The organism is Haloarcula sp. R1-2 (assembly GCF_011627385.1).
Taxonomy (GTDB): Archaea; Halobacteriota; Halobacteria; order Halobacteriales; family Haloarculaceae; genus Haloarcula; species Haloarcula marismortui.
Window position 1 is genome coordinate 948296 of the sequence record NZ_JAANTG010000002.1, and the last position, 55919, is coordinate 1004214.

Annotated in this window: 56 protein-coding genes and 1 tRNA gene (2 of these 57 running past the window's edge); 23 read left to right on the forward strand and 34 right to left on the reverse strand. The window is 63.7% G+C overall.

Annotation, left to right across the window (positions count from 1 at the left end):
• Positions 1–1033 carry the 5' portion of a flippase-like domain-containing protein gene (locus G9C82_RS12925; RefSeq protein WP_127014315.1) on the reverse strand. 785 nt of this gene lie to the left of the window's left edge, so only the first 1033 of its 1818 coding nucleotides appear in the window; the start codon lies at positions 1031–1033; its stop codon lies off the left edge, out of view.
• A 68-nt stretch (positions 1034–1101) separates the two neighbouring features.
• Entirely contained in the window at positions 1102–2820 is a 1719-nt protein-coding gene (locus G9C82_RS12930) for a radical SAM protein (protein ID WP_121303573.1), read from the reverse strand.
• Positions 2821–2968: 148 nt separating this feature from the next.
• Between G9C82_RS12930 and G9C82_RS12935 the strand changes: the two genes are divergently transcribed.
• Positions 2969–3307, forward strand: a complete 339-nt coding sequence (locus G9C82_RS12935; protein ID WP_049938935.1) for a hypothetical protein — start codon at positions 2969–2971, stop codon at positions 3305–3307.
• 59 nt (positions 3308–3366) lie between these two features.
• Here the strand turns inward: G9C82_RS12935 and nhaC are convergent, their stop codons facing one another.
• From nhaC to G9C82_RS12950, 3 genes are all read right to left on the reverse strand, one after another.
• Positions 3367–4821 (reverse strand): Na+/H+ antiporter NhaC, encoded by a 1455-nt coding sequence (gene nhaC, locus G9C82_RS12940; protein WP_127014316.1) that lies wholly within the window; start codon positions 4819–4821, stop codon positions 3367–3369.
• Between the two features lie 279 nt (positions 4822–5100).
• A complete protein-coding gene (locus G9C82_RS12945) occupies positions 5101–7023 on the reverse strand; it encodes an ABC transporter ATP-binding protein (RefSeq protein WP_127014317.1) in 1923 nt (640 codons plus the stop codon).
• Between the two features lie 69 nt (positions 7024–7092).
• Positions 7093–7890 (reverse strand): DUF429 domain-containing protein, encoded by a 798-nt coding sequence (locus G9C82_RS12950; RefSeq protein ID WP_007188785.1) that lies wholly within the window; start codon positions 7888–7890, stop codon positions 7093–7095.
• A gap of 104 nt (positions 7891–7994) precedes the next feature.
• Here G9C82_RS12950 and G9C82_RS12955 point away from each other — a divergent pair, with 104 nt between their 5' ends.
• Both G9C82_RS12955 and G9C82_RS12960 read left to right on the forward strand, forming a co-directional pair.
• Positions 7995–8153, forward strand: coding sequence for a hypothetical protein (locus G9C82_RS12955; protein WP_004517194.1), 159 nt, complete (start codon positions 7995–7997; stop codon positions 8151–8153).
• The gene (locus G9C82_RS12960; protein WP_004957992.1) at positions 8150–8674 is read left to right on the forward strand and encodes an Hsp20/alpha crystallin family protein; all 525 of its coding nucleotides are present in this window, start codon (positions 8150–8152) and stop codon (positions 8672–8674) included. The genes G9C82_RS12955 and G9C82_RS12960 overlap by 4 nt, the downstream gene beginning before the upstream one ends.
• Positions 8675–8704: 30 nt before the next feature.
• Here the strand turns inward: G9C82_RS12960 and G9C82_RS12965 are convergent, their stop codons facing one another.
• The 5 genes from G9C82_RS12965 to G9C82_RS12985 form a co-directional block, all read right to left on the reverse strand.
• On the reverse strand, positions 8705–9808 hold the full coding sequence (locus G9C82_RS12965) for an FAD-binding oxidoreductase (RefSeq protein ID WP_127014318.1): 1104 nt from the start codon (positions 9806–9808) through the stop codon (positions 8705–8707).
• Positions 9809–10594 carry a luciferase gene (locus G9C82_RS12970; protein WP_127014319.1) on the reverse strand — a complete coding sequence of 262 codons (786 nt, stop codon included), beginning with the start codon at positions 10592–10594 and terminating at the stop codon, positions 9809–9811. It abuts the gene before it with no gap.
• Positions 10595–10664: 70 nt separating this feature from the next.
• Positions 10665–11285, reverse strand: coding sequence for a CoA pyrophosphatase (locus G9C82_RS12975; RefSeq protein WP_127014320.1), 621 nt, complete (start codon positions 11283–11285; stop codon positions 10665–10667).
• A gap of 91 nt (positions 11286–11376) precedes the next feature.
• Positions 11377–11847, reverse strand: coding sequence for a hypothetical protein (locus G9C82_RS12980; protein WP_011223891.1), 471 nt, complete (start codon positions 11845–11847; stop codon positions 11377–11379).
• A 32-nt stretch (positions 11848–11879) separates the two neighbouring features.
• On the reverse strand, positions 11880–13016 hold the full coding sequence (locus G9C82_RS12985) for an MFS transporter (RefSeq protein ID WP_004957982.1): 1137 nt from the start codon (positions 13014–13016) through the stop codon (positions 11880–11882).
• A gap of 119 nt (positions 13017–13135) precedes the next feature.
• On the opposite strand from G9C82_RS12985, the gene G9C82_RS12990 reads away from it, so the two are divergent.
• A complete protein-coding gene (locus G9C82_RS12990; RefSeq protein ID WP_004517187.1) occupies positions 13136–13306 on the forward strand; it encodes an HVO_0758 family zinc finger protein in 171 nt (56 codons plus the stop codon).
• Here the strand turns inward: G9C82_RS12990 and G9C82_RS12995 are convergent, their stop codons facing one another.
• From G9C82_RS12995 to G9C82_RS20915, 13 genes are all read right to left on the reverse strand, one after another.
• Positions 13307–14392 carry an aldo/keto reductase gene (locus G9C82_RS12995; protein ID WP_127014321.1) on the reverse strand — a complete coding sequence of 362 codons (1086 nt, stop codon included), beginning with the start codon at positions 14390–14392 and terminating at the stop codon, positions 13307–13309.
• 72 nt (positions 14393–14464) lie between these two features.
• The gene (locus G9C82_RS13000) at positions 14465–15649 is read right to left on the reverse strand and encodes a bifunctional oligoribonuclease/PAP phosphatase NrnA (RefSeq protein ID WP_127014322.1); all 1185 of its coding nucleotides are present in this window, start codon (positions 15647–15649) and stop codon (positions 14465–14467) included.
• 48 nt (positions 15650–15697) lie between these two features.
• Positions 15698–16588 (reverse strand): SDR family oxidoreductase, encoded by an 891-nt coding sequence (locus G9C82_RS13005; protein WP_127014323.1) that lies wholly within the window; start codon positions 16586–16588, stop codon positions 15698–15700.
• Positions 16585–17013 carry a DUF5791 family protein gene (locus tag G9C82_RS13010; RefSeq protein ID WP_007188794.1) on the reverse strand — a complete coding sequence of 143 codons (429 nt, stop codon included), beginning with the start codon at positions 17011–17013 and terminating at the stop codon, positions 16585–16587. Before G9C82_RS13010 ends, G9C82_RS13005 begins: the two co-directional genes overlap by 4 nt.
• Before the next feature lie 50 nt (positions 17014–17063).
• On the reverse strand, positions 17064–20066 hold the full coding sequence (locus G9C82_RS13015; protein ID WP_127014324.1) for a hypothetical protein: 3003 nt from the start codon (positions 20064–20066) through the stop codon (positions 17064–17066).
• Positions 20054–20914, reverse strand: a complete 861-nt coding sequence (locus G9C82_RS13020) for a hypothetical protein (RefSeq protein ID WP_127014325.1) — start codon at positions 20912–20914, stop codon at positions 20054–20056. Before G9C82_RS13020 ends, G9C82_RS13015 begins: the two co-directional genes overlap by 13 nt.
• 8 nt (positions 20915–20922) lie before the next feature.
• Entirely contained in the window at positions 20923–21318 is a 396-nt protein-coding gene (locus G9C82_RS13025) for a hypothetical protein (protein WP_127014326.1), read from the reverse strand.
• Entirely contained in the window at positions 21299–21760 is a 462-nt protein-coding gene (locus G9C82_RS13030) for a hypothetical protein (RefSeq protein WP_127014327.1), read from the reverse strand. The genes G9C82_RS13025 and G9C82_RS13030 overlap by 20 nt, the downstream gene beginning before the upstream one ends.
• A gap of 34 nt (positions 21761–21794) precedes the next feature.
• Entirely contained in the window at positions 21795–23540 is a 1746-nt protein-coding gene (locus tag G9C82_RS13035; RefSeq protein WP_127014328.1) for a type II secretion system F family protein, read from the reverse strand.
• Positions 23537–25399, reverse strand: a complete 1863-nt coding sequence (locus tag G9C82_RS13040) for an ATPase, T2SS/T4P/T4SS family (RefSeq protein WP_127014329.1) — start codon at positions 25397–25399, stop codon at positions 23537–23539. The genes G9C82_RS13035 and G9C82_RS13040 overlap by 4 nt, the downstream gene beginning before the upstream one ends.
• Positions 25392–25865, reverse strand: a complete 474-nt coding sequence (locus G9C82_RS13045; RefSeq protein WP_127014330.1) for a hypothetical protein — start codon at positions 25863–25865, stop codon at positions 25392–25394. The genes G9C82_RS13040 and G9C82_RS13045 overlap by 8 nt, the downstream gene beginning before the upstream one ends.
• The gene (locus G9C82_RS13050; protein ID WP_127014331.1) at positions 25862–26383 is read right to left on the reverse strand and encodes a hypothetical protein; all 522 of its coding nucleotides are present in this window, start codon (positions 26381–26383) and stop codon (positions 25862–25864) included. The genes G9C82_RS13045 and G9C82_RS13050 overlap by 4 nt, the downstream gene beginning before the upstream one ends.
• Positions 26384–26473: 90 nt before the next feature.
• Positions 26474–26602 carry a hypothetical protein gene (locus tag G9C82_RS20915; RefSeq protein ID WP_004957955.1) on the reverse strand — a complete coding sequence of 43 codons (129 nt, stop codon included), beginning with the start codon at positions 26600–26602 and terminating at the stop codon, positions 26474–26476.
• A gap of 189 nt (positions 26603–26791) precedes the next feature.
• Between G9C82_RS20915 and G9C82_RS13055 the strand changes: the two genes are divergently transcribed.
• From G9C82_RS13055 to rad50, 3 genes are all read left to right on the forward strand, one after another.
• Entirely contained in the window at positions 26792–27157 is a 366-nt protein-coding gene (locus G9C82_RS13055; protein ID WP_127014332.1) for a hypothetical protein, read from the forward strand.
• Between the two features lie 84 nt (positions 27158–27241).
• Positions 27242–28516 carry a DNA double-strand break repair protein Mre11 gene (gene mre11, locus G9C82_RS13060; RefSeq protein WP_127014333.1) on the forward strand — a complete coding sequence of 425 codons (1275 nt, stop codon included), beginning with the start codon at positions 27242–27244 and terminating at the stop codon, positions 28514–28516.
• A 13-nt stretch (positions 28517–28529) separates the two neighbouring features.
• A complete protein-coding gene (gene rad50, locus G9C82_RS13065) occupies positions 28530–31205 on the forward strand; it encodes a DNA double-strand break repair ATPase Rad50 (protein ID WP_127014334.1) in 2676 nt (891 codons plus the stop codon).
• Positions 31206–31230: 25 nt separating this feature from the next.
• Here rad50 and G9C82_RS13070 read toward each other — a convergent pair whose 3' ends face one another.
• The 3 genes from G9C82_RS13070 to G9C82_RS13080 are packed head-to-tail and all read right to left on the reverse strand — an operon-like array spanning position 31231 to position 32314.
• Complete coding sequence (locus G9C82_RS13070; RefSeq protein WP_004957946.1) at positions 31231–31653, reverse strand: hypothetical protein; 423 nt, start codon at positions 31651–31653, stop codon at positions 31231–31233.
• Between the two features lie 27 nt (positions 31654–31680).
• Complete coding sequence (locus tag G9C82_RS13075) at positions 31681–32082, reverse strand: hypothetical protein (RefSeq protein WP_011223875.1); 402 nt, start codon at positions 32080–32082, stop codon at positions 31681–31683.
• A gap of 40 nt (positions 32083–32122) precedes the next feature.
• Positions 32123–32314, reverse strand: coding sequence for a hypothetical protein (locus G9C82_RS13080; protein ID WP_004517169.1), 192 nt, complete (start codon positions 32312–32314; stop codon positions 32123–32125).
• Positions 32315–32421: 107 nt separating this feature from the next.
• Between G9C82_RS13080 and G9C82_RS13085 the strand changes: the two genes are divergently transcribed.
• The 9 genes from G9C82_RS13085 (at position 32422) to G9C82_RS13125 (ending at position 43481) form a co-directional block, all read left to right on the forward strand.
• Positions 32422–36456: a DNA polymerase domain-containing protein gene (locus G9C82_RS13085; RefSeq protein WP_127014335.1), complete on the forward strand. Its 4035-nt coding sequence runs from the start codon at positions 32422–32424 to the stop codon at positions 36454–36456.
• A 125-nt stretch (positions 36457–36581) separates the two neighbouring features.
• Positions 36582–37511 (forward strand): ABC transporter ATP-binding protein, encoded by a 930-nt coding sequence (locus G9C82_RS13090; RefSeq protein WP_011223869.1) that lies wholly within the window; start codon positions 36582–36584, stop codon positions 37509–37511.
• Positions 37512–37547: 36 nt separating this feature from the next.
• On the forward strand, positions 37548–38978 hold the full coding sequence (gene sufB / locus G9C82_RS13095) for a Fe-S cluster assembly protein SufB (protein ID WP_005537802.1): 1431 nt from the start codon (positions 37548–37550) through the stop codon (positions 38976–38978).
• Between the two features lie 2 nt (positions 38979–38980).
• Positions 38981–40192, forward strand: coding sequence for a Fe-S cluster assembly protein SufD (sufD, locus tag G9C82_RS13100; RefSeq protein ID WP_011223868.1), 1212 nt, complete (start codon positions 38981–38983; stop codon positions 40190–40192).
• 224 nt (positions 40193–40416) lie between these two features.
• Positions 40417–40923 carry a hypothetical protein gene (locus G9C82_RS13105; RefSeq protein WP_121303552.1) on the forward strand — a complete coding sequence of 169 codons (507 nt, stop codon included), beginning with the start codon at positions 40417–40419 and terminating at the stop codon, positions 40921–40923.
• A 333-nt stretch (positions 40924–41256) separates the two neighbouring features.
• Positions 41257–41739 carry a hypothetical protein gene (locus G9C82_RS13110; RefSeq protein ID WP_004957923.1) on the forward strand — a complete coding sequence of 161 codons (483 nt, stop codon included), beginning with the start codon at positions 41257–41259 and terminating at the stop codon, positions 41737–41739.
• Positions 41736–42170, forward strand: coding sequence for a metal-dependent transcriptional regulator (locus G9C82_RS13115; RefSeq protein WP_004957922.1), 435 nt, complete (start codon positions 41736–41738; stop codon positions 42168–42170). The genes G9C82_RS13110 and G9C82_RS13115 overlap by 4 nt, the downstream gene beginning before the upstream one ends.
• A 127-nt stretch (positions 42171–42297) precedes the next feature.
• Positions 42298–42370 (forward strand) — tRNA-Gln (locus tag G9C82_RS13120).
• 382 nt (positions 42371–42752) lie between these two features.
• Complete coding sequence (locus G9C82_RS13125) at positions 42753–43481, forward strand: GNAT family N-acetyltransferase (protein WP_127014336.1); 729 nt, start codon at positions 42753–42755, stop codon at positions 43479–43481.
• Here G9C82_RS13125 and G9C82_RS13130 read toward each other — a convergent pair whose 3' ends face one another.
• Positions 43482–43679, reverse strand: a complete 198-nt coding sequence (locus G9C82_RS13130) for a hypothetical protein (protein WP_127014337.1) — start codon at positions 43677–43679, stop codon at positions 43482–43484.
• A 286-nt stretch (positions 43680–43965) separates the two neighbouring features.
• On the opposite strand from G9C82_RS13130, the gene G9C82_RS13135 reads away from it, so the two are divergent.
• Positions 43966–44682 carry an HD domain-containing protein gene (locus tag G9C82_RS13135; protein ID WP_004957917.1) on the forward strand — a complete coding sequence of 239 codons (717 nt, stop codon included), beginning with the start codon at positions 43966–43968 and terminating at the stop codon, positions 44680–44682.
• On the opposite strand, the gene G9C82_RS13140 is transcribed toward G9C82_RS13135, so the two are convergent.
• The 3 genes from G9C82_RS13140 to G9C82_RS13150 all read right to left on the reverse strand — a co-directional run bounded on the left by G9C82_RS13140 (position 44677) and on the right by G9C82_RS13150 (position 48415).
• Entirely contained in the window at positions 44677–45375 is a 699-nt protein-coding gene (locus G9C82_RS13140; RefSeq protein ID WP_007188810.1) for a LysE family translocator, read from the reverse strand. The two genes, G9C82_RS13135 and G9C82_RS13140, sit on opposite strands and share 6 nt — an antisense overlap.
• A 37-nt stretch (positions 45376–45412) precedes the next feature.
• Positions 45413–46303 carry a coiled-coil protein gene (locus G9C82_RS13145; protein WP_004957913.1) on the reverse strand — a complete coding sequence of 297 codons (891 nt, stop codon included), beginning with the start codon at positions 46301–46303 and terminating at the stop codon, positions 45413–45415.
• Between the two features lie 267 nt (positions 46304–46570).
• Positions 46571–48415, reverse strand: coding sequence for a hydrolase (locus G9C82_RS13150; protein WP_127014338.1), 1845 nt, complete (start codon positions 48413–48415; stop codon positions 46571–46573).
• A 108-nt stretch (positions 48416–48523) separates the two neighbouring features.
• Here G9C82_RS13150 and G9C82_RS13155 point away from each other — a divergent pair, with 108 nt between their 5' ends.
• Together G9C82_RS13155 and G9C82_RS13160 are read left to right on the forward strand one after the other, a co-directional pair.
• Positions 48524–48697, forward strand: coding sequence for a hypothetical protein (locus G9C82_RS13155; RefSeq protein ID WP_004957909.1), 174 nt, complete (start codon positions 48524–48526; stop codon positions 48695–48697).
• Between the two features lie 26 nt (positions 48698–48723).
• The gene (locus G9C82_RS13160) at positions 48724–49155 is read left to right on the forward strand and encodes a DUF371 domain-containing protein (protein ID WP_011223861.1); all 432 of its coding nucleotides are present in this window, start codon (positions 48724–48726) and stop codon (positions 49153–49155) included.
• Positions 49156–49263: 108 nt separating this feature from the next.
• Here G9C82_RS13160 and thsA read toward each other — a convergent pair whose 3' ends face one another.
• Positions 49264–50823, reverse strand: coding sequence for a thermosome subunit alpha (gene thsA, locus G9C82_RS13165; RefSeq protein WP_004957905.1), 1560 nt, complete (start codon positions 50821–50823; stop codon positions 49264–49266).
• A gap of 175 nt (positions 50824–50998) precedes the next feature.
• On the opposite strand from thsA, the gene G9C82_RS13170 reads away from it, so the two are divergent.
• Entirely contained in the window at positions 50999–51808 is an 810-nt protein-coding gene (locus tag G9C82_RS13170) for an amidohydrolase family protein (RefSeq protein ID WP_004957903.1), read from the forward strand.
• A gap of 43 nt (positions 51809–51851) precedes the next feature.
• Here G9C82_RS13170 and G9C82_RS13175 read toward each other — a convergent pair whose 3' ends face one another.
• Both G9C82_RS13175 and G9C82_RS13180 read right to left on the reverse strand, forming a co-directional pair.
• Entirely contained in the window at positions 51852–52757 is a 906-nt protein-coding gene (locus G9C82_RS13175) for a glycosyltransferase family 2 protein (RefSeq protein WP_011223858.1), read from the reverse strand.
• A 93-nt stretch (positions 52758–52850) separates the two neighbouring features.
• Positions 52851–53555: a class I SAM-dependent methyltransferase gene (locus G9C82_RS13180; protein ID WP_004957898.1), complete on the reverse strand. Its 705-nt coding sequence runs from the start codon at positions 53553–53555 to the stop codon at positions 52851–52853.
• Positions 53556–53805: 250 nt separating this feature from the next.
• On the opposite strand from G9C82_RS13180, the gene G9C82_RS13185 reads away from it, so the two are divergent.
• Genes G9C82_RS13185 through G9C82_RS13195 form a run of 3 tightly spaced genes read left to right on the forward strand, consistent with a single transcriptional unit; the run spans position 53806 to position 55638 of the window.
• Positions 53806–54075, forward strand: coding sequence for a helix-turn-helix domain-containing protein (locus tag G9C82_RS13185; RefSeq protein WP_007188815.1), 270 nt, complete (start codon positions 53806–53808; stop codon positions 54073–54075).
• A gap of 9 nt (positions 54076–54084) precedes the next feature.
• Positions 54085–54870 (forward strand): MBL fold metallo-hydrolase, encoded by a 786-nt coding sequence (locus G9C82_RS13190; protein WP_127014339.1) that lies wholly within the window; start codon positions 54085–54087, stop codon positions 54868–54870.
• A gap of 33 nt (positions 54871–54903) precedes the next feature.
• On the forward strand, positions 54904–55638 hold the full coding sequence (locus G9C82_RS13195) for a YkgJ family cysteine cluster protein (RefSeq protein WP_127014340.1): 735 nt from the start codon (positions 54904–54906) through the stop codon (positions 55636–55638).
• 2 nt (positions 55639–55640) lie between these two features.
• Here the strand turns inward: G9C82_RS13195 and G9C82_RS13200 are convergent, their stop codons facing one another.
• Positions 55641–55919: the 3' portion of a TRAM domain-containing protein gene (locus tag G9C82_RS13200; RefSeq protein ID WP_049938923.1), read on the reverse strand. It continues 120 nt past the right edge of the window; only the last 279 of its 399 coding nucleotides appear in the window; its start codon lies off the right edge, out of view — the gene reads right to left on this strand; its stop codon occupies positions 55641–55643.

Consider the following 55919-nt stretch of genomic DNA (forward strand, 5'->3'; position numbering starts at 1 on the left):
TAACGTACGCCCGAACCGCGTCACCCGCTCGCGCTGGGAACACGAGGTTCCCGGTCTGGCTGATGAATATCGCGCCCGTCAGGAAGCCCCACCGCTCACGATACCCCATCGAAACGAGGATGTCCCGGTAGCGGATGCCACGGAGCGGCCATGAAACAGCATAAAACACGGCACTCAGCGCGACGATTTCCGGTGCCGCCCCGGCCATCTCCGCGAGGACGCGGTCGGGGTCAAGATACTGTGTCATCAACAGAAGGGCAATAACAACGAGCATCGTGCCCGCGCCGAGCGACACCTCACGGGTAATCCGGGGGCTGACCGACAGTTCCCAGAACGTCCGGAGTATCTGGCTCCCCATGCCAAACACGTCCCGGACGATGTCGACCTTCGAATCGCCCTTGGGCGTCCAGTCGACAGGGAATTCCTGCACCCGGTAGCCGTTGCGCTGAGCCTTGACGAGCAGTTCCGTGTCCCAGAACCAGTGCTCGTCCTGAACGATGGGTAACAGCGTTTCCAGTGCCTGCCGGTCGAACGCCTTGAACCCGCACTGATGGTCCTTAAGATCCGAGCGGAGGACTGCTCTGACGAGCGTGTTATAGCCGAAGCTCGGAATGCCACGCTTTGCGGGCCGGTCGGCTCGGTTTTCAGGCATCCACCGTGACCCCGTCGCCACGTCGTAGCCGTCGATTCGGACGGCGTTGACGAGCTCTTCGAGATGCGACATATCCGTCGCCAGGTCCGTATCAAAATACACCAGTGTGTCGCCGTCGGCCTGGTCGAAGGCGTACTCTAACGCGCCGCCGCGTCCGAGGCGGTCGTCGCTGTGGACGTGTCGGATCCGGCTGTCCTCGTTCGCGAGTCGCGTCGCGATTTCGGGCGTGCGGTCCGAGCAGCCGTCCTCCGCGACGATGACCTCATACGTGTCGTCGGGGAGAAACGAGGCGAGCGTCTCGAGCGTTGTCGACACTGTCTGCTCGATGGTGTCTGCTTCGTTGTAAGCGGGGAGAACGACGCTCACCTCGACCGCAGTCATACGCTCTTGGTCATCCCCGGAGTGAAAAGTACTTTCCGTTCGGTATGCTTTCGGGACCAAGCCGGCTGTTAGTCAGCGCCTTCCTGCGACTGGGTGGTTGCGAACCGCTCGATTGACGCGACGTCGATATCTCCGACCGATTCGTAGGGTCTGTTTACCACCACATCGCCGGCGGTGCTCCGGCCGATACCGGGAATCTCGGTGAGTTCGTTCATCGACGCGCTGTTGAGGTCCAGCGGGTAGGGGACGCCGGTGACCGACCGGTAGCCGTGGTCGGTGACCGCGATGTCGACGACACTGCCGAGTTCGCGTTCGCCCGGAATGCCCACAAGGAGCGGGTAGGTCCCCAGCTGCCGGCCGAACGTCTTGCCGTCCTGATGGTACTCTAGATGGACATCGGGCAGCACCGTTCCCGGCGGCGCGACCCGCTGGAGCATCGGGTTATCGATGGTCTCACGGACCTCCTGTTTGTACTGCTTGAACAGTTGTTTGTGGTCCTTAGCGATTTCTGCGCCGGTGTCGGCCATGTCGGTCCCCTCGAAGGCCATCACCTGCCGGATGTTCACCCGCCGGAGCATGAGCCCCTCGTCGTACACCCGCTGGAGGAACCGCTTGTTGTGCTCGAAGGTCTCCCGCGTCTCGCCTTTCAGCCCGTGGACGAGATTGATACCGGGCAGGAGTTTGGGGAGCCGCCGAGCGGCGTCGTCGCCAAAGTTGGGGGCAGTGTCTTTATCTCCTCCGGGTCGCCAGCCAGCCACCTCGTTGACGATTTTCACCGCCTCGAAACACTGGTCGGCGGTGACGTTGAGGTTGTTGTCGCTCATCACGTTCGGGTCGGCTGACTCCAGGCCGAAGGCGGCGGTATCGCCGGGCGTGTTGTGTTCGGCGATGATGCGAATCCCCTCGCGGGCCTTCTCGGGCCACTTCACAACCGTGATGGGATTCATATTGTCGAGATGCAGCGTCTCAAGGTCCGGCGCAACGTCGCGGATACCGCCGTAGAGCCGCCGCAGGGCGTCGGGATTCGGTGCTTCACCGTCACCGCCGTACGCGAGGATGTCGGCCTGCCGGCCCAGCCGGAAGTGCTTCACACCGCGGTCCGAGAGGGCATCGACTTCATCGACAACACTCTCGGGCGGCCGGAAGTCCGGGTTGCCGTACATCGGCTCCGTACAGAAGGAACACCGGTACGGACAGCCTCGGGAGGTCTCCATCTCGCAGATGAGGTAGTCAGGGTGGTTCGGATGCTGTTCGACGACGAACGCGCCAGCGCGGGCCCACCGTGTCTCCTCTTCGATGTCACGGTACCGGTCGTTGAACCCTTCCAAGCCGGAGTCCACGAGGTCGAACACTGCGGCCTCGACGTCCGCCATCGCCAGGAAGTCGAAATCGAGGTCGTCGCGGGCCGTCTCGCTCGCTCCCTCGTTTGCCTCGCCGACGCCGAATCGGACCGGACCGCCCATGATGGAAGTCCCGTCGGCTGTCCACGCGAGTTCCCGCACCTCGTCGGGTTCCGCCGGCGTCCCACCGACGTACTTGCCGGGAACGGTCATGCCGCCGACGTATACCATGAGGTCGGCGTCCTCAACGTCTCGCCAGACTGCGTTGTCCTCCCGGAGTTCGTCGATGGTGTGATACGTTATCTGCTCGCGGGGGACGCCGGCATCGACGAGCGCGCCGGCGGCGTACCGCGGATACGTCGAGATGTACGGCGGCACCCCGAAGTGCGCGGGCTCGTCGACGTAGCCGTCGACGATGGTCACGTCGAGCGTCTCGGGGTCAGTCATACCCGTCGCTTGACGTTCGATACCTAAAACCGTGTCTGGTCGGCCGTGGAAACAGGAACGGTCATGTGCGAGCTAAAGAGGGCGTAGTCAGCACCACGGCCACCCATGGTACAAAATCACTTTCTTTCAGCCCACGCCATGGCTTCGTATGGAACGGGTCGAATTTACGGTCCGTGGCGAAGGGGCCAGCACGCTGCCCAGCGCGTTCCACGATATCGCCGAAGATTCCCGCGAGCTGTATGACGGCAACGGGTTCGTTGTGGCGGTTACGGAGAACCACTACCGCATGGAACTCACTGAGGTACAGGCGACGACCGTGCTGGAGCTAATAGATGAGACAACTTGCGAGGTGACGATCATCGCTGGCGGCGGTGGATACGGATTGACAGCCGATGCGGGTGGCCGTGAATCCGAGGAGGTTCGAAAGGTCAGGCGTCGACTCGAAACGTTCTGTGAGGACCGCAATCTCACTGTCGAACGGATGTAGGCCAGCAGCACTTCCGGAGGGGATGATGCAGTGACAGAATCACCCGGGGGCAGACGAACTCAGTCGTCGGCGACAGCGGATGACGTAGCTGAATCAGCTTGCTCGGACCCGTCGTACCGTCCGCCAAACAGCGTTGTCGCAAACAGGATTAGCGGCGAGAGGAACGCGAAGAAGTAGTACGGGGCATAGGCAAGCGTTCCGACCCCAAAGACTGCGGACATGTAGACGGCACCGGCGTGCCACGGGAAGAGCGCGCCGGTCGGGGTTCCGGCGGACTCGATAGCCTGTGAGAGGTCGTCGCTGGACAGACCGTACTCGTCATAGAGGTTCCGGAGCGTGAGTCCGGGGACGACGATGCTCATGTACTGCTGGGCCGAGAAGGCGTTGACGAAGATGGCCGAAACGCCGGTCCCGACGACTAAGCTGCGCGGGCCGCGGACAGCAGTTGCGAGATGGTGTGCGAGCACGGCGAGGACGCCGGTCCGCTCAAGGAGTCCACCGAGACTGAGAGCCGCGACGACGACGGCAATCGTCCAGGCCGACCCTGAGATACCACCGCTTGCCAGTAGGTCGTTCACGAGGGCTGTCCCCGTCTCAGGGGCCGTCCCATCGAGAAAGACAGTCCAGGCGGCAGTGAACGACCGGCCCTGCACGAAGATGGTCGTGAAGGCCCCGGCAAAGACTCCGGCGACGAGCGTCGGGAGCGCCGGGATTCCGTACAGCGCCAGTCCGAAGGTGACAACGAGCGGGATAAGTACCAGCACTGAGAGGTCGTAGCTCCCGGCGAGTGCGCCCTGTATCTCGGCGACACGCCCGGTCGGGATTTCACCGACGGCACGCAGTCCCAGCACAGCGTAGAGCAGGACCGAGAGGCCAAACGCCAGCACAGTCCCGTTGCGCATCGCCCGGATGTGGTCGTAGAGGTCGGTGTTCGTCACGGCGGCCGCGAGGTTCGTCGTATCCGAGAGGGGAGACTGTTTGTCGCCCGCGTAGGCACCCGAGAGGATGGCACCAGCGGTCATCGGTGTTGGCACGCCGAGACCGGAGCCGATGCCGATGAAGGCCACGCCAAGAGTGCCAGCTGTCGTCCACGACGACCCAATAGAAAAGGCGACGACCATCGCAAGCAGCGCCGTCGCCGGCAGGAACACGTCCGGCGTCAGTATCGAGAGGCCATAGTACATCAGCCCGGGGATAGTCCCCGCGCTCACCCACGTCGCGATGAGTCCGTAGATGATGAACAGGATGAGAATGGCCTGCAGCCCCATCAGCAGACTGTCCGCGAGTCCCTCGTAGAGGTCGTCCCACGAGTACCCTAGCCAGTATTTGCCGACTGCGCCAGTCAGCACAATGCTCCAGAGCAGCGGCCCGTGTGGGGCCAGCTTCAGATATCCCGATCCGATGCCGAGGAACAGAACGACACCGAGTACGGGGACCAGCGCCTGCAGTACCCCCGGACGGCGCTCCGACGGGATGTCCTCGTACGTCAGCGGTTCGAGAGTGAGTGATGTCACGTCTACGCCGACCTAATAACTTGTGTGTATTAAAACGAGCGATAATATCTCTGTAGCGCATATGTGACACTGTCACTTTCAAGCCTATCGTTACCAAGCATCGATACAGCAGACCGGAAGCGGGGCTAACGTGCACCTGACTGGCGGCCATGCTGGCTGCTATCGAGGGACTTGAATGAGCAAATCAAGTATTTCTCGGCAGCAACTATTTCGAGACAGCGCAGTTGGTCGTGCCACTGGTACTACCTCCCTGCCGGAGACGTTTGGACAGCAGCAGTCTCAGTCGTCGGCGCTGACCGTTCGGTCGTCGGCTTGGGCATGCCAGAGGTCGGCGTAATTGCCGTCCGCCGCGAGCAGGTCGGTGTGGCTACCGCGTTCGACGATTTCGCCGTCGTCCATCACGACGATGCGGTCCGCGTCCTGAATCGTTGAGAGGCGATGGGCGATGACGAAGGCGGTGCGATCCGCGACCAGTTGCTCGATACTCTCCTGAATGCGGTCTTCTGTCTCCGTGTCTACGTCGCTGGTCGCCTCATCGAAGATGATGATTTCGGGGTCGTTCAGCAGAGCGCGGGCGATGGCGACCCGCTGCCGCTGGCCCCCCGAGAGTTTGATGCCCCGCTCGCCGATCTGCGTGTCGTACCCATCCGGCAAGTCTTGAATGAATTCGTGGGCCTGTGCGGCCTTCGCCGCGTCGCGGACGCGGTCGCGTGCGGTCTCCCAGCCGACCTCTTCGGTCTCCTCGTCCGACTGTTCGGCGTCGAGTACCTCGCGGTCGCCGTAGGCGATGTTCTCGGCGACTGTCCCCGAGAACAGGTACGGCTGCTGCTCGACGATTGCGATTTCGCTCCTGAGACTCTGGAGGCCGTATTCGCGCACGTCGACGCCATCCACTCGGACTGCACCGCTATCCACGTCGTGGAACCGCGGCACCAGTTTCAGCAGGGTTGATTTGCCGGCCCCGGTCGCCCCGGCGAGGCCGATGGTTGCGCCGTCTGGCACGTCCAGCGACACGTCGCGGACGACTGGCGGTTCGTCGCCGTAGCCGAACGTCACGTCGTCGAACTCGACTGACCCGTCGATGCTATCGGGTTCGTAGGTGTCCTCGGGGTCGGTGACTTCGGGTTCTTGGCCCAGCAGGCCGAACACGCGCTCGGCGCTGGATTTGGCGAGTTGGTACTTGTTGGCCGACTTGCCGACCCGCCGCATCGGGGAGTAGAGCCGGCGGATGTAGAGGAAGAAAGCGGTAAACGCCCCTGCCGACAGCGCCGTTTCGCCCTGTGGATTCGTGATGAAGTCCATCCCGGCGACGTACAGAATCAGCACGAACACGATGCCGGTCAATAGCCGCAGGCCGGCGAAGAAGGCCCGGCGGATGCGGAGCGCGGCGACCTTCTCATCGTGGTACTCCTGGCTCTGGTCGGTCACTCGCTTGCGCTCGAAGTCGTACCGGTCGAATGCCTTGATGACCGGCGCGCCGCTGAGGTTGTTCTCCAGCCGCGTGTTGAGCCGCGACACCGTCTGGCGAATCGAGCGATACCGCGGCTCAATCCACGTAAGGAAGAAGCCGCTGGCGACGCCGATGATCGGGACCGGTGCGAGCGCGATGAGCGCTAGCTTCGGCGAGTAAGTGTAGAGGATGACGGCGATACCGCCGACGGTCGCCACCACCCGTATCATCTGGCGGAACTCCGTGTTCAGAAACGACTCCAGCCGGTTGATGTCGCTGTTGAGTATCGACATCATCCCGCCGGTCTGGTGGTTCGCAAAGAAAGACAGCGAGAGATGCTGGAGGTGGTCGTACGTCTCGTTTCGGAGGTCCCGCTGTATCTTCTGGGCGCTCGATTGCAAGAGGTATCTCGATGCGAAACGCGCTGCCGACCGGATGAGATACGCGATGGCCGCGATGACGACGAGTCGCTGGAGGAAGGCGATACGGGCGGCTTCGCCCGTGATTTCGCCGGGCGGCAACAGACCGGCGTCGGTCAGCAACCCCGGTTCGCCGCTGTTGAGGACGACGCGGTCAATGGCCGCGGCGACGATTATCGGCGGCACGAGGCGGGCGAACCGGGTACAGAACGCCGCCAGAATGCCGACGAATAGCCGGAGCCAGTAGGGCGTAGCGTAGCCGACGAGGTTGACCATCGGGTGGCCGTCGACGTTCTCACGGACGCCTTCGAAGCCGCCCTGGTCGTCAGGCATAGACGGTAGTTGGGCCGGACGCTGATATATGCCGGGCTTCGACCCAGAGACACTGCCGCCACTGCGTCGTCAAACGTAGATACAGCCTTCGCTCTGTGGGCCTGCCGCGGGCGGTCTTGCACCGTCGGCCAGTCGGCCCGCAGAGACGACAGCAGCCAGCGAGTCCAGCGCGTCGTGGTTTCCGAGGTAGGTGTCGCGGTGGTCGCCGACGGTGACGCTACAGGCCTCAACCGCCGCGATGTTTGCTTCCCGACGCTGTCGGGGGTCGTCGACGTTCTTGTACCCCTCGCGGTAGCAGCCCAGCCAGCCGAACGTCGCAGCGGGGTACACCTCGGCGACGAGCGTCTCGGCGTCCCAGCCCTCCATCGGTACGACGGCTGTTTCCTCGTCGTCTCGCAGTTTTCCGAGCACGTCCCGGACGCCGTAGAAGGTCATACTGCGCGTCCGATTCGTGTAGGGACACAGCGCGCCGCGTCGGAAGTCCGTCTCCCGGCGCAGGTCACGGCTGCCGGTTGCCATCTCGGCGGTGTGCCGACAGGCCTCCGAAAGCGACCCCGGGTCAGTCGGGCCGCTACCGCTCGCAAGCCAGTCGACGAAGCCGTCCCAGGTTCCGCCGCATTGTGCGTCAAGTAGCGCCTGTGGCAGACTGAACGGGAAATCCAGCCCGACAGCGCCCACATCATTGTCGGTGATGCGGTCGAGGAGGCCGGCGTGGGCCGCCTCGCGGTCCCGGCCCCACTCGTCGGTCCCGCGGTAGCACCGTTGAATGGTCAGCCCGTCGTCCGTTGGTATCGCCTCGGTAACCCAGAGCGCGTCGCCAGCGCTTGCTGCGCCGCTGAAATCCGCCCCGAGGACGCGTTCACTCATACACCTGAGTACGCTGGTGACGGCATCAATGTTGGGACTGGCAAGACGGGGTAACCCCGGCCCCGTCCGTAAGGGGTTTGTCCCCGACGGACCAACGAAATACTATGCCAGCCACTATGGAGGTCGTCTGCACGGACGACAGCTGCGAACTCGACATGTTCGAGATGCACTACACGTACGATATGCCGGACGATGTCGAACTCGCGGCGTTCTCCTGCCCGTACTGTGGCGGAACGGACTGCCTCGACGAAGTGGAACTATGATGCGAGACATCGGCTCCTCTATCAGCGACGCGATATTCGAGAACATCGGGCGGGCCGCCGGCCGGGTCCAGGAGAACAAGCCGCTGGCCTCGGACCTGCTGGAGTCAGACGATGCCTACCTCGTCGTCTTCGACGCGCCCGGCACGACGGCGTCGGACATCCAGGTCCGGTACGTCGACGACCGCGTGGAGGTCCGTATCGACCGCTTCCGCGATTTCTACGATGGATTCGAAATGCGCTACCCGGGCCGCGGGCTCGCACTCGACGGGAGCGTCACGCTGCCGAGCGATGCCGCTGTCGACCCGGAGACAGCGCAGGCGACGCTCAAGAGTAACGGCACGCTCCACGTCCGCGTCCCGAAAGCCGACACGGACCACGACGAGGACGAAGCAACGGATGTCGGCGTTGCAACCGACGATAGCGGGACTGCTGAGGTGACTGACGCGGATGCAGACAGCGAAACGGCTGATGTCGAAGACGTGACCGACGCAGCTGACGAGGGCGAAGACGACGACGCCTGATCCTTCTGTATACTCCTTCTCACAGCGTATTCACTCGTTCCAGTCACGCGTCGGGTCGTCCAGCGCGGCGAATTCTTCGGAGCCGTCGAACCGTGTCGGGTCGACGCGACCAGGCAAGTGTTCTGAAAGCGGGTTCGGGCGATTGAGAACGTCTGCGGCGAGATAGTTGCCCATCGCCGGCGCGCGCATGAGTCCGTGGCCCTGCCAGCCAGTGGCTACCCAGAGTCCGTCGGCGACCTGCCCGGCCAGCGGCGCGCCGTCGGGTGTCGCCGTACACAGGCCGGCCCAGGCTCGGTCACAGGCTGGCGTGAGCGCCGCCGTCTGCTCGACCCGGTCGAGGCTCCGAGTGACGAACTCGGCGTCCGCGTCCGGGTTCCAGTCCGTCGGGTCGACCTCGTGTGCGCCGTTACCGACCAGCAGTGCGTCGGCTTTCGGCCGCCAGTAGAACTCTCGTGTCGCGTCGTAGAACGAGGGCAGGGCGGCGTCGAACGGGTCCGTCACGATGGCCTGCGCCCGGTAGGCTTTCAGCGCGAGCGAGACGCCGACATCGGCGACGAGTGGCTTCGTTTGCGGGCCAGCCGCGACAATCACTGCATCGAACGCCCGAGCCTCGTTCGCTGTTTCGACGGTCGCCGGCGAATCGAGGGAGACCGGGGTACCAGTCTCGATGGTTGCACCCGCTTCGCGGGCCTGCTCTGCCAGTGTCGCCACCACCTTGTCCGGGTCGAGTACGCCGGCGTCGCGGGCGAGGCCAGCCACCTCGATGCCGCTGGTCTCGAGTGCGGGGTAGCGGTCGCCGAGTGCCGCCGGCGTGAGCGCCTCGACCCTGACGCCGTTTTCCTGCATCTGCGTGATCTGCTCGCGGACGGCCGTGGCGTCGCTCTCCGTGCGCGCGACCCAGACGTAGGGCTGGGCCTCGAACAGGCCCATGTCACGGTAGCGAGCGAGTGCGTCCGCGGCCACGGCGGCGTCCACGTCGTCAGCGAACGCGTCGTAACAGAGGCCGGCCGCCCGGCCGCTCGCGCCGCTCCCGAGCGTATCACGTTCAAATACCGTGACCGATGCACCGCGGCGAACCAGTGCTAGCGCGGTCGACAGGCCAACGGCCCCACCGCCAACGACGGCGACGTTCATTTACGAGAGGAAGGGGTCGAGTCCACGCGCCGGGTAGCCGACAATCGTGTCGACACCGATGTCGTGGAGTCGCTTGGTTCGCTCGGCGACTGTCTCGACGGAGCCGACGAGCGCGTAATCGCGGATAGCCTGTTTGAGTACGTCTCTAGCCCGACCCGTCGCTCGGCTGTCCGTCGGCGCGCCGTCGGGCAGTGCGTTCCGAACCGGGCCGCGCCGGGCCGTGTAGTCGCCGACGGCGTCCAGCATCGCGTCCTCGCTGTTCGAGAGCACCAGCGGGGCGTACACGGCAATCGAACCGTCGAAGCCCGCCGTCCGGAGCGTCCGAACATCGCGGGCGGTCGTCCGCGAGAGAAGTTCGTACTGTGTGCCTCCGACTGCCAGCGCGAGTCGCTCGATGCCCTCGGTACCGACCCACGGATTGCTGGTATCGTCGACGGCCGCCCGTAACCGCGGTGCGACGGCCCGTGCGGCCTCATCATCTGAGAGATACGCGCTGTGGCCGGCAACCAGCACGTGTCTCGCATCTGCCGGCAGCGTGTCGAACCCGCTGTCATCGCCCAGCGGGTCGAAGCCGTTGGCCCGGACCGGCGTGGTGACGCGTACGTTGGCAGTCGATGCAAGTCGCTCGATAACGTCCGTCTCTGGGACGTGGGCCGCTCCCTCGTAGTCGATTGCGAGCGTCTCAACATCGAGGGCTGTCGCCTGCGACACGTCCACTTCTGTCGGCTTGAGTGCCACCGCGTCGATGCCGGCGGCCGCCAGTGTCGCACCGGTAAGCGTGGTCATCCAGTACGCCACCAATGCCTCGGGGTTGGAAAATTCTGTCGCTCTCGGCCCCGCTCCAGCCGGCTCTGTGTTACTCAGCTTCGTCGCGCACGCTCGGCGGCAAATCGTCGTCCGGCTCCATGTACCGGTCCGGTTCGGGCGGCACCCGCCAGTCGGTCGCGAGTTCGAGCAACTGGACGAGCATCCGTGCCGTCGCACCCCAGACAGTGTAGCCGTCGACGTAGAAGAAGTGGAGCCGAATCTCGCCGTAGTGGGGGTGGTCGCGGTGCTCTGACTCGTAGTTGTCCAGATCAGTCAGCTCCGACACCGGGAGGGTGACTATTTCCGCAACCTCCTCGTCCGAGGGTAGGTAGTCGCGGTCTGGAATCCGCCCGACGAATGGACGCACGGAGTAGCGCGTGATAGTTCTGATGTCGTCCAGCCGACCGACGACGTTGACCGCCAGCGGGTCGAGCCCGATTTCCTCGTTCGCTTCCCGGAGCGCAGTCCGCAGCAGGTCCTCGTCTTCGGGTTCGCGGCCGCCCCCGGGGAACGACATCTGTCCGGGGTGGTCCGACAGGTGGTCAGCACGTTTCGTGAACAGTATCGCCTCGCCCTCGGGTCGCGTGACGACCGGAGCGATGACGGCCGCCTCCTGTGGCTCGTCGTCCACGACGACTGGCTCGTGGGCCGCGACCCGGTCAAACTGCATAGCTTGTGATAGGTGATGGACTGTCTTAATTCGGGTGGCTCACTCGTGTGAACTAACTGATTTAATTATGTGGGATTTTGGAGCGTCGGGCTCACACGTCGTCCAGACGGTCGCGGAGGCCGTCCATTTCAACATTCTCCCAGGCTTCGATGTCGTAGCTCACGTCAAGCAGTGTCTCGACGCGGTCCTCGTCGCCGTTCTTGACGGCCATCACCGCATCCTCTCGGAAGCGGGCCTTGACGGCCTCAATGACGGCGTCGCGTGCGAGGTCGCGGGCCGGCACGTCCATAATGTGGGGGAGATCAGCCGCCCCGTCGGGCAGGGCCGGGAACGCGACCGGACCGACGACCAGCAGCGTCTCGTCGGTATCGGCGGCGTGGTCGTCAACGGCAACGAGGTGGTACGAGTCGATAGCGCCGTCGATGGCCGCAGCAACCGCGTCCGGGTCGGCGTCGATGCCCTGCTTGAATGCGAGTTCGCCGCAGGCATCGACGAGCTCCGCGCTGGTGAGCGAACCGAAGAGGTCGACGACGCCAGCCAGCTCGTCCGGTGGCAGGTCCATACAGGTGACGCGGTACCGAGTGGCTTCAGCCTTTAGGCTCGGGCGGCACTCGGCAGCCGGCCATTGAGGTGTAGCGACACCATCGCGACGAGGACGACGAGCAACGCGACGCCCATGCCGCGAAGCAGCGTCGGAAACGTGACGCCGGCGTCAAGTAGCCGTCCGACAAGCGCACTCCCGGGGGCCTGCATCACCATCATCCCCGCGCCGTATGTGGCGTAGGCGCTTGCGCGGTGACGGTCCGGGAGCGAGCCGAGCAGGTACGCGTCCACCGCCGGGAAGATGCTGTGGATGACGTAGCCGACGATAACGCTGAACGCGGCCAGCGACCAGAACCCGGTCAGCGACGGCAACACCAGCACGCAGCCGGTAAATGCCGCAAGTATCGTCAGCAGGTACGGAATCGACGGGAGCCGGTCGGCCAGCCGACCACTGACGTAGAAGGCCGGCACGCCGGCACCGAACGCGAGCAACAGGAGCGTCCGACCCGACCCCGCGGATAGGCCGACGCTCGTGGCGTATGTGACATAGAAATTGAACAGCCCGTTCCAGACCAGTCCCGCGACGCCGATAGTAGCGACGCTGGTGACAATGATGTGCCACTGGGCACGCGCCGCGCCGAGGAGGTCGCGGTCTTTGCTCCCGGCGTCTGGAAGCTGGGCGCGTCTCGCGATGATAGTGAACGCGACGGTTACCACTCCCGCGGCGACAGCTATCCCTTGCAGCGCGGTTCGCCATGTCCCGACGACGAGCACGAACGAGATCAGCGCCGGCGCGCCGACGGCGGCGAGCTGGGCGGCGACGCCGTGTTGCCCGAGCGCGCGACCGGGCCGCTCCGGGAACAGCTCACTGACCAGCGTGTTCGCTGCGGTCAGGTAGACGCCGCTTGCAAGCCCCATAGTGAACGCGCCGACGAGCAACAACGTCGGGTCGAACGCGAACGCGGTGAACGTCGTTCCAAGCGTCAACACGACCCCGGAGCCGAAGATGACCTTCGCCCGCGATATCCGGGTCAGCAGGACGCCGGTGGGGAGCCGTGGGAGGGCGCTCCCGGCCCAGGCCATCGTTGCGAGCAGTCCGAGTGTCGCATCGGATGCTCCCGTTGTCGCCCGAATCGGCTCGATAAGCGGTGCAAAGACGACTCTGCCGAGGTTGATGCAGAACACCATCCCAAGCAGCGAGCCAAAGATGCGGCGACGTGACACGACCGGCGATAGAGCGGAAAACCTGAACAACGTTCCGGAACGCCGCCACGGGGTTTTTACACGCGGGTAGCACACTGGCAGGTATGGACTCAGTGAGGAAGGCCCTCCGGGCCGGCGATGTCGAGAAGGACAACTACGGACGGCTCTCCTGTACTAGCTGTGACGAGCCGCTTGCGACGGAGAACGACCCGGACGAGGTCGGGAAAGTGCGCGTCTGCCCCGAGTGCGACGGCAAGTGGAAGGAACTCAGCTAGCTACTCGAAGACGGCGTCGAACGCGTCAGCACCGAGTGGCTCGTATCGGCCCGCATCGACGTTCTCCCGGGCGTGTTCGACCGACCCCGTGCCGACCAGCGAGCAGGTCACGCCCGGCGCACTGCGTGCGAAGTTAATCGCGCGCTGCGCGCTCGTTTCACCCGAGAGCTTCGCCGCTACGTCGTCCGGGAGTTCCGCGGCTAGCTGTCCCTGCATGATGGAGGCGCTGGTGAACACGTCTAACCCGGCCTCGTGCGCGAACCAGAGCGCCGACTGTGGCCCCTCCGCGCCGTCGTGAGACTCGACCGTGAACGCGTCGGCCATCGCAACGTTGAACGGCAACTGAATCGCGCGGAGATGCGTCGCCGCGTTGCCGACCGTCTCTGCCGCGGCGCGGGCGCGCTCAACGATTTCTGGAAGCGAGAGGTGGCTGTCGTGGTCGGCGGGCACGCGGAACGCCTCCCACGTCGCGACGCCGTACTGGTTGATATCGCCGGCCGCCGCCCGTTCCTCCAACTGTTCGAAGGTCGCCTCCAGCTGGTCGTACACCGCTTCACGGGAGTTCACTTTCAGTTGCGTCTCCGGATTGTGGACGTAGTAGAGGTCGATGGTATCCAGTCCAAGATTCGTCAGCGACCGGTCGATCTGATCGTCAATGTAGTCGGGCGCAATGCAGTGCTGGCCGGCAACGAGGTCGTCGCGGTCGACGATGCCGGTGTCGAGGTACTCCGACCGGACGAACGCGCCGGGGTCAGCCGGGCGCGCCCCGTCAAATGGGATGAACCCCCCTTTCGTCGCAACAGCGATTGCCTTACGGTCCACGTCGGCGTCCGCGACAGCGTCGCCGACGACACGCTCGGAGCGCTGGTGGCGGTAGTTTATTGCTGTGTCGACGACGTTGATGCCGGATTCGAGTGCCGTCACGATAGCGTCGTGGTAACTCGCGTCCCGCTCGTCGGTCGGGTCGCCGAGGTACGTTCCGATGCCGACGCTGGAGACGACGCCGTCGCCGAACCGCCGGTAGAACGTGCGCGCGAACTCGTCGTGGTCGTCCCGGTACGCCCAGGTCGCCTCCCGTGTGGCCATACCGGGTGTTGGTCGGGCAGTGACAAAAGGACAGAGATTCACTGGAGTCGGCGACAGCGCAGGAGTCGCCTGTCACAGTTCGCCGCTCATCGCATCGAACACCCGCTCGCGGAAATCTTCCCGGGAAACGCCGTTACTGGGGCCGAGGCCGGCCATGTGCTCGACCGGGACCTTGCCGCCGCCCATCCGAGCGTGGCCGCCGCCCTCGGCCATCGGGATATCGTCGACGACGGCCTCTATCGCCCGGCCGATGTGGACGCGGTCGTCCCGCGAGCGCCCGGCGATGCGCATGGTCCCTTTCTTCTCGCCGACAACGACGACCGCCGAGACGCCCTCTAACGTCTCCAGTTCGTCCGCCGCCTGCGGAATCGCGTCCGTGTTCGACACCTCGCCCACATCACTGAACGCGTAGGGCGCTCGCACCTCTCGTTTCCCGATGGCTCGGGATTTCACGTCGAGGACTTCGGCGTCGACCTGCGGGTTCGCGATGCGGTTGAGCAGGTCGCTGTCCATCCCATCGTAGAGGTACGCGGCAGCCGCGAAGTCCTCGGACTTACACCCGTTTGTCAGCGACCGGGTGTCCGACTGAATCCCGTACATCAGCCCCGTTGCCAGCGCACAGGGGACGGTTTCTGCCGGTGCTGCGTCGATATCGATACTCCCGGTCCCCTGTGTGTCGCTGAACTCAAATTCTAGCTGATTGAAATAGCTTGCGAAGATGGTCGCACAGGCCCCGTAGTCGGACCGGATGTCGGTGAACTCGTCGCCGCTGCCGTTGCCGGGGTGATGGTCGATGACGGCGACCGGTTCGACCTCCTCGGCACCGGGGAAGCCGCGTGCCGTGTTGTGGTCGACGAGGACGACGGCCTCTCCGTCGATGTCTTCGACAGTTTCGATGTGGTTGAAATCAAGATCCAGCACCGTCTGGAAGGCCCGGTTCTCCGGGCGGCGTATCTCCCCGGGGTACAGCAGCGACGCTGACGTCTCGGTGCCGGCGACGAGCTGGCTGACGGCCAGAGCCGAGGCCATCGCGTCCGGGTCCGGGTTCGGGTGCATCAACACTGCGATCTGGTCGTAGCCGGTCAGCGTCCGACGCAGTCGCTCGCCGGGCGTTCGGCTGAGATACCGACGCACCCAGATACCGGCACCGAGGAGGGCGAGGAGGACCACAGCGACACCAGCGATCAGCAGGGGGTTCTCGCTAGCGACCGCCGCGGCGGCGTCAACTTGGAGTCCGCCGACGGCAACGCGTGTCATACCACGCTGTTCGCCAGCCTATCAGTAATAAAGTTCGCCCCGATAGGGCTAATTTTGCCGGTATTCTCGGACGGCGTCGCGGTACCCTTCCCGGAATGTCGGGTACTCGAATTCATATCTCAGTTCGTGGAGCCGGTCGTTCGAGCATCGCTTGCTCGTCTGAATACGGCGCTTTGCGGTCTCTGAGAGGCTCTCGTCGGCGAGTCGTTCTTCGGTCGTCTGTTTCGGCGGGAACGAGACATCACACTGCTCGGCCAGCCAGTCGGCAAAGGCCCACTTTTCGACTGGTTTGTCGTCGACGACCAGCACGACTTCGTCACGGTGGTTCTCGGTCAGGAGGTGGCGCACGGCACCGGCTGCGTCGGCCCGGTGGACCATGTTCAGGTAGCCGGCCGTCACCGGCCCTTCCAGATACCGATCCAGTCGGTAGCGGTCCGGGCCATACAGGCCGGCGAAGCGAGCGACCGAGCCGTGGCCGCCGTTTTCCACGGGACGCTCGCGGGCGACCCGCTCCGCTTCGGCCAGCACTTCGGTCTTCTCGGTCTGTGGGTCCAGCGGCGTCTCCTCATCGACCCACGCGCCGCCGTGGTCGCCGTAGACACCGGTACTGGAAGTGTACACCAGTCGCTCGGGCGGGTCGGCCCGCGACCAGAAGTGGTCGATAGCTGTCCGGAGCCCCTCGACGTACACCTCGCGGGCGGCCTCGGCACCCCTGCCGCCGGAGCTTGCGGCGAAGACGAGCCAGTCGGCATCCGGCACCGCCGACAGCGACTCGGGATCGGTTACGTCGGCCCGGACCGCCTCGAAGCCGGCGTCCTCGATAGCCGCGATGCCGCCATCGGACCGGCGAACGCCAACGACCTCGTAGTCGTCTTGCAACTGCCGCCCGAGTTCGAGGCCGACGTAGCCACAGCCCAGAATGGCGACGCGCTCCGTCACCGCTTTTCCCCCTCGATGTGACTGTGCAAGAGGGCATACTCGGCCAGTGTCACCGGGTAGCGGCCCTCGATTTTCTGCTGTATTTCTTTTGGCTCCAGTTCGTCGTCGATACCGGAGGCGAGAGACTCAACGTCCATGACAGCCGTCGTCATCCCCATAAGGAGGATATCCTGTGCTTCGGCCTGTAGTGCGTCCGCGTCCGGCCGGTTCGGCCCGGTCGCCAGCACAGCGACCGCCTCATCAAGCGTCCGGTCGGCGATATCGCCGTCGGCGAACGCTGTCACTGTCGCTTGGTCGAGACCGGTCTCGGCGACGATTTCCTCAACGCCGACTGTCTCGACTGTCTCGGCCAGCACGGTGCCGTAGGCCGTCAGTAACTCCTCGGGGGACTGCTCGCCAGCGTCCGGAAACTCGCCTCGAAGCATGGGCATCGGTATGGCCCCGGGGTATTTTACTTCGGTTATGCGGCCCGGGGTCAGGAGCCTGCGTCCGGCCACCCACTCGATTCTTCCACACCGTTGCCGCCCTTGTCACCGACTCCGCGCGGTTTGGGTGGCACGACGACGACAACGCCCGTCTCGGCTCGGAACGAGACGCGGTCGGCGGTTCCCAATCGCTCGCCTGTGCCGTCGCCGTCCACGTCGAGCGTGACGTTGTGCCCATCACGCGCATAGGTGGTCTGTGCGCCGGGCTCGCTCGGCGGACCGTGACTCGCGGAGACGGCGAACCGTGCGTACTCGCCCTCCACAGTCACCCACCAGATGTTCGCCGTCGCGTACCAGGGGGTAACTGGCGGTGCCAGCGGGAGGCCCGCTGGGAGCCTGTCCGTTCCAAGCCGCTTCTTCGCGAGCTGCTGGACCTTCTGTTCGCCGGCATTCGCCAGAGCGCTGCTCAGTTCGTCTTTCGCAACGGACCGCACCGCCGAGGCCGTCCCGTTCGTCGACTCCAGCGTCGGTCTGGTCGCCGGCGTATCGACCGAAAGCAGTTGCAGGCGGAGGCGGTCGCGTTCGACCCGCGTGAGGTTCAGTCGGGCACCGGCGACGCGGGCGACCCGTTCCTGAGCGGAGCCGTTGGTCAGCGCCAGTGCTCTGGCCGCCGATGTTTCCCACGGCGACATCGCTTCAGTGACAATCGCCTTGCTCTCGTCCTGTTCAGCCTCAGTGTGCTGGGAGACTGCCAGCCAGAGCGTCGTCGTCATCTCCGTGTTGGCCGCCGCAACCTCCCGCTGGAGTGCGTCGCGTTCCGAAGCGAGCGTGGCGTTTGACCCCGCTTCGAGGGTTTCGTTTGCGGCCGCGAGTGTGTTCGCTGCCGTTGCGAGGCGTACCCTGTCACCACTCTCGAATGCACCGCCAACGACGGCGTCAGCGGCGTCGCCGTACGGGACCGTGAACACGTTCACGTTCCGCGCTACCAGCGGGTGCTCTCGTCCGTCGAGAGCGCGATATTGGCTCTCGTTTAGTTCGGCCAGCGTCAGATACGGCGTCTGTGTATTGACCCGTGTTCTGACGGGGCCGGCCGGACCGACTGGCACCGGGCGTGACCGCGGAACGGGCGTCTCGCGTGCTGTTAACCCTTTCCGGAGATCACGCAGCGACCCGTCGGTGCGTTCCGTTAGCTGTGTGGCGACTCGTTCCCGGTTGCCGTCACGAGCCGTGGCCTGCCTGTCCAACTCCGCCGACACTGCGTTCAGATAGGTCAGCCGGGCCGCGACGCGTGCCTTCTGGGCCGCGCTGTCGTAGGTGTCCGGCACGGCCGCAAGGGTAGCACGACGCTGTCCGACCCGTTCTCGGAGTTCCTGCGGAGGATTCGTCTCGAAGGTCCCGACACGTCCGCGCTCAACGGTGACGGTCGTGTTACGGACTGACGCCCGCAGACTCATCAGGTCCCGATACACCCAGTTCCGCAGCTCTGGCGGTCGGTCAGCCGTCACTGTCGCCTCTGTCCGGCTGAGGCTGTCGTCGACGACTCGCTCGGCCACTCCGTCCCGACCCCCGGCGTGACTGACGAGCACGTCCATTGCTTTCGGCTCCACGTCGGCAAGGTTCGACCCGTTCAGCGGACTCGGGCTGGCATCGTGCGCGGTCCGAATCGAGCGGTTCGGTGCCGGTGAACGGCCGTGATGGCGGCCGACGACGGCGACAGTCACGCGATAGCGCATGGTGCTTGACGTCGTTGTGCGCTGGCGAACGGACCCGTTCTGCCAGACGGCGGTCCGTGTGTACTGGCGCTCGACAGTCCGGCTGAACGTCTCCAAAGTATGCCAGCTGTCCGGCGTTGCAACGCGACCGCTGGCGTTCCCGACTGTCTTTGTAGCGGTGGTCGTCCGGTCGGCGACCAGTGTCCAGTCGGTGCCCGGCGACGACGGCGTCCCCGGCGGCCCCCCGCCCAGTCGATGTTTGTCGGTTTCCAGCGCTACCTCGACCGTGTATGCGTCTTCGAGCGTCTCGTTGAGCGCTGACGGCTTGGTGACGGACCGGAACGCGGTGTCGGCCGTCTCGTTGACGCCAACGGTCATCGAATCGGTCGAGCTTGGACCCGTTGTGGATTTCGGACGCGGCGGTGTCTCACTGATCGGCTTGTACTGGGCTTGGCCGACCACGTCGCTGGAGACAGCGGTTCCCCTGCTGCCCCGAATGATGTCTTTGATTCCGGTCACCGCTGTTGCCTCTTTCAGCGCACGGCGACCCGCCGGGTCACTCCGGCCGAAGGTCGACCGCTGGACGCCGAGCAGTGCGCCGTTCGCCGCCAGCGAGACGTGCCGGTTTGCGACGACGTTTTCGATGCCAGCGCCGCCGTATTGCGCGTACCCCCTCGCCCACGCCATCGGGTACAGCCGCGCTGTCATCCGCTGGCTCAGGCCCGGCTTGTCCAGACCGTTGTTCAACCGCGTCTGGTAGGTTGACACCTGGTCGTGGAGCATGAGCGCCTGCGTCGGAACGACAACAGTCGGCGAAACGCGCCGCGTCGAAACCACTGCGCCGTTGCGCCGAACCGTCAGGACGACATCCTCGACCGTTGCCCGCATCGCGGTTTTGTTCGGTCCAGCACGTTCGACCGAGACGCGGTGTTTCGCCGCCCGGAGGTCGCTCGCGTTAGAAATCGCCGGCAGGCTGGCGGTCACGGTCACGTCACCGCTTCGGCCGGAGACGCGCTCCAGTCGGTCCGCGACCCGGAGATAGGCGCGGATTCTGAGCGCGTCCCGAAACGCTGTCGAGTCGTTCAGGACCCGACCAGCGGGTGTGTTGGCCGGCGTGATGACTGGGTTCGCCGCTGCCTGCTGGCCAGCCGTCGAGACGCCGTCCCGCACGGCGACCTGTGTCTCCGCCGTGGCCTCGTCAAGTGCCCGCTCAACGGCTGTTTCGCTTGGAGCCGGTTCGCTGACGAACGTTGGGGCCAGCGTGAGACTGCTCACCAGCAGGAGAACGCCGAGCAACGCGAAGGGGACGCGGCCGCGAGTGTCGTCTCTCACGGTGACCACGTCCTGACAGTCACGCGGACACGACTCGTTCGGACGGCGCTGGCGGCGTCTGCTGGCGAGTCGTACCGCGACCGCATATCGGTCCGAAGCCGAGCGGCGAGGGCCGCGGTCAGGTCGCGGTTCATCTCGACCGTCGACTGTCGCTTAACGGCAACGTTTGTCCCTATCAGGTCGGCCATGCGCTCGTACCGCGTGGCCATCAGCACGTCTGCGGGGTAATCGCCGCGGAGGGCGTACCGCGACTGTGTCGGCGGGAACAGGCCGTCGACAACACTCCGGGCCACGACCGTCGCCACACCGTCGTAACCACCAGTCTTCGCCGCTTCCCAGGCCGGCTCCGAGACGTTCTCCATCCCGCTTGGGACCGTCACCGTCGCCGCTCGAACGTCTACAGTATCCGGCGGCCGGTCGCCGACGCGGTACTCCCCGCTGACTGGCGCACCGGGATACGGTGCCCAGGTGACGCGGGCGGACGTTCGATGCCCGCGGCTGTGGAGTCTGTCACGCGTCGCCGCAGCGACTCGTGACTCAAAGTCCATGCCGGCGCTCGATACCCGCTCGCCCCCCACGGTGACGCTGCTCATCGCCGCCTCACCGAGCAGTTCCGCGACGGTCCCGTGGCTCGTCCGTTGCCGTCGCGTGGCGTGGTCGGGCGGCCTGCGGTGCTCTGACGGTGGGACGAGCAAATCATACTCGACGCTCGCGGTACTCGTCGCCAGCGTCGACGCTTGCTCGGCCGCAGGGTTTGTGGTCGTCGCCGGGTTCTCGACCCCGACACCGCTCACAAGGGTCCCCGCGGCCGCACCGATGAGCAGGAGGAACACCGTCACGTCGGCGACGGCACTCATTGCTCGGGTCATCGCCACACTCGCACGGTGAGCGTTCCACGACGGACTGTCCCCGGCCCGACTTGTACGCTCACTGTTCTGGTTTCGGTGTCGGCGCTGGTCGGTGGCTCCCGGCCACCACTCCATCGCTCGCCGGTCATCGCCGTGATGGTCGCGTTCCCGTGGTAGTTCGCTGGCACCGCATTGAGCGCGTTGTCGAGCCCTTTGGGCCGAACGACACCGGCCGATGAGAGCCGTTGTTCCACAGCATCCGCGGTCGGCGTGGCGATGTTGCGGTCGTCGTCCAACGTTCCGAACGCATCGTCCAGCACGCCGGCATACAGCGATACGCCAAGCGTGACGGCGAAAACGGCAACGAGCACGGCGACAGGTTCGGTCGTCCCGCTATCCGACGATGGTGACATCGGTCCCTCCCCAGGCGACGTGCCTGACGGTCAGCCGGTCTGGAGCTGGTCGCCACCCGTCGTGCTTAGTCCGAGCCCGGCGGGTGTCCCGACGGAAAGCGTTGGGCGAATCGTACACCGCCTGTGGCCGCTCCCCGTTCACCACAGCCTGTAGTCGGTCGGTTCGCGCTGGGACAGCCGTTCGAATCAGTCGTGCGGTGGCTGTCCCGCCGTCGTTGCGAAGACGGACTTCACGGCCGTCGAACGCCCACTCCGTAGCGATGAGTCGTCGATGTGTGACGGACCCGGGCGGGCTAGTCGTGACTTCATCGATAGTTGCGGCCGCCGCCGTCGCGTCCGGCGGTGCGGTCGTCGGGAGACCGACAACGACCCCAAGGACGGCCACGCTTACCGTCCCCAGGCCGACCCAGAGGTACAGCGTATCGACGTGCGTCTCGAACATGGAACGGCTTGGCCGCGTTCTCCGATTTAAACACTCAGACCAGCAGCCCGGTGGCGACGACGGCGACAAAGAAAGTGGCCGTGGCCGACAGGAGCGCCAGGCCGGTTCGGTAGCCAACGAGCGCGCGGTCGAGACCCCGATGCAGGCCCGTCGATAGCGCCGTCAACAAAACAGCCAAAACGAGCACGTACCAGCCGATAACCGGGCCCAGCAACGCACTCGGAACGGTGGCGAACTGCTCGCCGCCGCCCATCGACCCAGCCAGCGCGACGGTCGCGCCGCCGACCAGTGGCCCGAACAACGCGGCGGTGTTCGATAGCGTCTCGGTAATCTGCGAAAGGTCGCGGCGCGTCTCACGCTCGATGGTCCGGAGTGCGTCCAGATGCTCACCCATCGTCGTCACGGACGCTCCCGCTAGTGGCCCGATTGCTGCGGCTGTATCCAGCAGCGTCGCCACCCGACAGGCTCGATGGCTCGGAACATCAGCGAGCGCGCCGCCGGGACCCAGAAACGCTCCCTCGACGCTGGTTCCGAGGTGCTCCTGTCGGGCGGCGGCGGCTTTGATGACGGCGCTGGTCGGTTTTGGAGTCTCGTCGACAGCCTCGACGAGCGCGGCTTCGACCGACTGGCCGCGGTCCAGCCGTCGACCGACAGCCGACAGCGCGTTCGGGAGGCCCGCTTCGATGTCGGTAATTCGATCACGGACCTCGGCGACGGGTCGGTAGTAGCTGACGAGCGCGCTCCCGACGCCGGCCCCGAGTGCCCCGATGGGAGACGCCCACGCAGCGACGAGCGCGCCGGCAAGGAGCCATCCCCCGATTCCGGCGACGATGCCGCCCGCGATTGACGGGAGCGCCGATGCCGGCACGTCCGGATGGCTCCGCGGGATTGTCGCCGGCGGGAACGCGACTGGTCGCTGTCCCAGGAGCCAGCAGCAAGCGACCAGCAGCGCGGCGGGCAAAATAACGCCGTAGGTCCCGACCAGCACGGGGGCGGTCACAGGCACACCCGCGGCAGCGGCGGCGGGCAACAGTGACGCCATCGCCAGCGGCAAGAGAACACCAAACGCGTACAGGCCAGTCGCCGGACCACGGAGTGAGGCCGCAAAGGCCGCCATCTCATCGCGCGTCCCATCAAGGATGCATCGTCGTGCGCGTTCGAGCACTTCGGGCCGCTCCTTGGCTGGAGCCGCTGTCGCGTTTTCGACCAGCCCGACCGAACGTTCCAGCGCCGGGAACCGGTCGCTCCATGACGCCGCGAACGTTCCCAGACCACTCTGTGGCGTACCTGCGGCTCGCTGTCGGTGGTAGTGCAGCCGTCTGGCAAGCAGGCTGTCTCCGGTCCGTCCAGCGAACGCCGCCGCCCGCTCAGCGCTGGGCCACAGCGTCGCGCCGAGCACTAAGGTCGTGACGAGCGACGGTGCGGCCCCCAGCGTTCGGATGCGCTTCGCCTCCGCGGCAAAGGGGACACCGTACCGTCCCAGCGCTCCGACACCCAGGGACAGGGCGAGGAACCCGAGACTGACAGTCGTCGCCAGCGGTCCGGTCACCGCCACAGCGACGAGCAATGCGAGCAGGGAGCCACACACCGCAACGGCGTAGCTCGCCGTCAGCAGTGTCTCAGGCGGAGCCGAAACCGAGAGCAACTGATACGCTCGTCGGTAGTCATCTGGCACCTCAACAGTGCCCGGGCAGGCCGCAACGAGCGCGGTTGTGAGCCGTGTGGCTGATGCCGTGTTCGCGTCATCATGGGCGTCGTCTGAACCGCTGGCGTGGCTCACGGCTGGACCTCGTCTGTGTATGGTTCGTTCCCACGCATCTTGACAGCCACCGACTCCTCGAATTGTTCGGTTCGCGTCTCGATAGCGTCGAGCACCTCTGCGTAGGACTCACCGGGCGCGGCGAGTGACTCCACCAGACGGCTGTTACCCCGCTCCAGACGACCAGTTGCTGTCGCTGTCGACCCGTTACGCTCGTAGAGCATCTCAAAAGTGACATCGTCACTGTGAGAGACGATTTCCGCGATAGAAGCGATACCGCGGCCGTGTTCCGACGTGGGCGGAGCCAGCGTCACGACGAGGTCCGTCACGGCAAACGACTGGACAGGGACACCGAGGTCCGACACCAGTCGTTCCTGAACGGCGTTGGGGCCGTTGCCGTGAATCGTTCCGAGGACGGCCCCGTCGCCGCCACCGACACGCATCGCCTCGTAGAGAACGCTGGCCTCCTCACCGCGGACCTCCCCAACGGCGAGCGCGCCTTCGCCGAGTCGGAGCGCGGTCCGCAGGGCCTCTGTCGCATTGACTGACGGGCCGTCCCCGCTGGCGGTCCGAAGTGCCTGCACGTCCCGTCCGTCGGACTGCAGTGACGCCGCCGGAAGTTCGGGCGTGTCTTCGATCAGGATGGTCCGGACCTCGTGGGGAAGCTCCCAGAGCAACGCCCCGAGTGTCGTCGTCTTGCCCGCGCCGCGAGGGCCGGCGACGAGGCAAGCCCCGCCCCGCTCCGCGACGACAGAGAGCAATCCAGCGACGGCGGCTGGCATCGTCCCGTTGTCGACGAAGTCGGCCAGCCGCCATACGTCGCTGTCGTGGGCGCGAAAGGCGAAGGCAAGGCCGTCACTGACCGGTTCGCTCACACCGGCGACGCGAATCTGCCGGTCAGCCACCGTTGCTGTCGCATCGAGCGTCGGATTCGCTCGCGAGAACGCCCGGCCGCTCGACCGTCTGAACGTCGACGCCAGTGTGTTCGCGCCCGACGGCGTCAGGCGGATATTCGTTCGCATGGTTTCACCGTCACAGCGCACTCGGAGCCGGGTGTCGCTCACCGGGGCAGTCGCGAACACGTCTGACACCCGCTGATCGGCGAAAATATCTTCGAGAATCCCGAGCCCGCCCGTGTGTTTCTCCAGTACTGCCCCGACAACGGTTGCCGTCGAGCCATCGTCGGCAACCGCGTTCGCTGCACTGTACGGGTGACAGCCGCCGTCGGCGGCAGCGGTCGCGACTCGCTCGTACGCCCTGACAAGCGTCTCCATCGTGTCCGCGTCGAACCGCTGTTCGCGGGGCTCGATATGATACATCGATAGTTGGTCACCGCCCGTGTTGTATCTCCGAACGACGGCCTCTGTCGTGAGCGTTTGCTGGTCCCGGAGAGTCGCATCGGCCGGCGGCGCTGCACCGACACGGGCGTCGCTAATCGTTGGCCCAGTGTAGGCAGTGAGTGCCTGTTCGCTGGTGTCGAAGCCTTCGGTGGCGACCGCCAGTCCAGTCTCCGCAGCCAGGTCAGCGACCGGTCCCGACCGACCGATTGCCTCCGACGCAGCAGCGACAGGGTCGCGGCGGGCGCGGTTTGCGAGGCGGTCGTCCAGCGAGGCAACTCTGGTTGCAAACCGGCCAGCCGCGGTGAGCACCGCCGCCGCCCGGTCGCTGTACATCCGCTCCTGTCCGGCTTGCTCCGTAACGACGGTATCGACACTAGCCGAAAAGAGCGAACCGATGACTGTCGCCCGGCAGTCAGCCGACGCGGCGAGGTCGCCACCGCCCGGACACTCGCCCGCTGTCATCACCAGCCGCCCGCCCTCGATAGCCGTTTCACAACGACACTCGGGCGCTGTCGATGATCCAAAGAGCCACTCACGCATGGCCACTCCTCGCCGCGGCTTCGGACTTAAACCGATGGACCGTTAGCACTCGCTGGCCATCCGACCGCGTCAGCACGAACACCAGCTGATGTGTGCCGGGTTCTTCCAGCCGGTCGGTCCCCGCTGTCGTTCGAACCGGGACTTCAACCAGCCGCTCGGTCTGTTTCCGGGACTCAACTGTCCAGGTCGCGACGCCGACACCGGCCCGCTCTGTGAACTGCAGCCGCCTGACACCGGCGTTCGTGTAGGTACGTGCGGGGAGTCGTAACTCCACCGCGCGTCGTGCGTCGCCGTTCGGCGTCGCGTCGTCAGTCTCGACCAGCATCGTCAATTCGGTTCCTAGTTCGTCCAGTTGTCGCTCCATCGTACCGCTGGCTGCGTCCGCTCGGGCCGTCGACAGTGCCGGCGCTGTTGCACCGATAAGTGCGGTCATGATCGCGACAGCGAGGACCAGCCGGTATATCACAGCAGCGCACGGATACGTCCGATAACGCCCGCGTCCAAGTCCTCACTTTCGTCCGAGTCGCCGCCGTCAGTGATGGCAGAGAAATCAGTCTGTGCCTCCGCCGTGAGGCCAGTTGTGGCGCTCGTCTCTGTGTGGTCGTCGGCTGGCGAACTCGAAGGGGCCTGTGTGCTTCCCGTCCGTCGCTGGTCGGTCCCCGCCGCCGGGTCAGCTACCGACGGCGATGCCAGTTCCTCGTCGAGTCGGACCTCCAGTCGGTCGGTCGCCGCCAGCGCCGCGTCAGCGCGCTGTTCGACATCTTCGTTGACCGAACGGATGTTCCCCACGTACCCGCGGAGGGCTTGCGTGGCTGCTTCGAGTTCCGCCGTCCGCTCGTCGATGTCGGCGAGACGCCCCTCGACGGTGTCCATGCGGTTCTCCAGTTCTGCGAGTTCCGTTACCTCCGGGAACTCCGTCGTTCCGTCCGTGACCGCGCGTTCGACCGTACGGAGCCGCTCCGCCAGCGTTTCGATATCTGTCATGCCCGGCGCTGGTCCCGTACTAGTATTTGAACGCTCGGACAGGGCACTACGGGAAACGCGTCGGCCACTGACTGACGGTACTCTTCCGCCTCACCCGCTCATGCCGAGGATGAACAGCGCGAGGACGACGGAGATGAGCAGGGTTGCAAGGATAAGCAACGCGACGACTGTGACTGACGAGAGCGCTTCCTCGTCGGAGCGGAATTTGCGCAGTGGCATGGTGGTGAAATCCGATAGTGGCTTTTCCTCAACTAGCACCGGCGCTGGGTCGGTAGCTGTATCAAACCAATCAGATTACTAAACTGTATGCGTTTTTACTCGGTTCGACTGAGTTGTGGTCTCGAACGCGCCAGTACCTGACCCGGAGCCAGTGAACGTTTATGTTGGATGCCGTGCCCACGCCGTCCTATGGCCGATAGCGACCAGGTGAAAGCGGCACTCTCGGCGCTCGCTGATGGAAATGGCGACAGCGACGACGGGGACAAATCGATCCGAGCGGCTGACCGAGAGGGCGATAGTAGCGCAGGCCGGATGGGGACCCACGAGACGGGCGGTAACGCTGACTACCGGACGGTCATTGAGCGAGCGACTCGGGCAACCGACGATCTAGACGAAGCGGTCGCCTTCGTCGAGACGCTCGGCGTCGGTCAACTCGAAGCGGCCGTCGCGCAGGCCGAACACGAGGTGAGCGGGTTGGCAGACGAGGGACGGGCGGCTTTGCGAGCGTTCCGGCGGTACCGGGACGCCGCGGCGGGACCCAGTGATGGGTCGTAGCCAGCGGATCGAACACAGCACAGTCAACCACTTTCACTCCGCTCACGATACCCCTTTAGGTGGCGCTGGCTTACGAGTGGGCAAATGACTCGGGTGATACACACCGGCGATACTCACGTCGGATATCAGCAGTACAACGTCCCCGACCGACGGGACGACTTCCTCGATGCGTTCCGGCAGGTGGTCCGGGACGCTATCGCGGACGACGCTGACGCCGTCGTCCACGCCGGTGACCTGTTCCACGACCGCCGCCCGGCCCTGACTGACATCATGGGTACGCTGACCGTTCTCGAAGAACTCTCTGAAGCCGGTATTCCATTCCTTGCTGTTGTGGGTAACCACGAAGCCAAGCGGGACGCCCAGTGGCTCGACCTGTACGAGTCACTCGGCCTGGCGACACGACTCGACGACGAACCGACCGTCATCGGCGATACTGCCTTCTACGGCCTCGACTTCGTCCCGCGCTCGCAACGCGACGACCTCGGATACGACTTCGGCCCCCACGATGCCGACAGTGCTGCGCTGGTCACTCACGGCCTGTTCCAGCCCTTCGACTACGGCGACTGGGATGCCGAAGAAATTCTGACCGAGTCGTCGGTCGAATTCGACGCGATGTTGCTCGGCGACAACCACGACCCCGGTAAACAGCAGGTCGAGGACGCCTGGGTCACCTACTGCGGGTCGACCGAGCGCGCGAGTGCAAGCGAGCGCGCGGACCGCGGCTACAACATCGTCACCTTCGACGACGAGGTCCAGATCACCCGCCGCGGTCTCGACACCCGCGAGTTCGTCTTTGTCGACGTAGACCTCGGGCCCAAGGAAGGTGTCGAGCGTGTCCGGAGCCGCGTCGGCCAGCACGACCTAGAGGATGCCGTCGTCATCGTCTCTATCAGCGGCGACGGCGACCCGGTCACCCCGGCCAGCGTCGAATCGTTCGCGCTCGATCGGGGGGCGCTCGTGGCTCGCGTCACTGACCACCGGGAAATCACGGCCGAGGAGCGAGAAACGGATATCAGCTTCGCCGACCCGGACGACGCCGTCACCGAACGTGTCCGCGACCTCGGACTGAGCGAGGCCGCCCACGACATCGACGAGACGATCCGGGCTTCGAAGGTCGCTGACGCGAACGTCAAAGACGAGGTCGAACGGCACGTTCGTGAGCTGCTCAGTGAGGATTCGGATGCGCTTGAAGCCGACACGGATGCGGCTGCGAGCGGCGGGACGGCCGATGCGGAAGCGAACACAGACACGGCTGAGGACGACACCGACGACGGAGCGGCAGTGAACGAGACCGACGACAAGGCACCGATAGACGGGGCCGATGACGACGGCCAGGCGAGCGTCGAGGAGTTCCTGTAATGGAGGGTCAACAATGAAATTCCAGCGCGTCAAGCTATCCAATTTCAAGTGTTACGACGATGCCGACCTGCGACTTGACAACGGCGTGACCGTCATCCACGGACTCAACGGGAGCGGGAAATCATCTTTGCTTGAAGCCTGCTTCTTCGCGCTGTACGGCTCGAAGGCACTGGATGAGAATCTCGGCGACGTGGTTACCATCGGAGCCGACGACTGTACCGTCGAACTGTGGTTCTCCCACGCCGGTGGCGACTATCATCTCACGCGCCGGGTCCGCGCGACCGGAGCACAACCGACGACGGCGAAGTGTGTGCTGGAGACACCTGAAGGAAACTATGAGGGGGCGCGCGACGTGCGCCGACGCATTACCGAACTCTTGCGGATGGACAGCGAGGCGTTCGTCAACTGCGCCTACGTCCGTCAGGGCGAGGTGAACAAGCTCATCAACGCCTCCCCCGGCGACCGCCAGGATATGCTCGACGACCTCCTGCAACTGGGGAAACTGGAGGCGTACCGCGAGCGGGCCAGCGACGCCCGCGTCGGCGTCGGTCGGGTACGCGATGACAAACAGGGGGCCCTCTCACAACTCGACGAGCAGATTCAGGAGAAAGAAGAAAAGGACCTCCACGAGCGCCTGAACGGCCTCGAAACGAAGGAATCAGAACTGCAAGACGAGATCGAACACATTGAGGACCAGAAGGCCACCGCCGAGGAGACGCTCACGCAGGCCGAGTCCGTCCTCGAAGAGTACGAAGAGAAACGCGACGAACTGTCGACCCTCGAAGCCGACATCGAGGATCTGGAAGCGACTATCACCGAGACGGAGACGGAACGAACCGAACTCAAAGAGCAGGTCAGCGACCTACAGGACCAGCGAGAGTCGTTGCGAGAGGACCTCTCGGAAACAGTGGCCGAAACCGACCTCGACAGTTCGGAGCCGGACCCCGAAACCGTCGATGCGCGGCTTGACGAACTGCAGTCCCGCGATGACGAACTGCAGAGCCGCATCGAGGACCAGCGGGTCGATGCGAAGGATCACAGCAGTACCGCCGACGCGCTGGCCGAGAGCGCTGCCGACCTCGAATCCCGGGCCGAGGACAAGCGTGAAGAAGCCGCCGAACTGGAAACAGACATCGAAGCTGCGCGGGAGACTATCGCCGAGCGCCGGGAGCAGATCAGCGACATCGACGACCAGATCGCCGATCTCGAAGCCAGGTTCGAGAACGCACCGACCGACCGTGACGGGTCGCAGTCGTACAAAGAATCCGTCGCCAGTGACCTCGATAACGCCCGACAGCAGGTGACCGAACTGGAGACGAAACTGGAGAGCGAGCGCGAGTCGCTCGCGGAGGCCGAGGCGCTGCTGGAGGCCGGCAAGTGCCCCGAGTGCGGGCAGGACGTGGCCGAGTCACCGCACGTCGACTCTATTGAGGACGACCGTGATCGGATTGCCGAGCTAGAGGAGTTGCTCGCGGACGCTCGTGAGGATGTCTCGGACCTGAAGTCTGAGCACGAGACCGCGACGGAACTGGTCGAGACAGCGGACGAGCTATCGACGCTTGAGAACAACCGTTCGAACATCGTCCAGCTCGTCGAAGAGAAAGAAGCGGGGCTGGATGCGGACCAGAAGCGCATCCAGACGCTCCGCGAAGAAGCAACAGCACATGAGTCCGAGGCTGAGACGAAACGCGAGAAAGCCGCCGAAGCCCGCGAACAGGCGGAAGACTGCCGCTCGGTCGTCGCCGAGTGCAATCAGGAGCGCCAGCAGGTCAAACAATCGATAGAGAACCTAGAGCGGGTCGAAGACCTGCTTGCGAAGATCGATGACTGCGACGACGACATCGAACGCCTGCGAGAGAAGCGCAGTCAGCAGGCCGAACTGAACGACCAGCGCCGCGACCAGCTCGCGGAGAAGCGCGAGCGCAAGCAGGATCTGGCTGAGTCGTTCGACGAGGACCGCATCGAAGCGGCTCGAAGCGAGAAGCAGCGGGCGAAAAAGTACATCGAACAGGCAGCGGAGGCACTGACGGAGAAACGCGAGAAACGCGACGAACTCCAGAACGCTATCGGTGGCGTCACGAACGAAATCGAGGAACTGGAGTCGCTGCGAGACCGGCGCGAAGACCTCGAAGCGACACTGGAGAGACTCGAAACGCTATACGAGGAAACCGAGGAGCTACAGGAGATGTACGGGACGCTCCGGGCAGAGCTGCGCCAGCGCAACGTCGAGACACTCGAACGGATGCTCAACCAGACGTTCGACCTGGTGTACCAGAACGACTCGTACTCCCACATCGAACTCGACGGGCAGTATCAGCTGACGGTGTACCAGAAGGACGGCGAGCCGCTGGAGCCCGAACAGCTCTCCGGCGGCGAACGGGCGCTATTCAACCTCAGCCTGCGGTGTGCCATCTACCGACTACTCGCCGAAGGCATCGAAGGGGCCGCGCCGATGCCGCCGCTCATCCTCGACGAACCGACAGTGTTCCTCGATTCAGGCCACGTCACGCAACTGCTTGACCTCGTGGAGTACATGCGCGATGAGGTCGGCGTTGAGCAGATTCTCGTGGTCAGTCACGACGAGGAACTGGTCGGTGCGGCGGACGACCTCGTCCGCGTCGAGAAAGACGCCACGACCAATCGCTCGCGGGTCGAACGGGTCGAAGCGACGGTCGCGGAACTGGCCTGACCGCAGTCACGACGCTGAACTGGCCTCAGTCGCGGAGATGTGCCAGTCCATCGCTGGCCGTTTCGGTCGTGTCGTAGCCTCGCTGGCCGTGGACCGTCGCCTCGGCGAGCAGGCCGGCGGCACGAAACTCGGCCAGCAGGCCGTGCAGGTCGCTCTCACAGAGGTCGTAGGCGGAAAGCAGCTCCGCCACGGAGAGCGGCCCGCGGTCGTCGAGTTCGACGAGCAGGCCCAGCGCACGCTCATCGTGAGCTGCTGTAATGACTTGGCGGGCGGCGTCGGGAACGCCCTCAGCGGCCGTGGCCAGCGGCGATTCGCCATCAACGGGTTCGAGATCAGCGTTTGGGAGGTGTTGCTGTTCGCCGGTTTCGGGGTCACGGACCAGACTCGACTCGGTGGACTCCTTCAGCAATAAGTATCGCGTGCCGTCGTCGTCCCGCACAGTACGCATATGGCTGTTTGTAGCCGACCGGGCCGGTTAGCCGTTGTGGTCGCTTGCCTCCGCGCCGTCTGGCTGGGTATCTGTTGTTTCGGTTGGTTCGTCCTCGTCGTCCGATTTGCGCTCCCGTTCGAACTGGACGTACCGAAACGTTCCGTAGCCGAAAGCGATGACGCCGACGAGGAAGATCCGGACCCCGAGGTCGACCTGTCCCTCGAAGTAGGCCAGCATCGGTCCGAGCGAGAGCGCCAGCAGCGCGACGTTGAAGACGATGACGAGTTTGACGAACAGTCCCGTGGCGTCACCGTCGTAAGCGCCGTCCGACGGCGATGGCACGTCCGGCCCGAGACTCTCCGGGTCGAACTCCTCGGGCTCGTACTCGCTCTTTTCGGAGAGGACGCCGCCGCTCTCGTTGGGGTCGTCCTCGCCGGGAATATCCATCACACTAGCTACGACGTGTGGACGCTAAAAGTACTTCCTGTCAGGCGATCTCCTGTAAGGTGAGTGCCGTATCAGTCTGTAGCCACGCGAGAGGGTTCTCTGCATCGTAAAACACTGTCCCCTCCTCGGTCTCGTAGGTCTCGGTCGTCTGGATGGCGTCCGGGAGCGCCGGCTCCGACCGCAGTTCTTCGGACCTATCCGCCTCGCCGTGGGGGGATGCGTGGTGCGACATTGGCCGTCAAACTTGGGTATGTTACTCGATGGCATATACTTTCTGCCTGTGGCAATACCCCGTCGACCGCCGGTGTTTTTATGCGGCATCTCGAAACAAGGCCAAGAATGAGTGACGGGACCCAGGGCACGCTGGGGGACTTCGAGCAAGATGCGGATGAGGATCGCCCGGTCGCCGACGAAGCGGCGGCCATCGCGGGCAACGGTGGGAGCGACGACGGTGACACGAGCGTCGTCGACCTCGACGAGCGCCAGTTCCCGCCGGTCGAGGAGACCGTCGAGTTCGTCGTCACGCAGGTCGACTACACCATCGAGGGGCAGGGCGATGATGAGTCACCGGTCGTCCACGTTTTCGGGCGCACTGACGACAATGAGTCGGTCCACGCGCGAGTCTTCGACTTCCAGCCCTACTTCTACGCACCGACTGACAGCGTCACCGAGGACGGACTCCGCCAGTACGACAGCATCGCCGGCTGGAAAGAAGCCGACGCGGACGGCGACCCCTACGAATCGATTCGCGGCGAGCGTCTGACGAAGATATTCGGCCAGACGCCACGCGATGTGGGACAGATCCGTGACGACTTCGACCACTACGAGGCGGACATCCTCTTTCCCAACCGCCTGCTCATCGACAAGGACATCACGAGCGGCGTGCGCGTCCCCGCCCGCGAACTCGACGACGGGAGTCTGAAGGTCCATCACGAGGAAATAACGCCGGTTGAAGCTCACGCTGACCCGCGGGTCAACACCTTCGACATCGAGGTCGACGACAGACAGGGGTTCCCCGAGGACGGCGAGGAACCGATCATTTGTCTCACCTCCCACGACTCCTACCGCGACGAGTACGTCGTCTGGCTGTACGAGTCCCCCGACGGCATCGACGGCCCCGAGGCGCTGGCCGGCTACGACCCGATTCGGGAGGACTTCGAGGCCGACGTGCGCGTCTTCGACGAAGAGGAGGCCATGCTGGAGGCGTTCGTCGACTACATCGTCGACACCGACCCAGACGTGCTGACTGGCTGGAATTTCGACGACTTCGACGCGCCGTACTTCCTTGACCGTCTGGAGGAACTCCAGAGTTACAACCACGACTTCGATCTCCAGATCGACCGACTCTCGCGGGTCGACGAGGTCTGGCGTTCGGGCTGGGGTGGCCCCGATATCAAAGGCCGTGTCGTCTTCGACCTCCTCTATGCCTACAAGCGAACGCAGTTCACTGAACTCGAATCCTACCGGCTTGACGCCGTCGGCGAGCAGGAACTCGGCGTCGGCAAGGAACGCTACACTGGCGACATCGGTGACCTCTGGGAGCAGGACCCCGAGCAGTTGCTGGAGTACAACCTCCGGGACGTGGAGCTCTGTGTCGAACTCGACCGCGAGCAGGACATCATCGACTTCTGGGACGAGGTCCGCACCTTCGTCGGCTGCAAACTGGAGGACGCGACGACGCCCGGCGACGCAGTGGACATGTACGTTCTCCACAAGCTCCACGGCGAGTTCGCGCTCCCCTCGAAAGGGCAACAGGAGAGCGAGGACTACGAGGGCGGCGCAGTGTTTGACCCCATTACGGGCGTCCGCGAGAACGTCACCGTGCTGGACCTGAAGTCGCTGTACCCGATGTGCATGGTGACGACCAACGCCAGCCCAGAGACGAAGGTTGACCCGGAGACCTACGACGGCGATACCTACCGCGCCCCCAACGGTACCCACTTCCGGAAGGAACCGGACGGCGTCATCCGAGAGATGGTCGACGAACTCCTGTCAGAACGCGAGGAAAAGAAAGCCGAGCGAAACAGCTTCGACCCGGACAACCCCGAGTACGAGCGCTTTGACAGGCAGCAGGCCGCCGTCAAGGTTATCATGAACTGCTTCACGCCGGATACCGACGTGCTGACACCGGAAGGCGTTCAGAACATTCGCGACCTTGATATCGGCGACGAGGTGTATTCGCTGGACCCCGAGACGGAGGAGATGGAGGTCAAACCGGTGGTCGAGACACAGTCGTATCCGGACTACCGCGGCGACCTCGTGGATATAGAGACGAGCAAGATGGACTTCCGTGTGACGCCGAACCACCGGATGCTCGTCCGAAAGAACGAGACCAACGGAATCACTGAAGACGGGTACAGTTTCGTCGAAGCTGGTGACCTCGACGATGCCACGAACTACGAACTCCCCCATGACTGGGACGGACCGGACGGCGACCCGCTGGACACGGTGGATCTGACCGAGTACGTCGACGACTACGAGGTGTGGGTCCGGCCGTCGGTCCACGGCCACACGTTCGCCGCCGAGATTGGCCACTATCCGGACACAGTGTTGAAAAACGATATCGGCGAGGAAGGGTACGTCTTCGGCCCCAAGGAGTTCGAGGCCAACCGCGAGTATATCGAATCCGTCGCCGAACGGACGTATATCCACGCCGAATCGGGCCGGAAGTGGATACCGCGAACCTTCGACGGCGACGACTTCCTCGAACTGCTCGCGTGGTACATCACCGAAGGGAACGTCTACACCTCCGAGACGAAACAGTTCGGGGAGAAGACCCGCGGAGCATCGACCACGGTCAAAATCGCTCAACAAGCCATCGCGGACGGCGGCGAGTCCGACCACGCGGCAATTGGTGACCTCCTCGACCGACTGGGGTTCGACTACTACGTCGACGACCGGAGTTACCAGTTCACGTCGGCGCTGCTGGGCGACCTGCTCTGTAACATCTGCGGCGAGGACAGTTTCGAGAAGCGGATTCCCGAGTTCGTCTTCGACCTGAGCCACCGACAGAAGCGGCGCTTCCTCGACACGCTTATCGCCGGTGACGGAGACCGACAGAAGAACTCCTGGCGGTACACCACCTCCAGTGACCAACTCCGTGACGACGTGCTCCGGCTCTGTGCGCATCTCGGACTGACTGCGAACTACAACCGTGACAGCGGCTCCTGGCGAATCTACGTCACGGAAGACAACAAGAACACGCTCCGGATGCATCGCAGCGGGTCACGGAGTACGGCCGACGACGGTGTCTACTGTGTCACCGTTGCGGACAACCACACGCTCATGGCCGGCCGCAACGGGAAATTCCAGTTCGTCGGTCAGTCGTTATACGGCGTTCTGGGGTGGGACCGGTTCCGTCTCTACGACAAGGAGATGGGCGCAGCGGTCACCGCCACCGGTCGCGAGGTCATCGACTACACCGACGAAGTCGTCGCAAACGAGGGGTACGAGGTCGTCTACGGGGACACCGACTCCGTCATGCTACAACTTGGCAATGTCGGTCCAGACGACGTCGAAGGCGACGTCGAAATCACCGACGAGATGCGCGAGAAACACCCCGAGATGGACGACGACGAGCTCGAACTCATCGCGACGACCATCCAGAAAGGGTTCGAACTGGAGGAGACGATTAACGCCTCCTACGACGAGTTCGCGATGGAGCGGCTTAACGCCCAGTTCCACCGCTTCGAAATCGAGTTCGAGAAGCTCTACCGCCGGTTCTTCCAGGCGGGCAAAAAGAAGCGCTACGCGGGCAACATCGTCTGGAAAGAGGGCAAGCACGTCGACGACATCGATATCACCGGGTTCGAATACCAGCGGTCCGATATCGCGCCGATCACCAAGCGGGTCCAGAAGGAGGTCATCGACCGCATCGTCCGCGGAGAGGACGCAGAGTCCATCAAGCAGTACGTCAGCGATGTTATCGAGGACTATCAGGACGGCAACGTCAACTACGACGACGTAGGTATTCCCGGTGGCATCGGGAAGAAACTCGACAACTACGACACCGACACCGCACAGGTCCGGGGCGCGAAGTACGCCAACATGCTTCTGGGAACGAACTTCCAGAGCGGGTCCAAGCCCAAGCGACTGTATCTCGACCGGGTCCACTCGGACTTCTTCCAGCGTATCGAGGAGGAAGAAGGACTGGACCCCCAGCGGGACCCGCTGTACGGCGAGTTCCGGCGGGACCCTGACGTAATCTGTTTCGAGTACGCAGACCAGATCCCCGAGGAGTTCGAGATCGACTGGGACAAGATGCTCGATAAGACGCTGAAAGGGCCGATTGCCCGCATTCTGGAGGCAATGGACATCTCCTGGGAAGAGGTCAAATCCGGGCAGGAACAGACAGGACTCGGGAGTTTCATGTAACCAACAGAAGGCGGGCGCTTACTGCTGTGGGAAATATTATTTCTATATACTGAATTTGAGTTCACGGCAATGCGAAAGCTTCATGGGTGAAACGTACCTTCTTTCGGTTGACCTAAGAGATACCTATGGCGAAACTCGAAATCAACAATCTCCACGCAGAAGTCGCAGAAGAGGACGGTGAAACGATTCTTCGCGGTGTCGACCTCGAAGTCGAGTCCGGTGAGATCCACGCGCTGATGGGTCCCAACGGCTCGGGTAAGTCCACAACGGCGAAGATAATTGCCGGCCATCCCGCCTACGAAGTAACTGACGGGGAAGTACTCATCCACCTCGAAGAGGACGAGTTCGGTGACGAGGAGATCCCGGAGGACCTCCGCACCTGGAACCTGCTCGACCTCGAACCGAACGAGCGCGCCGCGCTCGGCATCTTCCTCGGCTTCCAGTACCCGGCCGAGATCGAAGGTGTCACGATGGTGAACTTCCTCCGCACCGCGCTCAACGCCAAGCTCGAAGAGCGCGAGGAACTCTTCGAGGACGACGAGGAAGAAGAAGCCGAGACAGAGGGCGGCGACACCAACGAGGACGCCGCCGGCTACGACACCTCCCCGATGGAGGGCAACGTCGAAGAAGGCGAAATCGGCGTCGCCGAGTTCCAGGAAATCCTCCAGGAAAAGATGGAGCAACTGGACATGGACGAGAAGTTCGCGTCCCGGTATCTCAACGCTGGCTTCTCCGGCGGCGAGAAGAAGCAAAACGAAGTCCTCCAGGCCGCGATCCTCGAGCCCTCCGTTGCCGTGCTCGACGAGATCGACTCCGGGCTGGACATCGACCGACTGCAGGATGTCTCTAACGGCATCAACGCGCTCCGTGACGAGCAGGGCGCAGGTATCCTTCAGATCACGCACTACCAGCGCATCCTCGACTACGTCGAACCCGACCACGTCCACGTGATGCTTGACGGCCAGATCGCCACTTCCGGTGGCGCTGAACTCGCCGAAAAGCTCGAGGACGAAGGGTACGACTGGGTCCGAGAGGAAGCCTACGAAGCCGCGTAACGCCCTTCCGTATACAGCGATAACATAACACACACTATGAGTTCAGATCAAGACCACCTCAAGGAAACCGACACGGAGAAGCGCTTCGAGTTCAAGAAAGAGGAGAAGTCCGCCTTCGAAGCCGAGAAGGGCCTCACGGAGGAGACCATCCGGGTCATCTCCGAAGACAAGGACGAGCCGGAATGGATGCTCGAACGCCGCCTTCGCGCACTCGAGCAGTTCCACGAAATGCCGATGCCGGACGGCTGGCCGGGCGCACCCGACCTCTCCGAGGTCGACGTCGACGAGATCGTCCCGTACATCCGTCCCGACATCGAGACCCGTGGTGGGGTCGACGACTGGAACGACCTCCCCGAGGAGATTCAGGACACCTTCGACAAGCTCGGCATCCCGGAAGCCGAGAAGAACGCCCTCTCGGGCGTCGGTGCGCAGTACGAGTCCGAGATTGTCTACCAGAACATGCAGGAGCGCTGGGAAGACAAGGGTGTCATCTTCTGTGACATGGACAAGGCTGTCCAGGAACACGAAGACATCCTCAAGGAGTACTTCATGACCAAGGCCGTGCCGCCGAGCGACAACAAGTTCGCGGCGCTACACGGCGCTATCTGGTCCGGCGGGTCGTTCGTCTACGTCCCCGAGGACACCACGGTCGACATGCCCGTGCAGGCGTACTTCCGCATGAACTCCGACGGCATGGGCCAGTTCGAGCACACGCTCATCATCGCCGAGGAGAACTCCGAAGTCCACTACATCGAGGGCTGTTCCGCCCCGAAGTACTCTGAGTTCAATCTCCACTCCGGCGGCGTCGAAGTGTTCGTCAAGGAGAACGCTCACGTCCAGTACTCGACCGTCCAGAACTGGTCGAAGAACACGTACAACCTCAACACCAAGCGCGCCATCTGCGAGGCCGACGGCACGATGGAGTGGGTTTCAGGATCGATGGGCTCGAAGGCCACGATGCTGTACCCCTCGACCGTTCTCAAGGGGCCGGGCGCGACGGACAACCACATCACCATCGCCTTCGCCGGCGAGGGGCAGGACATCGACACGGGCGCGAAGGTCTATCATAACGCCCCCGAAACGAAGTCCACCATCGAATCCAAGTCCATCAGCAAGGACGGTGGCCGCACGAACTACCGTGGCCTCGTCCACATCGCTGACGGTGCCGAGGACTCTTCGACCTCCGTCGAGTGTGACGCGCTGATGTTCGACAACGAGTCGACATCGGACACGATGCCGTACATGGAGATTCAGGAGTCCAAGGTCGACGTTGCCCACGAGGCGACCGTCGGCAAGATCGGCGACGAGGACGTCTTCTACCTCCAGTCCCGTGGACTGGACGACGACGATGCAAAGCAGATGATCGTCGCCGGCTTCATCGAGCCGATTACGGAGGAACTGCCGATTGAGTACGCCGTTGAGCTGAACCGCCTCATTGAGCTTGAGATGGAGGGGTCGCTCGGATAACCATGAGTACGCAGGTACACGCCAATCTCACAGAGGCCCAGGTAGAACAGATTTCAGACGACCTCGGCGAGCCCGAGTGGCTGCTCGAGACGCGAAAGGACGCGCTCGCAGCGCTCGAAGAGCTCGACATGCCGGACGTCATCCGGACGCCGGGTCGCACCTGGACGAACCTCGACGCGCTCGAATACGAGTCGCTGGTCGACCCGCTCGACTACGCACAGGACAAGGACCGCGTCGATGCGGAGGGCGTCGAGGTCCTCTCTTGGAGCGAAGCGCTTGCGGACCACGAGGACCTCGTCAAGGAGCACTTCGGCAGTACCGTTGACCCGCAGCGGGACTACCTCACTGCGCTGTCGACGGCCCTGTTCTCTGCCGGAACGGTCGTCTACGTCCCTGAGGGCGTCGACGCCGAGGACGTGAAGATCCGGACGACGATGAACAGCCAGTCGCTGTTCAACTACACGCTCGTCCTCGCCGAGGAGTCCTCCTCGGTCACGATTCTGGAGCGCCAGCAGACGGGCGAGACGACCGACGCTGACCAGTACTACTCCGGCATCGTCGAGGTCGTCGCCGAAGAGAACGCCTACGTCCAGTACGGCGCGCTCCAGAACCTCTCGGAGGAGACCTACAACTTCCAGGTCAAGCGCGGCCACGCCGACACTTACGCCACGGTCAACTGGATCGACGGCAACATCGGCTCCCGCCTGACCAAGTCCAACGTCGAAACCCGACTGCTGGGTGACTCCTCCGAGTCACAGATTCTGGGTGCGTTCTTCGGCCACGAAGACCAGCACTTCGACATCGCGTCGCGGGTCTGGCACGAGGCCGAACACACCATCGCCGACCTCGTCACCCGTGGCGTCCTCGACGACGACGCCCGCTCGGTGTACGAAGGCGTTCAGGACGTCGGCCGCGAGGCCTGGGACACGTCGTCGTACCAGCGTGAGAACACGCTCATGCTCTCCGACGACTCCGAGGCCGACGCGTCGCCGAAGCTCATCATCAACAACCACGACACCGAGGCCTCCCACTCCGCGACGGTCGGGCAGGTCGACGCAGAGGACATGTTCTACATGACCTCCCGCGGTGTCGACCCCGAGAGCGCGAAGAATATGCTCGTCGAGGGCTTCTTCGTGCCAGTGCTGGAGGAGGTTGAGGTGGACGAACTCCGCGAGGACCTCGACCAGCTGATCTACGAGCGGCTCAGGCAGTAACCGCCCCCGTCCGCAGCCTTTCCCGTCTACTGCTTCTTGCTACCGGCTCGTTTTCACCAGACAGCCGCTGTGAAGCGTCTCACCGTCCATCAGGGTCAAACCGGACAAGACCGAAGAAGTCGCTGAGTTCCTCGAATCCGCACTTCCACAGGCTGAGGTCGAAGACCGACACGACGGCCACAGCCAATCGCAACAACAATGTCCGTATCGTGTGTTTCGGGGGTATGCCCTTCGAGACGCCGGACCTGCTCGGGCCGTCCGAACCCGTTCCAGACCGACTGTCGGCCAACGAATTCCTGCTCCGGCCGCTGACGCCCACCGACGCGGAAATAGATTACGAGGCCGTGACCGAGAGCGGTGACCGCCTCCACGGGATCTTCGGACCCGACGACGAGTGGCCGACGGGACTGACCCCCGAGCAGAACCGGATCGACGTGTGCTGGCACTATAAGGAACACCAGCGGCGTGACGCGTTCACATACGGTGTGTTCGACCCCGCCGAGACAACCGAACTGGGGTGTCTGTACGTCCAGCCGACACGGATAGAGGGGTACGACGCTGCGGTATATTACTGGACGGCGGCGGCCGCAGTCGAGCGTGGCCTTGCCGACGAGATCGAGACGGCCTGCAGGGAGTGGGTTGCGACCGAGTGGCCGTTCGGGCGGGTCGCCTATCCGGGGCGGGACGTGTCTTGGCAGGCGGTACCGGCGGCGGGGACCGAAGGCGACTGATAGTGACCTCTGTACGGTATCGACCGCAGTACGTCGGGCGGTCGTCTCGGGACGCAGGCACAGCAATCACGATACGTCGGAGCCGTCGGGTCGTTTCATACTGTCGGCTGTCCGCCCTGCAAGGCGCTTGCCATCACGGGGTGTATCGTGTCGCAGTGATAGCCGACAGTCTCAGTCCCAGTGGGGAGTTTGTCGCCGCGAAGCCAGACGCAGTCACACGGGTCCAACAGGAACGTGACGCCGCCGCTAGGGCGGCGACAGGGAACCGCTTAAGTCCGGCCCTCCCCGAACTACGTGTATGACTGCAGCACAGCGCCGAGTGGGGGTGTTACCGTGAGTCTTACACAGCCGGTGGCGTCTGACCATCAGCTCGCCCGGCTGCTACAGATCGGCATCGTCCTCGAAGAGGTCGTCGAGGCACGGTCGGCCAAGCACGCCGAAGAAACGAGCGGAGAGCACGAGCAGGCGGTCCTTGACCTCCTTGAGCACGCCGAGACAGAGTCTGCTGAGCACCGCCGGCAACTGGAGTCGCTCATCGACGACCTCGAAGCGGACACCGTCCCGTTCGAAGAAATCGAGATGCTGGTCGAAGCCCAGTACGAAGCCGACAAAGACTTCGATGGCGTGCTGTACGACCAGCTCTGTAACGAGGAGACGGCGTACAAGTTCTACGACGACCTCATCGAAGCGATCGAGGCGTCGGACGTGACATTCACAATCGACCGCGAGCGGTTGCTTGCCGTGCTATCGGACATCCGTGAGGACGAGGCGGAGGGCGTCGAAGACGTAACCGACCTGATGGAGGACTATCAATGAACACGCAGGCCCAGTATCTGAAAGCGATCTATCTCACGCAACAGCAAGAGGACGGTCCGGCATCTACCGGTGACGTGGCCGATATGCTCGATGTCAGCCCGGCGAGCGCAAACGAGATGATCGGGAAGCTCGAAAGCCGAGGACTGCTGAACCACGAGAAGTACAAAGGCGTCGACCTCACTGACGACGGCATCGCACAGGCTCGCGAGGCACTCCAGAACTACTGTATTATCGAGCGGTTCCTCATCGAAGTGCTCGAGGTCGAGGAGTTTCGGGCCGAGGCAAAGCAACTGGAGGGCGTTATCGACGAAACAGTCGCTGATCGCCTCGACACTATCATCAATCGCAAACCACAGTGTCCCGACTGTTTCGACTCCGAAGGAGATGTCTGTGGCCTGCTCGAAGTCGAGGCCGAAGTCACCAGCGACTGACCGCCCGCTCTCGAAGCGTTCAAGTGCGTTCCGTCGATTATTCCGAATACAGTGAGTGCAGTCCCGTGGTGGTGAGCAATTCCTTCGGAATTGCGACTCTCACGGGTCAAGCGAACAGAGTGAGTGCAGTCCCGTGGTGTAGTGGCCAATCATAAGGGCCTTTGGAGCCCTTGACGGCGGTTCGAATCCGCCCGGGACTATTTTCGCGCCAACAAGTTTGTGAGCGCGAAATATCTCAGCGGTTCGAGCCCAGAGGACGAGAGGATTCGAGTCCTCGCGGTTCGAATCCGCCCGGGACTATCTTCTCGCGAACGTAGGTGAGCGAGAGATATCGCTCCGGATTCGAAGCAGGGAGTGGAGCAACGCGGAGCGACCGCGGTTCGAATCCGTCCGAAGTATGCTGTGACAGAGTCTGAACAGCGACTGCACTTCTATAGGGGAGCAACGATAGCAGTGGGTAGCGAGCAGACACGTCCCAGTCGAGGCCACAAATCGTACGTCCGCACATGAATAGCTCAACGAGTGTCCCAAATTCTGACACCGAACTGTAGATTTATGATGTTCCGTGCCAACTAGTGTCATATGGAAATCAGGGAGGCAGTGCTGTCGGACCGGCCGGCTATCCGTGACGTGGCGCGTCGCTCGCTCGAGGCGTCGTACTCGCTGGGGCCGAAGGCGATTACAAGCGCTATCGAGGAGTGGTACGACGAAGCGCGTATTAACGAAATACTCAGTGAAGAGAGTAATCGGTTGCTTCTCGTCGGCGAGCAGGACGGGCAGGTGGTCGGTCTCTCAGAGAGTGTCCTGTCAGGTGATAGTATCGGGACGATTCTCTGGCTACACGTCGACCCGGCATACCGCGGCGAGGGGGTCGGATCAGCGTTGTTTGACGAGACCCACGGAGAACTCCATGACCGCGGTGCCGAGACGCTTCAGGGACGCGTGCTGGCCGATAACGTCGAAGGCAACAGCTTCTACGAGGACCGCGGCTTCGAACGCGCCGGCACGGGTGAAGTCGATATCGCTGGACGGACCTACGTCGAGAACCTCTACACCGATGCTGACGAACTCGGCCGCGAACGGATAACCGACGACGGCCGGACAGTCTACGTCGATCACAACAACCACGAGTCCGGGTCAATGGCGCCGTTCCATGTGGTCCACGTCACAGAGGAGGGAAGCGATCGTTATGGCTACTTCTGTAGTAACTGTGAGACGCTGGCGAACGCGATGGACTCAATGGGCCGCATCGAATGTAGCAGCTGCGGCAACGTTCGCAAGCCGATGCGCTGGGACGCCGCCTACCTGTAATTACGGCGGCGACTGGTCCCCCGTGCGCTGTGACGACTCCTGTCTGTTCGCCGGGAGCAGTATTAGCCTGTAGTACAGTCCGAACAGACACAGGGCGATACCAACGCCGACGAGCACGTCAGTCAGCACGTGTTCGTTCATCGCGTGGGTAACGATCGACACGTCGCCGACGGGCGTATGCAGTGGCTGGAGAGACATATGTACCGATTTATCTATTAGATGTAAAAAGCCGGACTAATGTTCCCAGCCGCTGAGAACCAGTCTCGGCTGTCGCCCGACAGAGACCTCGCCTGACACGGAATCGGGGACAGCGATGGCGGTTGTCCGCCGCGCGGACAACTGCTCCGAAGACCAGTTTTATGACGCTGTTTGCATCCAGAAACGCCGGGTGTGGCAGCCGTTCTCCCTGTCGTAACGCTAAAGAGTCGAACGTACGTCTATATGTGTAAGATGAATATCGAAATCCGTCTCCGGAGGTGGTGCTGTGGGCGTCGAGATTAGGGAGTCACCTGTCTCAGCCGACGCGTTTGAGGAAATGAAAGAATTCGTCCACGACTACCTCGCGGCGAGCGTCGAAAACGAAGAAGAGGGCGGTCGTATGCGCTGGTACCCGTGGCACTCCGCAGAGTACCGATTCAACCATATCCTCAACGTCGTCGACATCGCGACAAAAATCGCCCGCAAGGAAGGGGCAAACGTAGACGTGACTCGCGTGGCAGCGTTGTTTCACGACATCGCAAAACTGGAAGCCGAGCAGGATCTCCACGCGGAAGCCGGCGCTCGGATCGCACGCGAGTATCTGCGGGCACACGGTGACTACCCCGAATCGTTTATCGAACAGGTCTGCTCTGCCGTCGAGGTCCACTCATACCAGGGGTCACTGGACGACCTGCCCCTCGAAGTCCAGTGTCTCATCGAGGCGGATATCCTGGATAAGGTCGGTGCGAACGGGACTGCCCTGATGCTGTTGCGTATGGGGTATGAGTCCCGGACACACATGGACGCGGCCGAGATGGTCGACCGTGTCATCGAGCGCGGCGAGGACGCGCGCGAGCGTGTTCAGAGCGACACCGCCGAGTCTCTCGTCCACCAGCGGCTCAAGCGGACCCGCTGGTTTCAGGAGTGGCTGACGATGGAGGTCGCCGAAATGGCTGTCGAGGACGACCTCGACGACGTGGCGACCGGGATGGGCGACTCATAGCGCTCGCAGTAGGAACAGGACGCCAGTCCCGGCGAGAACAGCGGCACTGACCCACGCGATTAGCGGTGCGAGCCGTTCGATACGCGCTCTTGCGGCGACAATCGCCGCCGGGAACCCTGTAATCCAGAGACCGATACCGCCGAAAAACCCACCCAGCAGGACCGGATGCCCGGTCTGTACGGTTAGCGCGTCAGTCCCGACCGCGGGCACGTACGACGCCACGTCGACCACGCCGGGTTCAAGGAGGCCCACGCCGACGGTGAGCCAGAAGGCGACCTGATAGGGGTTTGTCAGCGCCAGAACGAGGGCCTTGCGGAAGCCGCGGCTGTCTCCAGACGTGACTGACGAGTCTCCCTCTGTAACTGCTGTATTGGCCTCCCGGACTGCTCCGTACGCGAACCAGAGCATCAGGAGCCCGCCGGCGCCGACCATTATGCGGCGGACTCCCGGCGTTTCGGTGATTACTGTGGCGGCGCCGAGTACGGCGAGCACGAGGAAACAGGCGTCAGCGGTCATCGCGCCGAGGCCGGCAAAGAAGCCGGCCCGCCAGCCCCGTAGGGCGCTCTCCTCGGCAATAACGGCGTTCATCGGGCCCGGCGGCGCAGCGAGTGCGAGGCCAAACAGGACCCCGCCGAGGGCTGTCGGGACAAGCGAGAGCGCACCGAGCTGGAGCAGGCCGAGTGAGTGATGCATCTATGTTCAGTGAAAACAGAGAGAAAATCCTGCAGACTTACAGCTTGCCGGCCTTCTGGAGCTTCATCAGGTCCTCGGTGTCGAGGGTCTCGCCTTCCTTGAACTTCTGATAAATCTCCTCTGCTTCCTCGCGAGCGGCTTCCTGCTTCTCCTCGCGCTGGGAGCGCTCCTGCTCTTCTTCCTTCTTGTCGAGTTCGCGGAGGCGCTTCTGGACGCGGACGAAGTCCTCGTGGTGCTGGTCGGCCGCTTCCTGAGCATCCACGAACTCCTCGTGCTTCTCGTCGGCCTCGTCACGGATCTCGTCGGCCTCGCGGTAGGCCTCGATCATCTCGTTGTGGTGCTTCTGGGCCTCGTCGGCCAGTTCCGTGACCTTCTGGTGGTGCTTTGAGGCTTCAGAGCGGACCTCTTCTGCTTCCTCTTTGAGCTCTTCGAGGTCGCCGCCCTGATCGAGCTTCTCCTGTTTCTCCTGGAGCTTTTCGCGCTTGGTCTCGATCTTCTCGATGAGCTCCTTCTCGTCTTCCGAGGAGAGCACTTCGGTCTGTTGCTTGAACTCGAGGTCCTCGATTTCCTCTTTGAGTTGTTCGACTGACGTCCCCTCATCGAGTTCGAGGTCGTTTTTCAGGTTGTCGACCTTGTCGAACAGCTCGTTTGCTTCCGCATTGAGCTCGTTACGCTGGTCTTTGTGCTCCTGAACCTGCTCGTTGAGTTCGTCGCGCTTCTCGCGGTGTTCCTGCGCTTCGTCGACCTTCTCGCGAGTCTTCGCGTTCAGGTCGTCCCGGGCGGAGGCCCGCTCGGACGCCATCTGGTTCAGCTCGTTCCGTCGGTCACGAAGCTGGCCGGCGAGTTTGATAAGCTCGCCTTTCGATTTGTTTTCAAGATCCTCTTCTGTTACTGTAACGTTCTTTGATTCGTCTATCGAGTCTGCCATTGTTGAATCCTCTATGCCATCACCGCTTCAGCACAGACAGTTGACCCACTACTGAGGGGCTGACACCAATAACAAGGGTTCCCTCTCATGTTGGGCTGAAAGCGATACTGCCTGAACGCGGAAGCGTTCTGGTGTCTACAAATAGAGGTGGATATTGTTTAAACATTCCGGTGCATTGAATACCGCGTCAACGTCTCACACGCCATAATTCAGGGGGTGTGACGGTCACTATCGCACCGAGCTTCCATGGTATATCACGCACCTGTATTACTCGATAATACGGTACTCATTCTTGACGACAGTCTGGCCGTCGGTGGCTGCAAGCGTCACATCGTCACCGGCTGAAAGGGTGAGTGTGTCGACGGTGACGCGGGCAAATGGGCCGACAGTGTGTTCGGCCTGTTCGCGGTCCCCGTTGCAGTCCCACTCCACAGTGAGGTCCGCTTTTTCTGGACGGTCGTGGAGGACAACAATATCTTGCTCGCCGGGCGCTGCATCCGAGAGTATCACCTGTGTGGGCTCGTAGCTGTCGGCAAGAACACTGAACGCCGCCTTTTCGGTCCCATCAGCGGTGAGCAGGCCCATGCCCGCATCACCGACATCTCGAAGGCTGTCAACGACAACGAGCGGCGCGTTGCGTCGCCGGAGCGACTCGGCAACCTCACGGACGACACCGGCCTGATACGCCTGCGATGCTTCGACTCCGCCGTCGACGTGGCGGTCGTGGCAGGCACTATCGAACCCAGGACTATCGCCTGAGCCCGGCGTTCCCAGCGCACCGGCGCCAAAGCCGGCAACGGCATCGCTGACGTTGAATCTGGAATAGAGCCACGGGAGGTCGGCTGCGTCGCCGTACCGCCACCCTGGGTACAGCGTGGTCGCGTCGGGGTCGATTCCGGGCGGGCCGACTACCGGGAACGTTGGGACGGAGTCAACAGCCGACGCCACCGATTCGGCGTCCGCGCTGTCGTAGCCGGCTCGCCAGGCACGCCACCGGAATCGAAGCCTGTCGAGGAACCCAGAGCCCAGTCCGTCAGCATACGGCGACACTGGCTCGTCGTGAACACCGACCGCTGCGAAACTGGGATGCTGTGCGTATGTCGCAGTGAGCCGCGCTGCGAGGGCAGTTCCTCGTTCGGTGTCGAACGAACCGGGGCCCGACAGGGGAAGGTCCTGCCAGAGCAGGACGCCGTGGTCGTCACAGGCGCGAGCCACCTCTGGCGACGTTCCCTGTGCTCGAACCCGGACGAGATTCGCGTTAGCGTCAACGGCCCGTGCGACATCCTCGACGGTCGGATCGCGCAGCGTCACACCGCGAACCGGCACGCTTTCGCCGTTGACCCGCAGGCCACCGTCGTACGAAACCGTCCGCAGTCCCGTCGTCACCGAGTGCTCGTCGTCCCCGAGCTTCGCCCTGAGAACGTAACGGGACTGCTCGCCGCGGTCGTGGGGCCACCACAGCGACGGGTCGCGCACGTCCATCGTGTAGGTCACTGTCGCCGTCTCCTCGTCGGTCGAGACGCGGGCTCGGTCCATCATCCCGCCCCCGCGAACGTCGCCCTCCGGCCGAAGCGAGAGCGTAATCCGGTCGTCGAGTGGCTCTTCAGTCAGGATGGTCGCCGACACGTCCACCGACGCGTCGATTACGTCTGCTTCGGATAGCTGTGGCTGGACCGAGAGCTCGCTCACACACGGGTCCGGTCGGGTTTCGAGGGTCGCGTCCCACCAGATGCCCGGGACACAGCGCTCCGACGGAAGCTGGTCAGTCGCGTGCAACCCGCCGAAGCGGTCCTCGGGCGCGCGACACTCCACGACGATCCGGTACTCTTCGCTCTCGGGGAGTCGGACCCGGAGCGGTTCGAAGTAGGCGTCGTGGCTGGTGAGCAACTCACCGTTGCACCACACGCGTGTGTGCGCGTAGGTTCCACTCAGTACAAGCAGGGTGTGTGCGTCGCTCTCGTCCCGTGGGTCCGAGAACGTCGTTTCGTAGGCCACGGCCTCGGCACCGGCGAACTGTCCGGGCCGGCTGGGAACCGATACTGGTTCCCACGCCTCCGGGGACGGCATCTCGTCGTCCGGCGCAACCGCCGCGCCGCGCCACTCCAGCGACATACCTTGTGGCCCGTTCCGTGGGGGCATATCCTTTGCCCCACGCCTTCACTTTCACTTTCACTCCGGGGATGGCTCGCTTTGACATAGGTAGCCACCTACTATCCAGATATGTTCACCGAATTGCACGAGGCGGCGACACCGACCTGTGAGGCCCAGCACTGCGAGCGCTCGCTCGGAGAGCCGGCGCTGGTGTTCGAGACCGAGGCCGGCCGCCGCGAAGCCCACGAGTGTGCCTGCGGTGCGGTGACGGTTACCGTCGTCAGGCCGGAGTCGTCCCGCTGAAGTACGCCCGGCAGTGACCGGGAAGTATGACACTCGAGGAAGTGGTCCGTGCACAGGGCCACGAGAACGTCTCCGGCGAGCACGCCAGCACGCTGGAAGTGACGAGCGACGACTTTCTAACCCCTGCAGGTGACTGCATCCTCGCTATCGAGGCCGACCGTGTTCCTGCCGACTTCGACAGCGAGTTCGTAACGGCCTGCCAAGACGCCGACGCGACGATTACAGCGACTATCGAAGCCGGCGAGCAGACCGTTACTGTGACCGGAACCGGCCATCCCGACCTCTCCTTCGAGAACGACCGGAGCCACGTCCTGCGGACGAGCGACTACGTCGATGACCGGACCGTGATGGTGAACGCCGACACGGCAGCCGGCGACGTGGACCGGGACCTCGTCGAAGCGCTCGCTGACGGCCATGATGCGACGCTGACGCTTTCTGTCGAACCCAGCGGCGACTGAGCGGTAGTTTCTACAGCGGTCGTGCCGCTCTCTGGCGCAGTCAAAAGAAAACAGATTGTGAACACTCGCGGCGATGCCGCTCGTGTCGAGGTCGCGTTGCGACCTCGCTTAGCTCGACGAGATAACGTCGTCGATACGGACGATCATCGTCGCCGCCTCGGTGGCGGAGTCGACCGCTTCGCGCTTGACCGCGGCGGGGTCGAGGATGCCGTACTCGACTGGGTCACCGACGACGCCAGTCTGGCCTTCGCTGATGATGCCAGCGATGCCCTCGCTCTCGTGTTCTGCGCGGAGGTCGACGAGCGCGTCGATGGCGTCGAGGCCCGTGTTCTCCGCGAGGGTTCGGGGCAGCACGTCGACGGCGTCGGCGAACGCTTCGACGGCGAGCTGCTTGCGGCCCTCGATGGACGCCGCTTCGGAGCGGATGTGGTCGGCGATGGCGATTTCCGTCGCGCCTGCGCCGGGGACCACACCGCCGGCGTCGAGCGCGGCGATGACGGTGTCGAGCGCGTCGTTGAGCGCGCGTTCGAGTTCGTCGACGACGTGTTCGGTGGAGCCGCGGGCGATGACCGTGACGGACTCGGCGGTCGCGCCGCCGGTGATGAACGTCACGTCGTCGTCGCCCTGCTTCTCGACGTCGACGCTGTCGGCGTGGCCGAGCGAGTCCTCGTCGAGGGCTTCCAGCGAGCCGACGCGCTTCGCGCCGGTGGCCTCGACGATGTCCTTGGCGGTCGAGGAGCCGATGCTGTCGGCGACGAAGACGCCTTCCTTGGCGAGCTGGGAGGCGACGCGGTCGGCGACATCCTCGGTGACGAACGCGACGTCAGCGCCGCTTTCGAGGACATCCTCGGCGTAGCCCTGCAGTTCGCCCTCTTCGGCGTCGAGCGCGGCGTTGAGCTGGTCGACGCTAGAGACGTTGTACTCGGCGTCGATGTTGCTTTCGCGGACGTCGAGTTCGGTGTCGATGACCGCGATGGACGCGTCCTCGACCGAGGTCGGCATGTTGTCGTGGACGGCCGTCTCGTCGACGATGACGCCCTCGACAAGCTTGGTCGCGGAGGAAGCCGCACCCGTCTGGGTGTGGACTTCGATGTTGTCCCGGCGGACGCCGTTGTCGCTCTTGGCGTGGCGGACAGCGTCGACGACGACCTCGGCGAGTTTCTCGGCCTCGACGTCACCGGTGCCCTTACCGGTCATCGAGGACTCGGCGACTTCGACGAGTGTCTCGTCGTCGAGGTCGACATCAAGGACGAGCTCGTTGATGGCGTCCTGTGCGAGTTCAGCCGCGGCAGAGTACCCCTCGACGATTGTTGTCGGGTGGACGTCGTCGTCGAGCAGGTCCTCGCCTTTCGTCAGCAGTTCCCCGGCCAGCACGGACGCCGTCGTCGTTCCGTCGCCCACTTCGTCCTCCTGAGTCTGGGCGACTTCGACGATCATCTGGGCCGCAGGGTGTTCGATGTCCATCTCGGAGAGGATGGTCGCCCCGTCGTTGGTGATGACCACATCACCGTCGTCGGAGACGAGCATCTTGTCCATGCCGCGGGGACCGAGCGTGGTCCGTACAGACTCGCTTACGGCCTTTCCGGCGGAGATGTTCGATGACTGTGCGTCCTTCCCGTGTGTGCGCTGGGCGTCCTCATCAAGGATGAAAAGAGGCTGGCCGCCCATGCGTCGCTGGCCAGATGACATATGTGTTGAACCTCACTTAAGACAAGGCAAGCGGTTCTATATAAAACTTTCTAACGGCGTAGACCGCTTGTCGGGCGACAGCGCCGTGCTGTCCCCGTAATCCGAGCCGGACCTGCACACCTTTTAATATGGGAGTATACACACCATATAGTAGATGTTGGAGCTGGAGCACGGGTTTCGGGTCGTTGACGTGCACGCACGGTTGGAACCCGACGAGCATCGCCGGCCCCGAGACGGCATGGGTGACCCGGAGCAACTGGAGCGGGAAATGCACCAGGCCGGTGTCGTCCGCTCCGTCGTCTTTCCCGGTGAGCGGGACGGTTCGTATCTGAAAGCGAACAACGCTGTCGCCCGGATGACCGTCGAGCGACCGATGGTCGCCTTCGCCAGAGTCAACGGCGCTCGGGACCCGGGAAGCGGCCCCGGGTCGACCCTTCGCAACCTCGCAAGTAGTCGCACGGACGACCACACGTCCCCGGAAGACATCGAGCAGTACGCATACGACGACCGGTTCTACGGCTTCAAACTCCATCCGCCGACCGACGGGCTGCCAGACGAGGACGTGCTCGCAGAACTAGAGTCGGTGTCGCTGCCTGTCATCGTCCACGGTGGCGAAGGGTTCCGACCCGAAGCTGTCGCTGAGTCGCTGCTGGCGTATGACTTCCCGGTTATCCTCTCACATTTCGGCGCGCACCCGCTCCGGAAGGACCTGATGGAACGGGCCATCGACCTGCTGGAGACCCACGATAATCTGTATCTCGACACCAGCGCAGTCCGCTACCGCGGGCCGATGGAACGGGCGGTGTTAGAACATCCCGACCGCGTTCTCTTCGGGAGCGGCGTCCCTGGCGTCCACCCGAACGTGGCCGTGATGGAGATTCTGACACTGGACGTTCCCGAAGACGCGATGCGAAAGGTGTTCTCGAACAATCCCAACCGCGTCATTGAGGCGCTGGCCCCCTGACCCCCGTACTCCTGCCCAGTCGAACGGTTGCGACCAGTACCAGTTATCGCCAGTCGTACACAGTCACCGCGCGGTTTGTGCGCGCAGAGCGACCGTTCGGATTCCGGCGAGCCGTCCGGTCGGTCACGCGTGCCCGGACGCCGTCGACGATTCCTGACCCGACGCCGCCGAACACGTCCTGCCCAGTGCCGAGCCACTGCGACGGCGTCGTCTCCCCCCGCACGACATCAAATAGCGCGTCCTTCGCGTCACCGACCGCGTGGCTGAGGATTCGCCGCACCACGGTCGGCCGGACGTTGTAGTTCTTCACCAGTCGGTAGGCGAGCGAGCGGTACTTCCAGTTCCAGTCGGTCTCTGCGATACCGCCGTCGGCCTCGAACTCGCGGCTGACGCACATTTCCGTGCTCCAGTCGACGCCGTACTCACCGGCGGCCATCCGGTGTGCGAAGTCCCGGGCGCTGCCGACGTTCAGGTACTCGTCGAACCCGTCGAGCGCTTCCACCACCTCGGCATCGAACGCGACGTTGCCGGGGTTGAAGTACGTCACGTCGCGGCCGGCGATTGTCCGCGTTTCCTCTGTTTCGGTCGTCATCCCGGCCCACAGTTGCTGGTGTGTGGGCCCGGTGATAGCCTGGGCAGCCCCCGAAAGCCCGTCTTTCACGGCGTCAGCCCAGCCGGACTCGACTGAGAGTGACTGATGAACGAGCGCGATAACGTCCCCTGTTGCCCGGTCGATCCCTGCGTTGCGGGCGACCGTAACGGAGCGGTCGGCGATTTCGACGAGAAGAGAAACGTCGTCCCGGTCGCGGACCATGCCAGTCGTGCCGTCAGCTGACGGGCCGTTGACGACAATCACTTCGGCATCGGGAACCTGCTCGGTGAGTGCGTCCAGACAGCCGGTCAGCTCTTCCCGGCCGTTCAACGTCGGGACCACTACCGAGATATCCATACCTCTGGGTAGGACGGCGAAGGCGCTTAAAAGTCGCGGGAGACGGACGGCGACGTTCCGATACAAAAAACGGGTCGTTCGAACAGCGCCACGCTAGACGTGAGTGTTCCAGTACGACACTGAGGCCAGCTTTTCGCCAAGTGGCGTGCCGCCAAGCGCCGTATCGAGCGACCGGAACGAGGCGGCCAGTTCGTTCGGAATCTTCCGGTAGAAGCCGTACGGAAGCAGCCAGTCGTGGTTCGCGTCAGTCAGTTCTAGTCCCGCTCCGTCTAACAGCCGGTCGATTTCCCAGCGCGAATAGAGCCGCGACCCCATCGGGAGCGCCCAGTTGTATATCGACCGGGTCGAAAACCGGTTGAACGTATCGAAGAAGACCTGTTCCTTCGAGACGCGGCGCATCTCCGCGAGAAACGCCGCCGGCGTGTCCGCCAGATGGAAAAAGCGCATCGCAAACACGGTGTCGAAATGGTCGTCCGGGAACGGGAGCCGGGCGGCGTCGCCCCGCATGAACTCGACGCGGTCGTCGACACCAGTCGCCTGTGCCTTCTCACGGCCCTGCTGGAGCATTGGTCCTGAGATGTCCAGCCCGGTGATGTTCGCGCCGCGCTCGGCCAGCATCACAGTGAACCGTCCAGTCCCGCAAGCTACCTCTAACACGTCCTTATCGGCCACAGGGCCGATTGCATTGAGGACGGCCTGTTTCTCACGTCGGTCGATCAGCCGCCCGCCACGGGAGAACCGCTTGGCCTCGTACTCTTCGGCCACGGTGTCGGCCTGATACCACTCCTGCCCTTTCACGGTCTATTGCTCACCCCGCGGGGGATAAAACGATACTGGAATCCCCTTTCGTCGGTCGGACTGTTTTCCCTACCAGACCGACTCCGGTCGTGCTCGCTGCCCTGATAGGTCTGGGCGTGGCTTCGTGATAGAGACAAGAACCACACGATGACGGCCATGTATAAGGACACATTAAACACTTCATAGAATCTGTATTGTTTGGTCATGCATATAGCCAAGTTTTACCAGTAAGTCTTGAATATCAGCCACTATGAGCGCATTAACTGAAAACGCTGCACCAGCACCTTTCACTGACGAGGAGTTCCGCGACACCCTGCGTGAACTCCCGCCGAGCGCGAAGCTCGTCGCGAAGGTACTGGAAGACGATGCCCCGTTGTCACAGGGCGACTTAGCCGAGAGTTCACTGCTCCCGGACCGCACTGTCAGATATGCACTGAACCGGCTGGAGGAGTCCGGTCTGGTCGATTCGCGGTACAGTTTCACCGACGCACGCAAACAGGTTTATTTCCTCACGGTCTGACCCATCGGCATGGACTGGCACCGGGCCGACGTGTCCGTCCCGACACGGGCACCGACCGGCAGCACGGCAGCATACGTTTACGGCGATGAGGCCGCTCTTCTTGTGGACCCTCCGGACGCCGGGGATGCGCTCGATTCGCTTCTCAGCGACCGTTCCCTCGCTCACATTGCACTCACGCACCACCACCCTGACCACGCTGGTGCTGTTGCACACTACGCCAGAGAGACAGGCGCGACGGTCTGGGCGCGCCGCGGTCGGGCGAGCGCGTTCGAAGCCGCGACCGGCATTACCCCGGATAGACTGTTCAGCGGCGGGACGACGATTCCGACCGGTGCCGGCCCAGTGACTGTCATCGATACACCGGGGCACGCGCCGGAACACGTCGCCTTCGCCACAGATGGAGCCGTTGTCTCCGGTGACCTCGCCGTTGCTGAGGGTAGCGTCGTCGTCGGCGCACCCGAGGGCGACGTTCGGGCCTATCTCGCGTCACTGCGGCGACTCCACGCCAGAAACCCCGACGTGCTGTTACCGGGCCATGGCCCGCGCATCGAGACGCCGCGGGAGACCTGTGCGCGCCTCATCAATCACCGACTGGCGCGCGAGCGGCGTGTTCGGGACGCTGTCCACGACGGGGCCGCCACGCTGGATGAAATCCTTGAGGCCGCCTACGAGAAGGACCTCACCGGCGTGCGCGATTTGGCCCGTGGGACAGTGCTGACCCATCTTGAAAAACTGGCTGTCGAGGGCGCTATTTCATGGGACAGCGAGCGGGCCGCACCGAATCCGGCGGAGTGACGCCTTTTTGCCCATCCGCCTGCTATCAGGGCTGTGGACTCTCTGGAAACCGAACTCGAACGGGCCCGTGCCCTTGAGGAGTCGGAACTGGCCGACGCAATCGAGACTATCGGGTTCGAATGCACCCGCTGTGGGGCCTGCTGCAAGGCCGAGTCGGCATGTAGCGAAGGCGGAGAGAGTGCTGACGACGCCGTCGATGCGCCCGACGAGAACGCTGACTCGGCCGAAACCGATGCCGAACCCCACACTGCGACGGTGTTTCCTGACGAGATTCGGCAGCTACAGGCGGCCGGGGAGTACGACTTCCGCGATGTCGCCCGGCCGATGCCGTACGGACTGGCCGACGGCCCTGAGGGCCCCGAAGGAGAGACCTTCGAGTGGGCGCTCCAGACCGACGACTGCGGCGACTGCACATTCTACGCTGAGGGCGATGACGGTACGGGTGCCTGCACGGTCCACGGCGACCGCCCGCTCATCTGTCAGACTTACCCCTTCAGCGTCGCGCTCGGCGGGACGAGCCAGCCGATGGGTGAAGCTGTCGACGAGGAAGGAGTCGTTCGGGCCCACGAGTGTGAGGGGCTCGGCCGAGATATCTCCAGAGCCGACGCCGAGGAGTTGGCTGCAGCGCTCAAAGAACGCGCCGTTCGAGAACTGACGGAAGCAATCGGCGTCCGCGACACCTATCGACCTGTCGACCCATCAGCCGGACAGGTCGTCGTCCACGACTCTGAAGGGGCAAAGCGCCCCGACGGCAGTCCCTATGAGTAGCGTCACACGTCGTCGATGATTTCGCCGACCGCGAAGTTCGACTTGACCTCTGTGACTTCGATCTTGACTCGTTCGTCGATTTCGGCTCCTGGGACAATAATGACGTAGCCGCGCTCGACCCGAGCGATGCCGTCACCCTGCTTCCCGATGTCTTCGATCTCGACGTAGCGCGTCTCACCCGGTTCGACCGGCGGCTGTGGCTGGTCCGGCGGCGTGTCTGACACCGTCTCCTCGCCCGTCTCTGTCTCCTCATCTGCGGAGATGAGCGCAACGCGATAGGT

Excerpts from the sequence above, each read along its gene's own strand:
- G9C82_RS12930 (WP_121303573.1), bottom strand. The coding sequence starts at position 2,820 with ATGACTGACCCCGAGACGCTCGACGTGACCATCGTCGACGGCTACGTC.
- G9C82_RS12935 (WP_049938935.1), top strand. The coding sequence starts at position 2,969 with ATGGAACGGGTCGAATTTACGGTCCGTGGCGAAGGGGCCAGCACGCTG.
- G9C82_RS12945 (WP_127014317.1), bottom strand. The coding sequence starts at position 7,023 with ATGCCTGACGACCAGGGCGGCTTCGAAGGCGTCCGTGAGAACGTCGAC.
- G9C82_RS12950 (WP_007188785.1), bottom strand. The coding sequence starts at position 7,890 with ATGAGTGAACGCGTCCTCGGGGCGGATTTCAGCGGCGCAGCAAGCGCT.
- G9C82_RS12955 (WP_004517194.1), top strand. The coding sequence starts at position 7,995 with ATGCCAGCCACTATGGAGGTCGTCTGCACGGACGACAGCTGCGAACTC.
- G9C82_RS12960 (WP_004957992.1), top strand. The coding sequence starts at position 8,150 with ATGATGCGAGACATCGGCTCCTCTATCAGCGACGCGATATTCGAGAAC.
- G9C82_RS12965 (WP_127014318.1), bottom strand. The coding sequence starts at position 9,808 with ATGAACGTCGCCGTCGTTGGCGGTGGGGCCGTTGGCCTGTCGACCGCG.
- G9C82_RS12970 (WP_127014319.1), bottom strand. The coding sequence starts at position 10,594 with ATGACCACGCTTACCGGTGCGACACTGGCGGCCGCCGGCATCGACGCG.
- G9C82_RS12975 (WP_127014320.1), bottom strand. The coding sequence starts at position 11,285 with ATGCAGTTTGACCGGGTCGCGGCCCACGAGCCAGTCGTCGTGGACGAC.
- G9C82_RS12980 (WP_011223891.1), bottom strand. The coding sequence starts at position 11,847 with ATGGACCTGCCACCGGACGAGCTGGCTGGCGTCGTCGACCTCTTCGGT.
- G9C82_RS12985 (WP_004957982.1), bottom strand. The coding sequence starts at position 13,016 with ATGGTGTTCTGCATCAACCTCGGCAGAGTCGTCTTTGCACCGCTTATC.
- G9C82_RS12990 (WP_004517187.1), top strand. The coding sequence starts at position 13,136 with ATGGACTCAGTGAGGAAGGCCCTCCGGGCCGGCGATGTCGAGAAGGAC.
- G9C82_RS12995 (WP_127014321.1), bottom strand. The coding sequence starts at position 14,392 with ATGGCCACACGGGAGGCGACCTGGGCGTACCGGGACGACCACGACGAG.
- G9C82_RS13000 (WP_127014322.1), bottom strand. The coding sequence starts at position 15,649 with ATGACACGCGTTGCCGTCGGCGGACTCCAAGTTGACGCCGCCGCGGCG.
- G9C82_RS13010 (WP_007188794.1), bottom strand. The coding sequence starts at position 17,013 with ATGCTTCGAGGCGAGTTTCCGGACGCTGGCGAGCAGTCCCCCGAGGAG.
- G9C82_RS13020 (WP_127014325.1), bottom strand. The coding sequence starts at position 20,914 with ATGAGTGCCGTCGCCGACGTGACGGTGTTCCTCCTGCTCATCGGTGCG.
- G9C82_RS13025 (WP_127014326.1), bottom strand. The coding sequence starts at position 21,318 with ATGTCACCATCGTCGGATAGCGGGACGACCGAACCTGTCGCCGTGCTC.
- G9C82_RS13030 (WP_127014327.1), bottom strand. The coding sequence starts at position 21,760 with ATGTTCGAGACGCACGTCGATACGCTGTACCTCTGGGTCGGCCTGGGG.
- G9C82_RS13040 (WP_127014329.1), bottom strand. The coding sequence starts at position 25,399 with ATGCGTGAGTGGCTCTTTGGATCATCGACAGCGCCCGAGTGTCGTTGT.
- G9C82_RS13050 (WP_127014331.1), bottom strand. The coding sequence starts at position 26,383 with ATGACAGATATCGAAACGCTGGCGGAGCGGCTCCGTACGGTCGAACGC.
- G9C82_RS20915 (WP_004957955.1), bottom strand. The coding sequence starts at position 26,602 with ATGCCACTGCGCAAATTCCGCTCCGACGAGGAAGCGCTCTCGTCAGTC.
- G9C82_RS13055 (WP_127014332.1), top strand. The coding sequence starts at position 26,792 with ATGGCCGATAGCGACCAGGTGAAAGCGGCACTCTCGGCGCTCGCTGAT.
- mre11 (WP_127014333.1), top strand. The coding sequence starts at position 27,242 with ATGACTCGGGTGATACACACCGGCGATACTCACGTCGGATATCAGCAG.
- rad50 (WP_127014334.1), top strand. The coding sequence starts at position 28,530 with ATGAAATTCCAGCGCGTCAAGCTATCCAATTTCAAGTGTTACGACGAT.
- G9C82_RS13070 (WP_004957946.1), bottom strand. The coding sequence starts at position 31,653 with ATGCGTACTGTGCGGGACGACGACGGCACGCGATACTTATTGCTGAAG.
- G9C82_RS13075 (WP_011223875.1), bottom strand. The coding sequence starts at position 32,082 with ATGGATATTCCCGGCGAGGACGACCCCAACGAGAGCGGCGGCGTCCTC.
- G9C82_RS13080 (WP_004517169.1), bottom strand. The coding sequence starts at position 32,314 with ATGTCGCACCACGCATCCCCCCACGGCGAGGCGGATAGGTCCGAAGAA.
- G9C82_RS13085 (WP_127014335.1), top strand. The coding sequence starts at position 32,422 with ATGAGTGACGGGACCCAGGGCACGCTGGGGGACTTCGAGCAAGATGCG.
- G9C82_RS13090 (WP_011223869.1), top strand. The coding sequence starts at position 36,582 with ATGGCGAAACTCGAAATCAACAATCTCCACGCAGAAGTCGCAGAAGAG.
- sufB (WP_005537802.1), top strand. The coding sequence starts at position 37,548 with ATGAGTTCAGATCAAGACCACCTCAAGGAAACCGACACGGAGAAGCGC.
- sufD (WP_011223868.1), top strand. The coding sequence starts at position 38,981 with ATGAGTACGCAGGTACACGCCAATCTCACAGAGGCCCAGGTAGAACAG.
- G9C82_RS13105 (WP_121303552.1), top strand. The coding sequence starts at position 40,417 with ATGCCCTTCGAGACGCCGGACCTGCTCGGGCCGTCCGAACCCGTTCCA.
- G9C82_RS13115 (WP_004957922.1), top strand. The coding sequence starts at position 41,736 with ATGAACACGCAGGCCCAGTATCTGAAAGCGATCTATCTCACGCAACAG.
- G9C82_RS13125 (WP_127014336.1), top strand. The coding sequence starts at position 42,753 with ATGGAAATCAGGGAGGCAGTGCTGTCGGACCGGCCGGCTATCCGTGAC.
- G9C82_RS13130 (WP_127014337.1), bottom strand. The coding sequence starts at position 43,679 with ATGTCTCTCCAGCCACTGCATACGCCCGTCGGCGACGTGTCGATCGTT.
- G9C82_RS13140 (WP_007188810.1), bottom strand. The coding sequence starts at position 45,375 with ATGCATCACTCACTCGGCCTGCTCCAGCTCGGTGCGCTCTCGCTTGTC.
- G9C82_RS13145 (WP_004957913.1), bottom strand. The coding sequence starts at position 46,303 with ATGGCAGACTCGATAGACGAATCAAAGAACGTTACAGTAACAGAAGAG.
- G9C82_RS13150 (WP_127014338.1), bottom strand. The coding sequence starts at position 48,415 with ATGTCGCTGGAGTGGCGCGGCGCGGCGGTTGCGCCGGACGACGAGATG.
- G9C82_RS13155 (WP_004957909.1), top strand. The coding sequence starts at position 48,524 with ATGTTCACCGAATTGCACGAGGCGGCGACACCGACCTGTGAGGCCCAG.
- G9C82_RS13160 (WP_011223861.1), top strand. The coding sequence starts at position 48,724 with ATGACACTCGAGGAAGTGGTCCGTGCACAGGGCCACGAGAACGTCTCC.
- thsA (WP_004957905.1), bottom strand. The coding sequence starts at position 50,823 with ATGGGCGGCCAGCCTCTTTTCATCCTTGATGAGGACGCCCAGCGCACA.
- G9C82_RS13170 (WP_004957903.1), top strand. The coding sequence starts at position 50,999 with ATGTTGGAGCTGGAGCACGGGTTTCGGGTCGTTGACGTGCACGCACGG.
- G9C82_RS13175 (WP_011223858.1), bottom strand. The coding sequence starts at position 52,757 with ATGGATATCTCGGTAGTGGTCCCGACGTTGAACGGCCGGGAAGAGCTG.
- G9C82_RS13185 (WP_007188815.1), top strand. The coding sequence starts at position 53,806 with ATGAGCGCATTAACTGAAAACGCTGCACCAGCACCTTTCACTGACGAG.
- G9C82_RS13190 (WP_127014339.1), top strand. The coding sequence starts at position 54,085 with ATGGACTGGCACCGGGCCGACGTGTCCGTCCCGACACGGGCACCGACC.